This window comes from Candidatus Omnitrophota bacterium, from assembly GCA_025453395.1.
In the GTDB taxonomy this organism is placed as follows: Bacteria; Omnitrophota; Gorgyraeia; order Gygaellales; family Profunditerraquicolaceae; genus JAlOQK01.
This window is the reverse complement of the sequence record JALOQK010000002.1, coordinates 457,838-515,508: the sequence shown is the minus strand read 5'-3', so window position 1 is coordinate 515,508 and position 57,671 is coordinate 457,838. Positions and strand designations below refer to the sequence as shown.

General features: G+C 40.4%; 57 protein-coding genes (2 of these 57 running past the window's edge). 56 read left to right on the top strand and 1 reads right to left on the bottom strand.

Annotated elements, in window-relative coordinates:
- The 40 genes in view from MUF05_03885 to MUF05_03690 are tightly spaced (at most 49 nt apart) and all read left to right on the top strand, a layout consistent with a single transcriptional unit that may run on beyond the window.
- Positions 1-681, top strand: partial view of a sugar kinase gene (locus tag MUF05_03885; GenBank protein ID MCU0666220.1) — the 3' portion only. Its footprint begins 270 nt before the window's first position; the window shows 681 of its 951 coding nt (coding positions 271-951); the start codon falls outside the window, past its left edge; it ends in the stop codon at positions 679-681.
- Between the two features lie 9 nt (positions 682-690).
- On the top strand, positions 691-1,449 hold the full coding sequence (locus MUF05_03880) for a class I SAM-dependent methyltransferase (protein ID MCU0666219.1): 759 nt from the start codon (positions 691-693) through the stop codon (positions 1,447-1,449).
- Positions 1,439-2,482, top strand: a complete 1,044-nt coding sequence (locus tag MUF05_03875; protein ID MCU0666218.1) for a radical SAM protein — start codon at positions 1,439-1,441, stop codon at positions 2,480-2,482. The genes MUF05_03880 and MUF05_03875 overlap by 11 nt, the downstream gene beginning before the upstream one ends.
- Positions 2,483-3,319 carry a metallophosphoesterase gene (locus MUF05_03870; protein ID MCU0666217.1) on the top strand — a complete coding sequence of 279 codons (837 nt, stop codon included), beginning with the start codon at positions 2,483-2,485 and terminating at the stop codon, positions 3,317-3,319.
- An 8-nt stretch (positions 3,320-3,327) separates the two neighbouring features.
- Entirely contained in the window at positions 3,328-4,830 is a 1,503-nt protein-coding gene (locus MUF05_03865; protein MCU0666216.1) for a B12-binding domain-containing radical SAM protein, read from the top strand.
- Between the two features lie 3 nt (positions 4,831-4,833).
- Positions 4,834-6,318: a B12-binding domain-containing radical SAM protein gene (locus MUF05_03860; protein MCU0666215.1), complete on the top strand. Its 1,485-nt coding sequence runs from the start codon at positions 4,834-4,836 to the stop codon at positions 6,316-6,318.
- Positions 6,319-7,824 carry a B12-binding domain-containing radical SAM protein gene (locus MUF05_03855; GenBank protein MCU0666214.1) on the top strand — a complete coding sequence of 502 codons (1,506 nt, stop codon included), beginning with the start codon at positions 6,319-6,321 and terminating at the stop codon, positions 7,822-7,824.
- Complete coding sequence (locus MUF05_03850; GenBank protein ID MCU0666213.1) at positions 7,811-9,271, top strand: B12-binding domain-containing radical SAM protein; 1,461 nt, start codon at positions 7,811-7,813, stop codon at positions 9,269-9,271. Before MUF05_03855 ends, MUF05_03850 begins: the two co-directional genes overlap by 14 nt.
- Positions 9,272-9,320: 49 nt before the next feature.
- Entirely contained in the window at positions 9,321-10,328 is a 1,008-nt protein-coding gene (locus tag MUF05_03845; protein MCU0666212.1) for a radical SAM protein, read from the top strand.
- Positions 10,325-11,425, top strand: coding sequence for a DUF362 domain-containing protein (locus MUF05_03840; GenBank protein MCU0666211.1), 1,101 nt, complete (start codon positions 10,325-10,327; stop codon positions 11,423-11,425). Before MUF05_03845 ends, MUF05_03840 begins: the two co-directional genes overlap by 4 nt.
- A 9-nt stretch (positions 11,426-11,434) precedes the next feature.
- Positions 11,435-12,166 (top strand): glycosyltransferase family 2 protein, encoded by a 732-nt coding sequence (locus MUF05_03835; GenBank protein MCU0666210.1) that lies wholly within the window; start codon positions 11,435-11,437, stop codon positions 12,164-12,166.
- A complete protein-coding gene (locus MUF05_03830) occupies positions 12,163-13,443 on the top strand; it encodes an FAD-dependent oxidoreductase (GenBank protein MCU0666209.1) in 1,281 nt (426 codons plus the stop codon). The genes MUF05_03835 and MUF05_03830 overlap by 4 nt, the downstream gene beginning before the upstream one ends.
- Positions 13,440-14,636 (top strand): glycosyltransferase 87 family protein, encoded by a 1,197-nt coding sequence (locus MUF05_03825; protein ID MCU0666208.1) that lies wholly within the window; start codon positions 13,440-13,442, stop codon positions 14,634-14,636. The genes MUF05_03830 and MUF05_03825 overlap by 4 nt, the downstream gene beginning before the upstream one ends.
- Positions 14,633-15,517, top strand: a complete 885-nt coding sequence (locus MUF05_03820) for an NAD(P)-dependent oxidoreductase (GenBank protein MCU0666207.1) — start codon at positions 14,633-14,635, stop codon at positions 15,515-15,517. Before MUF05_03825 ends, MUF05_03820 begins: the two co-directional genes overlap by 4 nt.
- Before the next feature lie 11 nt (positions 15,518-15,528).
- Positions 15,529-16,608 carry an N-acetylneuraminate synthase family protein gene (locus MUF05_03815; protein MCU0666206.1) on the top strand — a complete coding sequence of 360 codons (1,080 nt, stop codon included), beginning with the start codon at positions 15,529-15,531 and terminating at the stop codon, positions 16,606-16,608.
- 19 nt (positions 16,609-16,627) lie between these two features.
- Positions 16,628-17,806, top strand: coding sequence for an FkbM family methyltransferase (locus tag MUF05_03810; GenBank protein MCU0666205.1), 1,179 nt, complete (start codon positions 16,628-16,630; stop codon positions 17,804-17,806).
- Entirely contained in the window at positions 17,803-18,735 is a 933-nt protein-coding gene (locus MUF05_03805) for a glycosyltransferase family 2 protein (GenBank protein MCU0666204.1), read from the top strand. The genes MUF05_03810 and MUF05_03805 overlap by 4 nt, the downstream gene beginning before the upstream one ends.
- A 3-nt stretch (positions 18,736-18,738) precedes the next feature.
- Complete coding sequence (locus MUF05_03800; GenBank protein MCU0666203.1) at positions 18,739-20,541, top strand: thiamine pyrophosphate-binding protein; 1,803 nt, start codon at positions 18,739-18,741, stop codon at positions 20,539-20,541.
- Positions 20,525-21,856: a lipopolysaccharide biosynthesis protein RfbH gene (rfbH, locus tag MUF05_03795; protein ID MCU0666202.1), complete on the top strand. Its 1,332-nt coding sequence runs from the start codon at positions 20,525-20,527 to the stop codon at positions 21,854-21,856. Before MUF05_03800 ends, rfbH begins: the two co-directional genes overlap by 17 nt.
- A complete protein-coding gene (locus MUF05_03790) occupies positions 21,853-23,073 on the top strand; it encodes a S41 family peptidase (GenBank protein ID MCU0666201.1) in 1,221 nt (406 codons plus the stop codon). Before rfbH ends, MUF05_03790 begins: the two co-directional genes overlap by 4 nt.
- Positions 23,073-23,807 carry a glycosyltransferase family 2 protein gene (locus MUF05_03785; GenBank protein MCU0666200.1) on the top strand — a complete coding sequence of 245 codons (735 nt, stop codon included), beginning with the start codon at positions 23,073-23,075 and terminating at the stop codon, positions 23,805-23,807. The genes MUF05_03790 and MUF05_03785 overlap by 1 nt, the downstream gene beginning before the upstream one ends.
- Positions 23,798-24,142 (top strand): DUF2304 domain-containing protein, encoded by a 345-nt coding sequence (locus tag MUF05_03780; GenBank protein ID MCU0666199.1) that lies wholly within the window; start codon positions 23,798-23,800, stop codon positions 24,140-24,142. The genes MUF05_03785 and MUF05_03780 overlap by 10 nt, the downstream gene beginning before the upstream one ends.
- A gap of 10 nt (positions 24,143-24,152) precedes the next feature.
- A complete protein-coding gene (locus MUF05_03775; GenBank protein MCU0666198.1) occupies positions 24,153-25,256 on the top strand; it encodes a radical SAM protein in 1,104 nt (367 codons plus the stop codon).
- 6 nt (positions 25,257-25,262) lie between these two features.
- A complete protein-coding gene (locus MUF05_03770) occupies positions 25,263-26,255 on the top strand; it encodes a glycosyltransferase (protein ID MCU0666197.1) in 993 nt (330 codons plus the stop codon).
- Between the two features lie 39 nt (positions 26,256-26,294).
- Entirely contained in the window at positions 26,295-26,735 is a 441-nt protein-coding gene (locus MUF05_03765) for a hypothetical protein (protein ID MCU0666196.1), read from the top strand.
- A gap of 18 nt (positions 26,736-26,753) precedes the next feature.
- The gene (locus tag MUF05_03760) at positions 26,754-27,209 is read left to right on the top strand and encodes a hypothetical protein (GenBank protein MCU0666195.1); all 456 of its coding nucleotides are present in this window, start codon (positions 26,754-26,756) and stop codon (positions 27,207-27,209) included.
- Between the two features lie 12 nt (positions 27,210-27,221).
- Positions 27,222-28,994, top strand: coding sequence for a hypothetical protein (locus tag MUF05_03755; protein MCU0666194.1), 1,773 nt, complete (start codon positions 27,222-27,224; stop codon positions 28,992-28,994).
- Positions 28,995-29,006: 12 nt separating this feature from the next.
- Entirely contained in the window at positions 29,007-30,212 is a 1,206-nt protein-coding gene (locus MUF05_03750) for a hypothetical protein (GenBank protein MCU0666193.1), read from the top strand.
- Positions 30,205-31,530: a YfhO family protein gene (locus MUF05_03745; GenBank protein MCU0666192.1), complete on the top strand. Its 1,326-nt coding sequence runs from the start codon at positions 30,205-30,207 to the stop codon at positions 31,528-31,530. Before MUF05_03750 ends, MUF05_03745 begins: the two co-directional genes overlap by 8 nt.
- The gene (locus tag MUF05_03740; GenBank protein MCU0666191.1) at positions 31,527-32,024 is read left to right on the top strand and encodes a hypothetical protein; all 498 of its coding nucleotides are present in this window, start codon (positions 31,527-31,529) and stop codon (positions 32,022-32,024) included. The genes MUF05_03745 and MUF05_03740 overlap by 4 nt, the downstream gene beginning before the upstream one ends.
- Before the next feature lie 4 nt (positions 32,025-32,028).
- Positions 32,029-32,538, top strand: coding sequence for a hypothetical protein (locus tag MUF05_03735; GenBank protein MCU0666190.1), 510 nt, complete (start codon positions 32,029-32,031; stop codon positions 32,536-32,538).
- Between the two features lie 37 nt (positions 32,539-32,575).
- Complete coding sequence (locus MUF05_03730; protein ID MCU0666189.1) at positions 32,576-33,502, top strand: glycosyltransferase family 9 protein; 927 nt, start codon at positions 32,576-32,578, stop codon at positions 33,500-33,502.
- Between the two features lie 2 nt (positions 33,503-33,504).
- Positions 33,505-34,569, top strand: a complete 1,065-nt coding sequence (locus tag MUF05_03725; GenBank protein MCU0666188.1) for a radical SAM protein — start codon at positions 33,505-33,507, stop codon at positions 34,567-34,569.
- Positions 34,570-34,571: 2 nt separating this feature from the next.
- Positions 34,572-35,531 carry a thiamine pyrophosphate-dependent dehydrogenase E1 component subunit alpha gene (locus tag MUF05_03720; protein ID MCU0666187.1) on the top strand — a complete coding sequence of 320 codons (960 nt, stop codon included), beginning with the start codon at positions 34,572-34,574 and terminating at the stop codon, positions 35,529-35,531.
- 18 nt (positions 35,532-35,549) lie between these two features.
- Positions 35,550-36,602 carry an alpha-ketoacid dehydrogenase subunit beta gene (locus MUF05_03715; protein ID MCU0666186.1) on the top strand — a complete coding sequence of 351 codons (1,053 nt, stop codon included), beginning with the start codon at positions 35,550-35,552 and terminating at the stop codon, positions 36,600-36,602.
- Positions 36,603-37,361, top strand: coding sequence for a glycosyltransferase family 2 protein (locus MUF05_03710; protein MCU0666185.1), 759 nt, complete (start codon positions 36,603-36,605; stop codon positions 37,359-37,361). It abuts the gene before it with no gap.
- Positions 37,362-37,363: 2 nt separating this feature from the next.
- Positions 37,364-38,485 (top strand): radical SAM protein, encoded by a 1,122-nt coding sequence (locus tag MUF05_03705; protein ID MCU0666184.1) that lies wholly within the window; start codon positions 37,364-37,366, stop codon positions 38,483-38,485.
- The gene (locus MUF05_03700) at positions 38,486-39,205 is read left to right on the top strand and encodes a methyltransferase domain-containing protein (GenBank protein MCU0666183.1); all 720 of its coding nucleotides are present in this window, start codon (positions 38,486-38,488) and stop codon (positions 39,203-39,205) included.
- Complete coding sequence (locus MUF05_03695) at positions 39,184-39,909, top strand: glycosyltransferase (protein MCU0666182.1); 726 nt, start codon at positions 39,184-39,186, stop codon at positions 39,907-39,909. The genes MUF05_03700 and MUF05_03695 overlap by 22 nt, the downstream gene beginning before the upstream one ends.
- On the top strand, positions 39,906-40,769 hold the full coding sequence (locus tag MUF05_03690; GenBank protein ID MCU0666181.1) for a radical SAM protein: 864 nt from the start codon (positions 39,906-39,908) through the stop codon (positions 40,767-40,769). Before MUF05_03695 ends, MUF05_03690 begins: the two co-directional genes overlap by 4 nt.
- A 2-nt stretch (positions 40,770-40,771) precedes the next feature.
- Here the strand turns inward: MUF05_03690 and MUF05_03685 are convergent, their stop codons facing one another.
- The gene (locus MUF05_03685) at positions 40,772-41,170 is read right to left on the bottom strand and encodes a hypothetical protein (protein MCU0666180.1); all 399 of its coding nucleotides are present in this window, start codon (positions 41,168-41,170) and stop codon (positions 40,772-40,774) included.
- 74 nt (positions 41,171-41,244) lie between these two features.
- On the opposite strand from MUF05_03685, the gene MUF05_03680 reads away from it, so the two are divergent.
- From MUF05_03680 to dnaJ, 16 genes are all read left to right on the top strand, one after another.
- The gene (locus MUF05_03680) at positions 41,245-42,321 is read left to right on the top strand and encodes a hypothetical protein (protein ID MCU0666179.1); all 1,077 of its coding nucleotides are present in this window, start codon (positions 41,245-41,247) and stop codon (positions 42,319-42,321) included.
- Positions 42,311-43,030: a class I SAM-dependent methyltransferase gene (locus MUF05_03675; protein MCU0666178.1), complete on the top strand. Its 720-nt coding sequence runs from the start codon at positions 42,311-42,313 to the stop codon at positions 43,028-43,030. The genes MUF05_03680 and MUF05_03675 overlap by 11 nt, the downstream gene beginning before the upstream one ends.
- The gene (locus MUF05_03670) at positions 43,011-44,486 is read left to right on the top strand and encodes a hypothetical protein (protein MCU0666177.1); all 1,476 of its coding nucleotides are present in this window, start codon (positions 43,011-43,013) and stop codon (positions 44,484-44,486) included. Before MUF05_03675 ends, MUF05_03670 begins: the two co-directional genes overlap by 20 nt.
- A gap of 28 nt (positions 44,487-44,514) precedes the next feature.
- The gene (locus MUF05_03665; protein MCU0666176.1) at positions 44,515-44,937 is read left to right on the top strand and encodes an EamA family transporter; all 423 of its coding nucleotides are present in this window, start codon (positions 44,515-44,517) and stop codon (positions 44,935-44,937) included.
- 123 nt (positions 44,938-45,060) lie between these two features.
- Positions 45,061-45,822, top strand: coding sequence for a class I SAM-dependent methyltransferase (locus MUF05_03660; GenBank protein MCU0666175.1), 762 nt, complete (start codon positions 45,061-45,063; stop codon positions 45,820-45,822).
- Between the two features lie 79 nt (positions 45,823-45,901).
- Entirely contained in the window at positions 45,902-46,234 is a 333-nt protein-coding gene (locus tag MUF05_03655) for a GIY-YIG nuclease family protein (protein MCU0666174.1), read from the top strand.
- Positions 46,235-46,355: 121 nt separating this feature from the next.
- Positions 46,356-47,573: a tRNA (N6-isopentenyl adenosine(37)-C2)-methylthiotransferase MiaB gene (gene miaB / locus MUF05_03650; GenBank protein ID MCU0666173.1), complete on the top strand. Its 1,218-nt coding sequence runs from the start codon at positions 46,356-46,358 to the stop codon at positions 47,571-47,573.
- A gap of 16 nt (positions 47,574-47,589) precedes the next feature.
- On the top strand, positions 47,590-48,378 hold the full coding sequence (locus tag MUF05_03645) for an SPOR domain-containing protein (protein MCU0666172.1): 789 nt from the start codon (positions 47,590-47,592) through the stop codon (positions 48,376-48,378).
- Between the two features lie 47 nt (positions 48,379-48,425).
- On the top strand, positions 48,426-49,352 hold the full coding sequence (gene miaA / locus MUF05_03640; protein ID MCU0666171.1) for a tRNA (adenosine(37)-N6)-dimethylallyltransferase MiaA: 927 nt from the start codon (positions 48,426-48,428) through the stop codon (positions 49,350-49,352).
- A gap of 4 nt (positions 49,353-49,356) precedes the next feature.
- Positions 49,357-50,640 (top strand): GTPase HflX, encoded by a 1,284-nt coding sequence (hflX, locus tag MUF05_03635; protein MCU0666170.1) that lies wholly within the window; start codon positions 49,357-49,359, stop codon positions 50,638-50,640.
- A 124-nt stretch (positions 50,641-50,764) separates the two neighbouring features.
- Positions 50,765-51,022, top strand: a complete 258-nt coding sequence (locus MUF05_03630; protein ID MCU0666169.1) for a MerR family transcriptional regulator — start codon at positions 50,765-50,767, stop codon at positions 51,020-51,022.
- Between the two features lie 49 nt (positions 51,023-51,071).
- Positions 51,072-53,267, top strand: coding sequence for an AAA family ATPase (locus MUF05_03625; protein MCU0666168.1), 2,196 nt, complete (start codon positions 51,072-51,074; stop codon positions 53,265-53,267).
- 80 nt (positions 53,268-53,347) lie between these two features.
- Positions 53,348-54,100, top strand: coding sequence for an HTH domain-containing protein (locus MUF05_03620; protein ID MCU0666167.1), 753 nt, complete (start codon positions 53,348-53,350; stop codon positions 54,098-54,100).
- The gene (gene grpE / locus MUF05_03615; GenBank protein ID MCU0666166.1) at positions 54,093-54,617 is read left to right on the top strand and encodes a nucleotide exchange factor GrpE; all 525 of its coding nucleotides are present in this window, start codon (positions 54,093-54,095) and stop codon (positions 54,615-54,617) included. Before MUF05_03620 ends, grpE begins: the two co-directional genes overlap by 8 nt.
- Before the next feature lie 124 nt (positions 54,618-54,741).
- Positions 54,742-56,628 carry a molecular chaperone DnaK gene (gene dnaK, locus MUF05_03610; GenBank protein ID MCU0666165.1) on the top strand — a complete coding sequence of 629 codons (1,887 nt, stop codon included), beginning with the start codon at positions 54,742-54,744 and terminating at the stop codon, positions 56,626-56,628.
- 88 nt (positions 56,629-56,716) lie between these two features.
- Positions 56,717-57,671, top strand: the 5' portion of a protein-coding gene (gene dnaJ / locus MUF05_03605; GenBank protein ID MCU0666164.1) for a molecular chaperone DnaJ. 200 nt of this gene lie beyond the right edge of the window; 955 of the gene's 1,155 nt are visible here — the first part of the coding sequence; it begins with the start codon at positions 56,717-56,719; its stop codon lies beyond the right edge, outside the window.

Here is a 57,671-nt window from a genome sequence, read left to right as displayed (position 1 = left end):
TCTTCTAGTTTTACCGTTTCATTGCTTAACGGCCTTTATGCGTATAAAAAGCAATATTTAAATCTTGAAGATCTGGCAGAGGCGGCTTGCCATTTAGAACTTGATATTCTAAAGCAGCCGATTGGTAAGCAAGACCAGTATGTGGCTAGTTTTGGCGGGTTTAATGCCTATACTTTTAATACGGATGGCACAGTGGTTGTTGATCCCGTAGATATCAAGGAAGAAGATTTGGCTCAATTGCAGAATAATCTTCTGCTTTTTTTCTTGAATAAAGAAAGATCAGCAAGCGATGTTTTAATTGAGCAAGACCAAAAAACTAAGCAGGATGATAAGAAAACTATCCAGAGATTGCATAAGATAAAAGAAATCGGACTTGCTACCAGAGCTGCCTTTGAGAAGGGCAAGCTTGATGATTTTGGTGAACTAATGCATCAGCATTGGTTGATAAAAAAAGGTTTGTCTGGCAAGGTATCCGACAGCTTCATAGACGAAGTGTATGAGGCTGGGCGCAAGTCCGGAGCTTTGGGCGGCAAAGTTGCGGGTGCCGGAGGAGGAGGATTTATTCTTTTCTATTGCCCAAAGAATAAATCTGTTTTGGTCGAGGCAATGGCCAAGATGGGGCTGGTGCCTTTTTGGTTTTCTTTTGAGCATGAAGGAGCAAAGATTGTATTTCATAGCTAACCTATCAGAATGACACAAGATTATAAATATTTTGATGAAATAAATGATGCGGTTTTAAGACAGGTTGTTATTGCTGATTCCAAGCTTGTGCCTTTGGTGTTGGATGTCGGGTGCGGCCGGGGTGTATTGGGCGAGGAAATAGAAAAAAAGAACTGTGTTTGCTGGGGCATAGAAATGCACCCGCAAGCTTCTGCAGAATCAGTCAAACGCATCACCAGGGTTATCCAGGCGGATTTGACAGATTTTGTTGCAGTAAAAGGATATTTAGGAGAAATTCTCTTCGATTATATTATTTTTGCCGATGTTTTGGAGCATATCTTAGAGCCTAGAGAGGCGGTTAAATTTTATAAGGGATTTCTTAAGCCCGGAGCCAAGATTATTTTTTCCTTTCCAAATACGGTTTCGTGGTTAAACAGGATTAATTTCTTATTCGGTAACTTTGATTATACAGATACCGGGATAATGGATAGAGGGCATATCCGCTTTTTTACCTTAGCTAGCGCCAAGAATATGCTTTTAAGGGAGGGCTTCACGATAGAGAAAATAGATTATATCCCTTATTTTGTCCGGGCGCTTCAGCCGTTCTTGAAGAAAATCATGTTAAGAAAAAAAGATCAAGAGTCTTTAGGGGGTAAGTATCTTATGCAATTGCCATGCTATAAGTTCTATTTAAGCTTTATCCAGCCGGTAGAATACGTATTCGGGTATTTATTTAAATCACTTTTTGCTTTTAAGATTGTCATCGTAGGGAGGAATAATGGCCAGTAATATTTTTTCTAAGGTTGGGATTTTTTCTTCTATTTTGAACATAGCCTTTACCAAGAAATCCATTCCGCTTACAGTGCATATTAATGTGACCAATACCTGTAATTTAAAGTGCAGTTATTGTTATGGCACTTATGATAAGCGCGACACAAAAGATTTTACCACTGAACAGCTCTTGGCGCTTATCGATGAATTAAAATCTTTAGGCACAAAGATAATAAATTTGGGGGCAGGTGAGCCATTGATGCGCAAGGATATTGAGCAGGTCATTGATTATATACGTAAAAATGGTATCGAATGCCACATGAATACAAATGGACACCTTGTGCCTCAGAGGTTAAGCGCGGTTAAAAAACTTAATACCTTATGCATTAGTTTAGACGGTGATGAACAATCGCATGATCTGTATAAGGGGAAAGGCTCTTACCGTAAAGTGATAGAGGCAATTGATTTAGCCAAGAAGAATAATATCAATGTGCATACAAGTACTATGATCAGCAAATATAATGTGCATGCCATAGAGCATATTTTAGATCTGGCTAAAGAAAAAAAGTTTTTCGTGCAGTTTTTGCTGCCATTTTTTCAAAGCAATCAGGATTTCTTGGCTTCTAGAGAAGATTACAAAAACGCCTTAAGAAAGATTATTGATTATAAGAAAAAGGGCTATCCGGTTTTCTTTTCTAAACAGGCTCATCAATATACTTTGGATTGGCCAGATTACAATAAGAAATCAATAGAGGCTGGCGCGATTAAAGATTTCGGCAGGCACATTAAGTGCCATGCGGGCAAGAATATGTGCATTATAGATTCAGATGGCAAGGTGTATCCTTGTTCGCAGATGATTCAGATGATCCCCGCTTTAAGTTTTGTAGAACATGGGTTTATCAGGGCTTGGGAGAATATTAAGGACCATAGTTGCAAGACCTGCTATGCCTTTATTTGCTTTAATGATTACAATATGCTTTTGGGGCTTTCGCCGCATGTTATCCTAAATCACATTAAGAATAGTTTCATAGAGGCCGGTTGGAGAAAATAATTGGATTTTGTAAAAGAAGACATAAGTATTAATCTGCCCAGTAAATTCCAAGCTTTAGAGGGTTTGAAAATACTTCATATTTCAGATTTTCATTTTATAAACCGCAGTAAACGGTTTGACCGTATATTCGCGCAAATTCAGGATATTGATTCTGATTTTACGATTATAAGCGGGGACATGATTGATGATAATCGGGGCATAGGTGCGTGTGCGCATTATTTGGGCTTGTTAAAGCCGCGCTATGGGGTTTTGGCCGGATACGGAAACCATGATCGTCATAGTTTGGGTTTAAAAGAGTTTTTGTTTTTTCCTTTTTTGCGCAGGCTTAAGGAAAACAACATTTCGCTTCTAAGAAGAGAATTAGAGAACAAGGGCATCAATGTATTAGATAATGTATACCAGAAATTCTGTGTTAATGGAGTAAGATTGGATATTACCGGCATTGAGGGGCCTTTTGGGTATGACCGCCTGAAGATCTGGCGCAACTTTGATAAAGAGATCAGTTCTTTAAGGGAATTTGTATCCAGGATGGATAAAGATTCATATAAGATAGTTATTTCCCATCTGCCGGATATTATGGAAAATTTAAAAGGGCTTGATATGCAGCTTATGCTTTCTGGCCATACGCACGGAGGCCAGATCCGGCTTCCATTTATCGGTCCGCTTGTTACCATTTCTTCCTTTCAAAGAAAATACAACAGAGGTTTATTTAAATTTGGGGATACTTATTTGCATGTTAATTCCGGGTTGGGCACAAGCGGCATGACGCCTTTCCGCGTATTTTGCCCGCCTACAGCATCATTGTTACATTTTGTTCAGAACAAAACGAAAGGTTAATTTATTAAATGCGATTAACGGTTGTTTTCATGGGGGCAGAGAGTTTGAGTTTAGAGGCAATTTCAGCCTTTGTGAAAAGGCATGGTCATACGGTTAACCTCGTTTTTGATCCGGCGCTGTTCGATGATGTTAATTATTTTAAGATCCCTTGGCTGCACAGGATACTTGATGATAGAAAAGCCCTAGTTAAGAAAATCATAGATTCTAAGCCTGATGTCTTGGGTTTTTCGGTTTTTACAGATAATTTCAGATGGGCAGTTTCAGTTGCCCAGGATGTAAAGAAAATAAAGAATATTCCGGTCATTTTTGGCGGGGTCTTTCCGACTGCCAAGCCAGACTATATTATTTCGCTTCCTTGCGTAGATATGGTTTGTACTGGCGAAGGCGAAGAGGCGATGTTGGAATTATTGAACAGCATGGAAAAAAAGAATATTGATTACGGCATCAAAAATATTTGGTTTAAAACCAAAAAAGGGATTATCCGTAATTCCGTAAGAGCGCTTGTTGATTTAGAAAAGCTGCCTTTTTTGGATAAAAAGCTTTTCGAGGACGAGGTTAATATAAGCCGCATGTATATGACAATGACTGCCAAGGGTTGTCCGTATGCCTGCTCATACTGCTCGCAGAATTTTATGTCTAAATTCAATAATACAAGGGATAAGCGCCGCAGGAGCGTGGATAATGTAATGCAGGAATTGATCATAATGAAAAAGCGCTATAATTACCGCGAAGTGGGGTTTTACGATAGCGTTTTGACTGTTGATAAGAAATGGACCCAAGAATTGATGCATCGTTACAAGAAAGAAATCAATGTCCCCTTCAGGGCTATTTCTCATCCTCTATGCATAGACGAGGATACAGCGCGCTCTCTAAAGGAGGCAGGCTGTCATCGGGTGCAGTTTGGCGTGCAGACTTTTAACGAGGATACTAAAAAGAACTATCTTTTCAGGAACGAGAAAAATAGCAAGATCATTCAGACTTTTGAGATATGCGACAAGGTGGGGTTAAAATATTCCTGCGATCATATGTTTGGGCTACCGGGCGAGAAAGAAGAGGACCAGATATTGGCTGCGCGTTCTTACGCGGGTTTTAGGAATAGGGTAAGGATCACCTGTTTCTGGACTACCTATTTTCCCAATACCGATTTGGTAGATATTGCCAAGAGTTTGGATATGCTCACCTCAAGCGATATAGAGGCAATCAATAAAGGAGAATCTCCCTGTTATATTGCCGGCTCGCACGGATATTTAAAAAACAGGAATTTGCTTAAAGTGTTCAAGAATTATGAAATACTTTTTAGGGCGATGCCTCTTTTGCCCAAGCCTCTAGTAGAGTTTATACTCAAATATAATCTGCAAAAGTATTTTAAGTATTTGCCTAAAGGGTTAACTTTATTTGTTGTGGATTTTATTGTTATGTTTGCAAAAAGAGATTTATCCGGGTTCCAATACGTAAGTTATTATTTTTGGCATATCAAGAAGAAGTTAGGCTTAAAAAGAAAAAGAATTTAATTTATGCGCGTTGTCTTAATATTCTTTCGCGAGAATTATACTCCCGTTGTTCCGATGGGGATTTTGTATATTGGGACAATGCTAAGAAATGCCGGGTGCGATGTTAGGATTATTGATTCATTTCCTTCATCGCATAGGAAAAATCTAGATACGATCAGGGATTTCAATCCGGATCTAATAGGAGTAAGTGTGCTTACAACCGGCTTTCAAGTGGCCCATGAATATACCGTTTATTTGCGCCAGGAGAATAAGAACAGCAAAATTTGCTGGGGAGGGGTGCACGCCACAGCTTTGCCGGAAGAAGTTTTAGAGGATTCCAATATTGATTTTGTGGTTGTTGGCGAAGCAGAGTTTGTTATGCTGGATGTCTGCGATCGGCTTTCCCAGGACATGGATTTATCTGGCATAAGAGGCGTTGTATACCGAGATAGAAACAAGAAGATCGTTGATAACGGCAGAGGGGATTTCATCCAGGATCTGGATATTTTGCCTATACCTGACAGGAGTTTGTTGGTAGCGCCTTCTTTTAAATGGTATTTATCTCCTCCGGGGATATTAAGAGGCAAGTTTTATCAAGGGGTTACTACCATGTATGCCTCCCGGGGGTGTCCTTATCAGTGTATTTTTTGCGCAAGTAAGATTGTGCATGGGGCAAAGATCCGCAGGCGCTCCGTAGAAAATGTTTTAGAAGAGATGGTTTATCTGCGGGATAATCACGCGGTTAAAGGGATATATTTTAATGATGATACCTTTGCCTCGGATAGAAATTGGCTTGATGATTTTTGCCGTTCTATAGTTGATAAGAAGGTCAATATGTTTTGGGGTTGCCAGACCCGCGCGGACATAGCAGGCGAGCTATCTGTTTTAGAAATGCTAAAGAGAGCGGGCTGTGTGCAAGTTGACATTGGATGTGAATCTGGGTCTGACCGGATATTAAAGATTTTAAAAAAAGGCATTACTCAAGAAATGATCGCGCGGTCTTTTAGTAATCTTAAGAAAGTAAAGATGGAATCTTTTGCCACTTTTATTATCGGCAATCCCGAAGAGACAATAGAGGATATAGAGCAAACAAGAAAAATAGCTAAACTGGCTCCCGCAGGAGTGGGATTTCTGATATTAGTTCCTTATCCGGGGTCGCCATTGTATAAGATGGCTATAGAGAATAAATGGTTTGTTGATGAAAAGATTATTTTTGATCAAAGATGGACTAATAAGCAGTCTAATGTGCCGGTAATGCAGGCAAGCTTCAAAGCTGATCAATTGGTGAAAATACGCGCTTCTTTAGAGAATGCTTTTTTCTGGCGTAATAACATGCAAACTATGATCGCTTTTTTAAATAGTCCGAAGTACCTGCTAAGAGCGATTATGACGATTTTGGGGCATCCGGTTTTTGTAATAAAGGCATTATGGCTTGCTTTAAGAAAGGGCAAGGCGATGGATTTCTTGGAAAGTATTTATCAAAAGTTTAACCAGGATTTAAGCGTATAAATGAATAAAAGAATACTCCTGTTAATTCCTCCTTGCACATTGCCTGTGGGCAGGTTAAAGATCACCACTCCTTCTTTAGGGGTACTTTATATTGCCGCGGTTATGGAAAAAAGCGGCTATCAGGTTAAGGTTTTAGACGCTGCCTTAGAGGGTTTTAAGAATCAGCAGAATATTGATTCCCGCCATATCCGCTATGGTTTAAGTTATGATAGCATAAAAAAGGTTATTCGTGATTTTTCGCCCGGTGTAGTCGGCGTTGCCTGTCAGTCATCATTAGAGTTTACCAATTCATTAGATGCCTGTGCTGCCGTAAAAGAGGTTTCGCCGGATATCGTTACGGTGTTAGGCGGCCCGCATCCCACGCTTTTTCCCGATAAAACCTTAGAATATCATTCTCATGTGGATTTTGTTTTGATGCATGAGGCGGAGTATCCATTTAGGGACTTGGTGGGAGTATTGAATTCTGGCGGGAGTGATTTTAGCGCTATTGATGGCATAGCTTATCGCAAAGGCAATAAAATTATAGTGAATCCTAAAACAAAATTGATTCAAAATCTTGATGAGCTGCCTTTTCCCGCGCGGCATTTGGTGCCTATAGAAAAATATTTCAAAATAAACCTAAACCAGAATCTCTCTTTTATTAAAAGAAGCCTGACCATTATAACTTCACGAGGCTGCCCTTATAATTGTATTTTTTGCTTTGGCAAAAACTATTGGCTGCGCCAATACCGTTGCCGCAGTCCGCAAAATGTTTTGACCGAGATAGAGCATTTGGTTAAGACCTACAAGATCAAAGAATTACAGTTTACTGATGATAGCTTGACTTCTGATTATAACAGGGCAATGAAGATTTTTAGTCAAATCAAACAAGGTAAGTTTAATCTGCGTTGGTCGACACCAAACGGCCTGGTAGTAGCATCGTTAGATGAGCCAATGATGCGCGCGATGAAAGATTGCGGGGCGTATGAGCTTCGTTTTGCGGTTGAAAGCGGAAGCGATAGGGTATTAAAAGATATTATCCACAAGCCGGTAAGCTTAGATATTGTAAGAACTAACATGAAAATCGCCAAGAAGTTAGGACTTGTGATTAGCACATTTTTCTCTATGGGGTATCCTGGAGAGACGATGGAGGAGATCAAAAAGACATTTTCCTTTATCCGGGAAATAAAACCGGATTCGGTCTTTTTGTCAATTGCCACGCCTCTTCCCGGGACAGACCTTATGCGTATTTGCAAAGAAAAGGGCTACATCCCAGAAGGGCATGATTTTTTGCGCTCAGAATTTAGCACCGCTAGTTACGACACTGAGAATTTTACCCGCAAACAGCTTGAGGAAATATATTTCAGCGAGGCCTTTAAATTAAATGCTGGATTAGTCTTGAGGAATTTTCGCGCTTTTATATTTCGCTGGGGCGCGCTTATGCTGAATCATCCGGTGTTTGTAATAAGCACGATTACAAGCTATTTCTGGAGGACAAAAAAGAAGGATGCTTATGGAGAAGTTTAAAAATCTTCTTGTAAACCCAGTTATTGGCTTTTCTCCGCCTTTTAGCTTGCTTTATTTAGCGGCAGTCCTGGAAAAGTCTGGGCGTTTTGTGCAAATAGAGGAACTTAATACCTATGGTAAAAAAGAATTTTCCTTTGATCAATTATTAAACAAAATAGCGCAAGAAAATATCGATCTTGTAGGATTTGTTTGCCTTTCTTCGCACACGGAAGTTTTAAAGAAACTTATCCCCCTTATTAAGAAAAATTATCCGGCTGTAAAAGTAATTGTGGGGGGAACGCATGCCACAGCCTTGCCAGAGTTTTTTCTAAATTTAGGTGCGGATGTTGCTGTTTTAGGCGAGGGAGAAAGTATTCTTTTAAAGACAGTTGAGCATTTAGAGCAGAATGTTGCATTAAATGATGTAGCTTCTATTGTTTTTAAAGATTCCGCTGGAAAATATATCAAGACAAAAGACAGGGTTGGCTTTGAGGATGTTTCCAAGCTTCCTATGCCGGCGTATCATTTGATAAACGCAGAGCATTATATTGCCAATAACTATGCAATCCGTGGTTTATGGTTAAGGTGCGGCTGGGTGTTTACCGCTCGCGGTTGTCCCGGCAGATGCACTTTTTGCGCAAGCGCTATTACCCATGGGTATGAAATCAGAGAGCGTTCAATAAAAGATGTAGTTGATGAGCTGGAGTTTCTAAAGCGTAATTATAAGATCGAAGCCTTTTGGATATTAGATGATACTTTTGTCATCAGGCCGGAAAGGGTTTTTGAATTTTGTGAACAGATAAAAAAGCGGAAATTAAATCTTACCTGGGCCTGCCAGGCCAGGGTGAATTATCTTACAGATAGTGTCGCCAAGAAGCTTAAAGAAAGCGGTTGTGTCCAGGTAGACTTGGGGGTTGAGTCAGGTTCACAGAAAGTGCTCAATGCCATTAAAAAAGGCATAACTATAGATCTTACCAAAAAAGCTTTTGCCGCCGCGCATAAGAATAAACTTCGCGCCTTGGCTACGATTATGATTGGCAGCCCTCAAGAAACAAGGGAAGATCTGGAGATGACGCGTAAACTACTTAAGGAAATAAAGCCCGATTATTTGGGGATTGGTTTTTGTACGCCTTATCCGGGAAGCGAATTGTACCAACAGGCCAGCGCTCAAGGATGGATAAAGCCAGAAGAAATTTTCTGGGATACTCAAGGGCATAACGCGCGGCCTGTCATGTTTATCAATTTTAATGAGAAGGAGCTTTATCAGATATATGATTCCATGGTTCAGGGCTCATTTTATAAGACGGTATTGGATTATTTAAAACAGCCGAAGTTTATTCTTGATTTATTTGGTATTGTTTTAAAGCATCCAATATTAATTTGGCAATTTATTACGCTCTGCTTAACCTGTAGAAGCAAGGATTTTATTAATTTGTTCAGGAAGTACCGCATAACAGGAGAGGGTTAAATTGGGTTTAATTCGCAAGATAAAGCCCTGGGTTAGTCCCTTAACAAAAATGCTTTATGCCAAGATAACCGGCAAAAGGATTCCGTTAAGGGTAGAGGTGCATATTACCAAAATGTGTAATTTGCGCTGTATCCATTGTTATGCTGATTTCGAGAAACTTAAGCAAGTCCCAGAGCCAAGTACCCAGATATGGAAGAAGCTTTTTGATCAGCTGCATTCTTGCGGCACGCGATGGCTGCGTTTTTTAGGAGGGGAGCCATTGATGCGTCCGGATATCGGGGAGCTGATTGACTATGCGCACAAGAAAGGCATAGTTTGCGACCTAAACACAAATGGTTATTTTCTGCCTCAAAAGGTTAAACAGTTGAAGAACTTGAGCAGTATCTGTATAAGTATTGACGGAGATCCAGTGCAGAATGATCGCGTCAGGGGCAAGGGATGTTATAATAAAGTTATTGAGGCTATCGAGGTAGCTTTAGCCAATAACATGGTAGTCAGGCTCCATGGGGTTTTGATGCGTTATACCATGGATTCTTTAGAGCATCTTTTGAATTTAAGCAAGAAATACAATGTTTCGTTTAATTTATCAGAAGCCGCCAGGCCGGATATGGCAGATACTAATTTAGTGCTTAGCGAAGATGAAAGAAGAAAGTTTTATCATAAGTTTATTCAGTATAAAAAAGATGGTTGGCCGATTATGAATTCTGTGTTGGCCATGGAAGAGGTTTTAAATTGGCCTTTTGGGGAAAAGCGAGTTATCTTTCCAGAAGATCTTCGCGGCAAAAAAGTACGATATACTCGTTGTCAGCAGACGTTGACCTCTTGTATTATTGATACCGATGGAACGGTAAGCTCTTGTACCGGAAGATGGGGAGAGGGTTTAAATTGTTTTGATCTTGGTTTTAAGAAGGCTTGGGATTATATTGGAAAAAATACAAAGTGTGTTACCTGCATGCATCTTGGGTATATTGAATTGAGCAAGTTTATAAGTTTTGACCCGGCCACAATGAAAGGGGCTTTGGTAAATATGTATTTAAATAAGAGGGGCAAAAAATGAGCAAGGTCCTTATCTTGGATACTGATTATAATAGAATAAAGCATGATATCGAAAAAGTCTTTCAGGAGTTTAAATATGATTTTAAAGGCAAAAAAGTATTTGTTAAACCCAATCTTTTAGGTAGTTTTGCTCCGGATAAGGGGGTAACTACTCATCCTGCGGTTGTATCAAGTGTTGTAGATTACCTTATAAGCCATGGCGCAAGCGTTGTTGTGGGTGACAATTGCGGCATGCCCAGGGCTTATGGGGATAATGAATCTGTGGCTAAGGTCACTGGTATCTATGAGGCCTCAAAAGGTCATTATATAAATATCGGCAAGAGTGCGGCACAGGTTAAGACCGGGATCCCCGGTTACCCAGAAGCTGCTGTAGCAAGGGCTGTTTTAGAATGCGATTATTTTATTTCTTTGCCTAAATTTAAGACGCATCTTAATACTATTATTACCGCAGGCATAAAGAATAGCTATGGCCTTTTAGTAGGCTCGGAAAAAACTAAGCTTCACAGCATGTTCCCGGAATATAAGAAGTTCGCAAAAGCAGTGGTTGAGGTTTTTAAAATCCGGCCCCCTGATTTAGTGATTATGGATGCAATTGTCGGCATGCAGGGCGATGGGCCAAATAGTTCAGATCTTCGCAATATTAATAAAGTTATTGCTTCAAATGATACCGTGGCCGTAGACGCAATCATCTGTTATATGATGGGCGCTGATCCGGCAAAGGTAGATACTATGCGTCTTGCCAGAGAAGAAAATTTAGGGCAAGCGGATATAAAGAAAATGCAAATTATCGGGAATTTGGAAAGGTTAAGTAATTTTAAGCTGCCTTCTACCTACAACAAAGAAGCGCAAGGCGAATCTTTGCCGGCTAAACTAATATTAAATATGGTGCGCAAAGTTAAACTTAAGGTGTCTTCAAAGAAGTGCATATCCTGTAAACAATGTTATGAGATTTGTCCAGTTAAGGCAATAGATTTTGATAAATACCCAAGGATCAATGCGCGTAAATGTATTGCTTGTTTTTGTTGCAAAGAGGTATGCCCTGTACAGGCTATTAGTATCGGAGGGATTTTAGGTTTACTGCAGAAAATAATAAGATAGGGGGCCTTGGTGAATAAAGATAAGATTTCTTTGATAATTCCGGTGCATAATGAAGTAGATATCATTGAGCAGGTAGTGCGTAATTACTATGATCAGGTAATAAGTAAAATACCCGGATCAGAGTTTATTGTAGCTGAAGATGGCAGCACTGATGGGACAAAAGAGGTTCTTGCGCGGCTTGCTAAGCAGCTGCCCATTAAGCTGGTGACAAGCAATGACCGCAAGGGCTACGCTAAAGCAGTTTGGGATGCTTTTAAGCTGCCTAAGAATGATATAATTTTCTTCAGTGATTCCGATGGGCAACATAGCCCGGCTGATTTCTGGAAAATGATCCCCTTTATTGATGATTTTGATCTAATTACCGGATATAAATTCCCGCGCCTGGATGGGCATATGCGTTGCCGTATCTCAAACGGCATGAATACCATTGTGGGGTTGTTGTTTGGCATAAGAATGCATGATATAAATTGTGGTTTTAGGGTTATGCGTAAAAAAGTCTTGGATAGCGTTTTGGAGGGGAGAATAATTTCAGATTTTATTTCTACGGAGTTTTTAGTGCGCGCACATCATAAAGGATACCGCGTGGTTGAGGTTCCGGTGAAACACTACAAAAGGCCATATGGAGATTCGCGTTGGCTTTCTACAAATAAGCTTCCGGGGATTATAGCCAAACTTTTATCGGATTTCATGAAATTAAAAATAGAATTTATTTTGTCCAGTTTTAGGAAGGAAAAGAGATGATTGGTATATTGGGCGGAGGTTTGAGCGCGGTTAGCCTGCAGCATTTTCTATTCCCTAAGAGTCAGATTCTTGAAAAAGATAATGCCTTAGGAGGGCTTTGCCGAAGTTTTAAAAAAGACGGATTTAGCTATGATTTAGGCGGGCATATCTTGTTTTCAAAAGACAAGGCTGTTCTTGGCTTAATTAAACGCATATTGGGCAATAATATTCATGCGCAAAGGCGTAATAACAAAATATTCTATAAGGGGCGTTTTGTAAAATATCCCTTTGAGAATGGCCTTGGTATTTTAGATAAGGAAGATGTCTATGATTGTTTGATGGGAGTCTTAAGGAATAATTATCCCAAGCCAAAAGATTTCTTCAGTTGGATGTATTATAACTTCGGAGATGGTATAACCGAAAAGTATCTTTTGCCTTATAATAACAAAATCTGGAAGTTTGCGCTTGATAAGATGTCTTTAGATTGGGTAGGCCGCCTGCCGCGTCCCCCGATAGATGATATAGTAAAATCCGCGCTTGGCATAGAAACAGAAGGGTATCTGCATCAGCTTAATTTCTTTTATCCCAGGCATGGGGGAATACAGTCTTTGATCAGCGCCTTTGCAGGCGGCAAGCAAGATTGCATTTGTGGTTTTAATATTAAGAAAATCTCTAGGAGAAGAAAAGAGTGGCTTGTTTCTGATGGTAAAAATATAAGGCCATATAACAAGATTGTTATTACTTTTGCGGTTGCTGAAGCTTTGAGGATGATGGAAAATGTGCCTTTGCGCGTTATGCAGGCGGCAAAGGATTTGCGTTATAACTGTTTGCGCGTTGTATTAATCGGCATAAAGAACAGATCTTTATTAGATAAAAGCGCTATTTATATTCCGGATAAAGATATTTTAGCGCATCGGGTATGTTTTATGGGGTATTTTAGCCAGAATAATGTTCCGTTGGGTAATTCCTCTCTTGTGGCTGAAGTTACCGCAAAGCCGGGAAGCGGCCTGGCAAAGGTTTCAAATAGCCTGCTAATAGAGAAAATAGTTAAAAATCTATCCTGTATAGGTATAATAGACAAGAAGGATATTGTAACCACGGACATTAAGAACCTGCCTTACGGGTATGTTATACATGATCGCGATCGCCAGAAGAATATGAAAATCATAAGAAGTTTTTTTGATTCTTTAGGAATAAAATTGCTGGGCAGGTTTGCGGAATTTGAATATATTAATATGGACCAGGTTGTTGCGCGAAGCAGATCATTAGCTTCAAAGATGAATTTGAGAAAGTTATGAACAAAAAAGAGAAGATAAGTTTACTTTCTTTAATAGTATTGTTGGGTTTTTCTATCGCTGTTTTCTATCATTATTTCTTTGGCACCTATCTGGGCAATGGATATCCGGTGAATACTTTTCTTTTCCGTCCCCGGGATTGCTTTAGTGATTTCACCAGCATGTTTTTTTCCATGGCGGATTATAATCCATATCTTGGAATGCCGCCCACGAGCACTCAAACCATGCTACCGTTCCTTTTTGCCATAGAGTATATATTTATAATCTTAAAGCCGTTCTTCTCATTTCTTATATTTTTGTTTTCTTTCTTGGCCATTTTTGCTTATATTGTGCACAAGAACATTAAAATGGGGGAGAAGGCAAGTGATTTTATGAACATGTTTGTAATCTGTTTTTTATCATATCCTTTTCTTTTGTCCGTAGATAGACTTAATATAGAGGTACTTTGCCTATTTGCTCTTTACTTTAGTATCTCTTCCTATGCTAATAATAAGTTTTGGTTTAGCGCAGTGTTGTTAGGTTTGGCTATAAGCATGAAGCCGTTTCCGGCAGTATTCATACTTCTTTTTCTCTCGGATAAGAAATACAGGCAGGTTTTGTTGATTTTAGGGATGGTTTTTGTGCTTAATTTTGTTGCTTTGGCTTCTTTTAAGGGGGCCATAGGGGCTAATTGGGAGCGTTTCGTGTTTAATCTTGGTCTTTATAAACAGGCCTATGTTATTGGTAATGAAGGCTTGTATTTTGGGCATAGCTTATTTGGTTTTTTAAAGACGATCTTAGTTATCGCGCAAAAGCGTTTTCAGCTTCCGTATTTTGTAAGCCCTTATATGGCGTTTTCTCTGGTCTGCGCTGGGTTTATTGCTTTGTATGTTTTGATTGTTGAGAAAACATTTTGGAAGAAGATATTACTGTTAGTTTGCTGTATGGAGTTGTTCCCGTATGTTTCCGGGGATTACCGGCTTATGTATTTCTATATTCCACTTTTGTTCTTTATTAACGCCCCGGGCAATAAGCTTTTTGACAGGGCATTTATAATTCTTTTTGCTTTATTATTGATACCCAAAAATTACTGGCGTTATGCTTTAGAGCCGGAATTAAGCCTTTCGGTGCTTGTTAACCCAATAATTATTGTTTCGCTCTTAATTTTAAGCATAGTTTCTTCAGTTAAGAAACAAAAAGAGGCGGCCGAAGCATGAAGATTTTTTTAACCGGAGCAAGCGGTTTTATCGGTAGGAATATAAAAGAATCATTTTTAGCTTCTAAATATAAGCTTGTTTGCCCCACGCATGCGCAATTAGACCTTTTGGACCAGGATAGTGTTGACGCGTTTTTTAGAAGGCATAAATATTTTGATGCTGTAATCCATGCCGCGGTCAGGCCTGGGCATAGAAACGCCAAAGACCCTTCTGGAGAGCTTTATCATAATACAAGGATGTTTTTCAATTTGGTGCGCCACAAGGATTCTTACGGCAAAATAATTGTTTTAAGCTCTGGGCTGGTTTATGACCAGAGGTATTATTTGCCTAAAATGAAGGAAGACTATTTTGGCGCGCATATCCCAACAGATGAAGGCGGCTTATCCAAATACATTATTGCTAAATATGTCGAGAAGATGACGAATGCTGTGGAGCTGCGCGTATTTGGCATATTTGGCAAATATGAAGATTACGCTATACGCTTTATTTCTAATGCTATTTGTAAGGCTGTATGCGTAAAGGCTGTTACCATTAAGCAAAATCGTAAATTTGACTATATTTTTGTGGATGACTTTATGCCGATATTAGATTATTTTATTAATCATAAAGCCAAGTATAAGGCCTATAATATTACGCCTTATAAGTCTATAGAGCTGCGTGAACTGGCTAAGAAAGTTATTAGGGTGTCTGGCAAAAAGCTGCCTATAAAAATAGCAAAGCCTGGAATAGACAAAGAATATAGCGGGGATAATAAACGCATCACTGAAGAAATAAAAGATATAAGCTTTACTTCTATAGATAAAGCTATTTCGATGTTGTATGATTGGTATTTGAGCCATTGCTGTAATATAAACAACAAGGCTTTATGTTTTGATAAATAGGGAGGTTTTAGATGAATAGGGACATATTTGAAGATTTATTTGTTTTAGAGATCGCCAATAACCATTGGGGTAGTTTAGAGCGGGGTTTAAAAATAATTACTGATTATGGCAGGTTAGTGCGTTTTAATAACGTAAGGGCTGCGATAAAATTGCAGTTTAGGAATGTTAATTCATTTATCCATAAAGATTTTCTGAAAAGAACAGATATCCGTTATATTAAAAAGACCATAGACACGCAAATGTCCAAAGAAAATTTTGAAGAGCTTGTTAAGGCCATACGTAAACAAAGTTGTATTACTATGGCTACTCCCTTTGATGAGGCGTCAGTTGATTTATGTATAGAATTAGGCATTCAGATAATAAAGCTAGCCAGCTCAGATATCAATGATTGGGTTTTGATTGAAAAGATTGCAAAAACACGCAAACCCGTATTTGTTTCAACTGGCGGGACTACCCTTAAGGACCTGGATGATCTTGTAATTTTCTTTGAGAATAGGAATATTCCTTTGGCAATTAATCATTGTGTATCTATTTATCCTACTATGGCCAGAGAAATGGAATTAAATCAGATAGATTTCTTAAAGAATAGGTATCCTAAGCATATAATCGGGTTTTCTACCCATGAAGCCAATAAAACTTTAGAGGCCTCAATGTTAATTGCCTATGCTAAAGGCGCGCGTACTTTTGAGCGCCATATCGACATTGATGATGGCAGAGAAGTTTCGGAATATTGTTCTTTACCAGAACATGTCGATGCCTGGTTTAAGAGTTTTCATGCTGCAAAAGAACTCTGTGGCGGAAGTGGGGCCTCAAGCAGGGTGCATTCTGAGAAAGAAATTAAGTATCTGGATGCCTTGGTGCGGGGAGTATATGCCAAACATGATTTAAAAGAAGGGCATGCCCTGTCCGAAGAGGATATATATCTGGCAATTCCTCTGCAGAAAGCGCAGATCTCTTGCCGCGAGCTTATGTCAGGAGAAGTTTTACTTAAATCTTGCAAGAAAGATCAGCCTATTACTATTGATATGATTGATTCTCCCTATGCTAATAATGAAGAATTAAAGCAGGTTATTTACAATCGTGGAATTTAAGCGCGGTAAAAGATTCTTAATGCAGCCAAGAAAAGAGCTTTTGGATATATTGGGCGAGGATGTAACAAGTGTTATTTCGCGCAGAAAGAATGCATTTAGCTTGTTATCCAAAGGCAAAAAGGGGATTGTCCTTTTTGGCGCTGGTAATTTAGGAAAGAAAGTTTCGCGTGTTTTGCGCACTCTCAAAGAAAAACCTATTTGTTTTTCGGATTCAGACCCTAATCTTTGGGGGAAGCGTATAAACGGCCTAGATGTATTTTCACCGCGGCAGTGCGCAGACAAATACGGTAAAGACGCTGTTTTTATTGTAACCATTTTTAATGGCTCACATAAGTTTGCTGACACAAGAAAGTTGTTGTTTTCTTTAGGGTGTAAGTGCGTTGTTCATTCGGTAGGTTTATTCTGGAGGCATCCGGAATACTTTTTACCGTATTATTATGTAGATTTGCCGGAAAAGATTATTAAGGATAGAGATGAGGTGCTTGCTTGTTTTGATCTTTTGGCTGATGAGCAATCACGCCGGGAATTCTTAAAGCAGATATATTATCATTTGCATCTTAGGCTTGAAGGATTAACAAGCCCCAGGGGCAGTTCTTATTTCTCTAAAAGCATTGTATCTTTCTTGGGAAATGAAATATTTGCTGATTGCGGGGCTTTTGATGGGGATACGATAAGGGATTTTCTGCAGCAGCGAAGGAAAAGCTTTAATAAGATTATTGCTATAGAGCCGGATAGAATAAGTTTTGGTAAATTAAAAGCCTATGTGTGTTCTTTATCCGGGGATTTAAAGCAAAAAATTGCGCTTTATAATTGCGCATTAGGTGAACATAGAGGAAGATTTTCTTTTAATTGCACTGGGACAACTTCTTCAGCTTTGGGAGGATCTAAGAATAAAGTCAAGTGTCTGTCTTTAAGAGATCTATTAAAAATAGAGGGCGTAGCTGCTTCTTATGTTAAAATGGATATTGAGGGCCAGGAGAAGAACCAGTTGCTGTCTATTAAGGGCATTATTTCTAGATTTTGCCCTGTTTTAGCTGTATGCTTGGACCATAACCAAGAGGATATATATAAGATTCCGCTTTTGGTTAAATCTTTAAATAGTGATTATTTATTTTTCTTAAGGCGCCATGAACAGGAATGTTTCCAAACTGTTCTCTATGCTGTGCCTAAAAATCGCCTGAAGGGGAGAATAGCATGAAAAAGATAAGCGTTATAACCGGGGTTTTAAATGAAGAAGAGATTGTCCGAGATGTATACGAACAAATAAAGAATATTTTTAAGGATTTGGCCAGCGATTATGAATATGAGCATATTTTTCTGGATAACGCTAGCACAGACAGGACGCTTGAAATCTTGAAGGGCATTGCCGCAAACGACAAAAATGTAAAGGTTTTAAGCTACTCTAAGAATTTTGGTTCGATTAAATCAGAGATGACCGGTTACCGCCACGCAACAGGGGATGCGGTTATTACCTTTGAGGGAAGTTTAAAGGACCCGGCAGAACTAATTCCGGAGTTTATACGCCAGTGGGAACAGGGGTATCAGGTTGTTTACGGCGTGCGCAACAAGACAAGCGATAATTTGATTATGGGGTTGTTGCGTAAGATTTTTTATATCGGAATTAATGCCATTTCTGAGGAGAAATTACAGGTTAATGTCGGAACCTACCGGCTTATTGACCGCAAGGTGGTTAATGAATTAGTTAAGCTGGACGATTATAAGCCTTATATCAGGGGGCTTATTGCTTCTATAGGATTTAAGCAAAAAGGCATAAGTTATAAACGAAAAGCCAGATTAAAAGGAAAATCCAAGAGTAATTTATTTTATCTGATCGATTTTGCTATTAATGGACTGGTTAGTTACTCTATCCTGCCGATTAGGTTTTGCACTTACATAGGTTTTCTTATGGCAGTGTTTAGTTTTCTTTTCGCGATAGTATACCTTGTCCTAAAAGTTTTCTTTTGGCCGGTACAGATACCGGCGGTGGCGGGGCTATTGTTATTTGTGCTTATTGTCTCTGGGGTACAGTTATTTTTCCTAGGGGTTATTGGGGAATATGTGGGGGCGATTCATTCGCAGGTGCGTAAGAAGCCTTTTGTGATCATAAGGGAAAAAATAAACTTTTAATTTATGCCCAAAGTAAAATTAAGCGACTATATTTTTGATTATTTATCCAGTAAACGGATAAAAGATGTTTTTATGGTTTCCGGCGGCGGGGCAATGCATCTTGTGGATTCTGTGGGAAGAAATCATAAGCTTAAATATTATTGTTTCCACCATGAGCAGGCAGCTAGCATGGCCGCTGAAGGATATAAGCGAGCTTCCGGTAAAATGCCTTTAGTATTGGTGACTAGCGGACCAGGTGGGACAAATACTATTACCGGGGTAATTGGGCAGTGGTTAGACTCTGTAAGTTGTGTTTATATATCCGGGCAGGTCAAGTTTTCTACCACAATAGCCTCTTGCCCCGAATTGAAGTTGCGTCAGCTGGGAGATCAGGAAATAAATATTATCGATATAGTAAAGCCGATAACTAAATACGCGTTTTTAATAAAAGACCCCCATAGCATACGTTATCATTTGCAAAAGGCATTGTATTTAGCGCAAGAAGCACGTCCGGGACCGGTGTGGCTGGATATACCTCTTGATGTGCAGTCCGCATTAATCGATACAGATAAGTTAAAAAGTTTTAAGCCGCCCAAGAAAACTTCCGGTTCTTTGTTAAAAAAACAGGTAGCTAAGCTTGTAGAGATGCTAATGGCTGCAAAATCCCCTGTTATATTGGCCGGACAAGGGATTAAAATAAGCGGTTCTCGGGGAATTTTTAACAGTGTCATTAACAAATTAAGAATTCCAGTTTTAACAAGCCTTTGCGCAGTTGATCTGTTGCCAGAAAAAAATGCCTTTTATGCCGGCAGGCCCGGCACTATCGGGACCAGATTCGGTAATTTTGTTTTGCAAAATGCGGATCTTTTGATTTCTGTCGGAACGCGCAATAATATTCGTCAGACAGGCTATAACTGGGGATGTTTTGCCAAGAGGTCAAAGAAAATCTTTGTCGATATAGATAGCGCAGAATTAAAAAAGCCCACAGTTAAAGCGGATTTAACAATTTGCGCCGACGCGGGATGTTTTCTGGTGGAATTAAAAAAGCAGATTTCCAAAGTTTTATTGCCGGATTGGTCATCTTGGCTGTCTTGGGCTAAAGACAGGCGGAAGATGTATCCTGTAGTTATGAAGGACTATCGCTGTAAAGATAAACCGGTAAACCCATATTGCTTTATTCAGGATTTGACGGCGAATCTAGGCAACAATGATGTTCTGGTTACGGGTAACGGCACTGCTTCGGTTGTTTGCTATCAGGCCGGAATAGTAAGCGGCAAACAAAGGTTTGTTTCGAATTCCGGATGCGCTTCTATGGGCTATGATTTACCAGCCAGTATTGGGGCGAGTATTTCCTTAGGGAAAACTCCGGTTGTATGTTTAGCGGGAGACGGAAGCCTGCAGATGAACATCCAAGAATTGCAAACTTTAGTCCATTATAAATTGCCAGTCAAGGTTTTTGTTTTAAATAACAATGGCTATATTTCCATACGCCAGACGCAAGATAATTTTTTTAACAGCCGTTATGTAGGTTCAAGCAAGGAAAGCGGGGTATCTTGTCCTGATATTCTAAAGGTGGCCAAGGCGTATGGCTTAGCTACTGAGCGTATTAATAGCCATAAGGATATGGCGCGCAAGATAAAGGATATTTTATCCTCTAAGAAAGCGTTTGTGTGCGAAGTGGCGGTTTCAGACAAACAGCCTTTTGCCCCAAAGGTTTCTTCCGTCAAGAACAGCGACGGAAGCATCGTTTCCTCTTCTTTGGAAAACATGGCGCCATTTTTATCAAAAAAAGAGCTGGAAGGGAATATCTATGATGCGCGGGAATAATAGCAAATCAAGAAAGAATGTCTTATCCGCGGTAAAAGATTTCTACTTTAGAAATCTAAAGAGTGAAGAATTTGTCCCTGGGAAAACCAGGGTCCCTTACGGGAAAAGGGTTTATGATGAAAAAGAGCTTATCAATTTAGTTGATTCCTCTTTGGATTTCTGGCTTACTGCAGGCAGATACGCCGAAGCATTTGAGCGCAAATTTTCTCGGTTCATCGGGGCGGATAATTGTATGCTGGTAAATTCCGGTTCTTCAGCAAATCTTTTGGCAATTAGCGCGTTAACATCTTTTCTGTTGGGTAAGCGCAGGCTTAATAGAGGCGATGAAGTTATAACAACTGCCTGCTGTTTTCCCACAACTGTAAACGCTATTATACAAAATAATCTTGTCCCGGTTTTTGTGGATATAGAATTAGGCACATATAATATTGATTGGGCCAAAATTGAAAGGGCAATTTCCCCTAAGACCAAGGCGATCTTTTTAGCGCATACCTTGGGCAATCCTTTTAATATTAAAGAAGTCAAAAGGATAGCGAATAAATATAACTTATGGTTTGTCGAAGATTCTTGCGATGCTTTAGGTTCAAAGTATAATAATAAAATGACCGGATCGTTTTCTGATATAGCTACTTTTAGTTTTTATCCTTCTCATCAGATTACTACCGGAGAAGGAGGGGCTGTTATTACAAACAACCCTGTATTAAAAAAGGCATTATTATCTTTGCGCGATTGGGGAAGGGACTGTTGGTGCGATACCGGTAAAGATGGCACTTGTAAAAAAAGGTTTTCTCTTAAGATGGGCAGGCTGCCTTTTGGCTATGATCACAAGTATATATATTCACATATCGGGTACAATATGAAAATTACTGACATGCAGGCGGCTGTGGGCTTGGCGCAGCTTGAGAAGTTGAATGATTTTATTATTAGGCGCAGGAATAATTTTAATCGGTTGTTCGCGTTTTTTAAGAAATACGAAGATTGTTTTATTTTGCCTAAGGCACAGGCCTGTTCTTTGCCGAGTTGGTTTGGTTTTCCTCTGTTAGTAAGGCAAGAGGCAGGTTTTAATCGTGATGCAATGGTAAAGTTCTTGGAAGACAGGCTTATTTCTACGCGGATGCTTTTTTGCGGGAATATCCTGCGCCAACCAGCTTACCAGAATATTAAACATAGACTGGCGGGGAATCTTGAGAATACGGATATAGCAATGAATAATTTGTTTTGGATAGGCGTGTATCCCGGGATAAATGAGAAAATGCTGGATTATATTAAGCGCTGTTTTATTGATTTCATTGCACAAACCAAGGGGAGAGAATGAATAAATTAATAGCTTTAGGGGTCTTGTTAATGTCTTTAGCAATCGCAGGCTATACGATTAATAAGATGATCCAAAAAAGAAAAGTGGAAGACACATACAATCAGTATATAAAATACTTGAAAGCCGCCTATGATATTATGCAGCAGAATTACTATCTTGAAGTAAACCCAGCAAATTTCGAACAGTATGTAAAAGAATTCAAAGAAAGAATTTTTATTCCGCAGGTAAAAGATAAAACCAAAGTTGATGATGCCATTAAGCATGTGGCAACCGGAATATTGATTTCACGCCTAAAAGATCCCAAGGATAGTTTTACTACTTTTGTCCCGCCTAATATTGCCAAACAATTTAAGGATTCGCTATTAGGTTCAGCCGGTGATGTCGGCCTTGAAGGGCATGTTAAGGATGGCCGTTTTGTTATAACCCAGGTAGAGCCGCGTTCTGATGCCAAGGTAAAAGGCGTTCAGGTAAACGATGAAGTTGTAAAGATAGACGGTAAACCGGTTTCTGAGATCCCTGAACAGGATGTAAGCAAGTTATTTTCTCTTGCTTTAGGCAAAGAGTTAAATTTGGAGATTTTTTCGCCTATTAAGGCAAGTACCTATACGGTAATATTGGTTAGTACCCAGTATTTTAAGCAGTCGGTATTTTTTGTTCCAACCTCAAATCCGCAGGTTGTTTGTCTGCAGATTAGATTTTTCAATGAGCAAACCGGCAATGAGATGCGCGAGGCGGTGCAGTCTTTAAACAGCCAGTCTGTAAATAAGCTTATTATTGACTTGCGTAATAATGGCGGAGGCCCGCCTTTGGCGGCCTGGGATATATCCGGTATTTTCCTTAATGCGCAGGATAAGCTTTTTTATTATTTAAGAAGAAACCAGGCGCCGTCAGGATTGATCACGCCAGAGTCAAAAGTAAAATTTAACGGACAGGTTATAATTTTAACTAATAAGGGCACCGGAAGCGCCGCCGAGATCTTCGCGGGTTTTATGCAGGCTTATAATAAGGCAAAGGTATTGGGGGATAATACCGCGGGACAGGTTTTCTTAAAGAGTTTGTTTGACCTTCCCGATGGCGCGGTTATTGAGTTAACCGTAGGCAAGGGGTATCTTTTCAACGGTAACCCCATTGATTTTGATGGCTTAAAACCCGATATGGCTGCACCGGATACAGGCCTTATAGAGCAGGCAACACAGGCTCTGGTTGGAGGCGCATAATGCAGCCTGGGGCGGCGGCCGTTAAGACCTTGGTTATTATTCCGGCTTTGAATGAGTCAGGAAACATCCTGAAAGTTGTTTCCGGCATTAAAAGTGCGATGCTTGATGTGGATATTTTAGTGGTAGATGACGGCTCATTTGATAATACTGCGCAATTAGCTGAAGATACAGCAGCTTCAGTTATAAGGCTTCCTTTTAATTTGGGTATAGGCGGGGCAGTGCAAACCGGCTTTAAGTATGCCCATCTTAATGGATATGATGCTGTTGTGCAATTTGATGCCGATGGCCAGCACGATGCCAGTTTTATAAAGGACATACTTGATCCGGTTCTGAAAGAAAATGTAGATCTTTGCGTAGGCAGCAGATTTCTGGCAAAAGACGCCTATTATAAGTCTTCTTTCTTAAGGCGAGTGGGCATTAAGTTTTTTTCTTGCTTGATAAGCTTGTTGACCGGACAGAAAACCACTGATCCGACATCGGGTTTTCGCGCCACAGGAAAAAAGTTGATCGCCTTGTTTTCTTGCTGTTACCCGATTGATTTTCCGGAGCCCGAAGGAATAGTTATCGCCCGTTGCTATAATGCCAAGATAAAAGAAGTTCCAGTTAGAATGCATCCGCGTCAGTCAGGCGTTTCTTCAATAAGGTTTTTGAAATCCGGTTATTACATGTTTAAGGTAACATTAGCGGTTATTCTATGTCTTCTTAAGAAAAGGAGCTATAAGGTATGCAAATAAAGATATTCGCCATAAGCGTATCGGTTGTATTCTTATTGTTAGTTATTGAGCTTATCCGCAGGGAGAAAATAACTTTTAAATACGCGCTTATGTGGCTTGTATTGTCATCAACAGCGATTGTTTTAGCTGCCTATGAGAATTTCTTGTTTTCTTTGGCGGAAAAGCTGGGTTTCAAGCTTCCCAGTAATTTTATATTTTTTGTGATCGGAATATTTGTAGTTTTGTTGAGTTTGTTCTTAACTGGTTATATCTGCCAGCAGAATAGCCGCACGGAAAAACTTGCTCAGGAAATAGGCATTTTAAAAGAAGAGCTTTCTAGGCTGAAGAAGAAATAATTTTTATAATATGAAAAATCAACTGCCGCCGCCTAAGCTTACCAAAAGGATAGATATAAACACCGGTTATTCTTGCAATCTTAAGTGCTCATTTTGTTATTATCTTAATGATGTGAAGTCTAAGAATAAAAATAAAGATTTGTCTACCCTGCGATGCAAAAATCTTATTTCTTACTATGCCGCCAAGAAGATGCAGGTTTTAGAGTTTACCGGAGGAGAGCCTACTATCCGCAAGGATTTTCTAGAGCTTGTATCTTTCGCAAGAGATAAAGGTTTTAAGAAAATATCTTTGATAACAAACGGGATATTGCTGTCAGATAGGTCTTTTGCTCGACGCTTAGTTGAGAATAAGGTGGAGGATTTTCTTTTTTCTCTGCATGGCTCTACCAGCGATGTTCATGATAAGGTCACCGGTATGCCCGGAAGCTATAAACTTTTAAACAAAGCCATAGAAAATCTTTTAGGTTTATCGGTAAAAGTGCGCTGTAATTCTGTGGTTAACGGAGAGAATTTTTCTGATGTATATCAGCGGGCAAAGCTATTTAAGGACTTGGGGGTAAAAATAGTTAATTTTATACTTTTTAACCCTATTGAACAGGCTAAGTTTTCAGATAAGAAGAATTTTATCTGCTATGCGGATGTTTCCGATAAGCTTAAAAGAATCGCGGATGATTTTGGGCCGTTTTTTAATAAACTTACCTTTCGCTATATCCCTTTTTGTCAGATGGCCGGTTATGAAAAACACGTGCAGAATGTGCATCAGGTGCATTATGATCACGATGAATGGAATTATTATTTGCGTTCCTTTATCAGGGAAAACCGGCTAAAATGGGTTGGGGCAGTAGGCCTAGGCATGATGTTGCTGCCAGAGAAAGAAAAATGGCTTTCCTGGGGCATGGAACATTTTAAATCTGCTGCGATACTGCAGGCGCATAGTTTTCTGCATAAACATAAGTTCCCGCAGTGTAAGAGATGCCGGTATGGTTTTATTTGCGGGGGGATCTGGAAGAATTACGCTTCTTATTATGGTGACCGCGGCATCAAAGAATCTTCCGGGGAACTTATTCTTCAGCCTTGGCATTTTATGGGCCAAGAGCAGCTTGCTCATACGTAATGATCAATGAAAGAAAAATTAATTTCTATAGTTATTCCTTCTTTTAATTCTTTTAAGACCCTAAAACAGTCTATTAAGGCCTGCCTTTCTCAGGATTATCCCAGTGAGGCAATAGAGATAATCGTGGTTGATGATGGGTCAACTGATAAGACTGGCGAGTTTCTTGATAAAACAGGCATTAAGTATATCTATCAGGATAACGCCGGACCGGCAGCGGCGCGTAACACCGGATGGAAAAGCGCCAAAGGAGAAATAGTTTTCTTTACCGATTCTGATTGCCTGCCTAGCTTAGCTTGGGTAAAAAATCTTGTGAAATACTATGAAGATGCGCAAGTTGCCTGCGCAGGAGGTTCTTACGATATCGCCAATCCACAAAACCTTTTAGCCAGCCTAATTCATGAAGAGATAATGCTGCGTCATGCCAAGATGCCTTTAAGGGTTAAGGCCTTGGGGTCGTATAACTTTTCTGCCAGAAAAATAATTTTAGAAGAAACAGGAGGATTTAACCAGCAGTATCCCATGGCAAGCGGCGAAGACAATGATTTATCTTATAAAATCATTAAAAAAGGTTATGCGCTTATCTTTGATAAGAATGTTAAAGTCTGCCATTATCATCCGGAGAATCCCATTAAATACTTGCGCACTCAATTCTGGCATGGGTTTTGGAGGGTAAAATTGTATTTGGAGCATCCCCAGATGTCCATGGGTGATGACTATAGCGGCCTCTTAGATTATGCCCAGCCGGTTTTGGCTTTGGCGCTGATTATTACTTTTCCATTCTTATTTTTTCATGATCTGCGCAATATTTGGTTTGCCTTGTTTGCTGCGCAGATATTTTTGCATCTTCAGGTTGGGGTTATTATGGCAATTAGGTGCCGTAATCTTAAGTATCTGCTATTTATAATCCTGTCTTTGTTTAGGTCTTTTGCTAGGGGCTTGGGGTTAGCTTCGGCGCTTTTAAGCAGAATAGTAGTGGACTATCGGATTAATAAGCGATAAAATAATTATATAATTATTAATAGAAAAGGAGCCGCGAGTATGAAGAAAATAACGCTAGCCTTATTGTTAATGGCATCTTTATTGGTAATTAAGCCAGCATTTTGCCAGTATCGTTTCTTTGATGGAAATGACTGGAATGCTTTAGGGGCGCTGGGGCTGTCTAAGACAGAGGAGAAGAAGCTAAAGATGGTCTTTTTAAAATCTGCCTACGAGACAAGTCTTTTTAATGGGGCTCCGGTTTTAGCCTTAAATCCCAATGCCACAGATTTTTTAATGGCCTACAATACTTTTATTTACAATTTTCCTGAAATAGTTGATATCTATTATAGCAAGCCTTCTAACAGGGATTTGCCATTGTTTTATGCTTTACATGTGGCCGAGATAGTTAAAAACGGCGGGACAGACACGGATATACAGGGGTATTATAAAATGATCACTGATAAATTAAAAAGTGTAGGCATAATCGGCCAGGGGGAATAAATAGAAAGGGATAATTCTATGGATAAGGCGCTTGATAAGAAGACGGTTATTATTTCTTCCGTGGGGATAGTGTTAATTATATTTATAGCCATTATTCTTGCTTCTTTGGGTAAGAAATCACAGAACATCGCATACACTCCGGAATTTAAGTTTTCTGATGGTTTTGATTGGCGAGCAATCGATAATTATAAAATAGATGATTCGCGCAGGGAAATTATTAGAGAGATTCTCTTGAAAGAAGTCGCAGAGGCCAGCGCTTTAACAGGTTCGCCGATATTGGGGAATAATGCTTCTTTTAGCGAGTATTCGGTTTACGTGAATAGATTCTATCAGATTGCGGAAAATATGCCTATCCCGATTTATTTTGCTTTACGTATTGTGGATATGGCTAAGAAGCAAACAGACAACGCTGCCATAGAAACATATCGCCTGGCGGTTTTAGACAGGCTTAAGGCATATCGTTTGATAAAGTAGGCCTTAAAGCTTATGCCCGCGATTAATCTTTTCATTAAACGAGCGTGTTTTGTTTTAGCGGCAGGGATTATTATTGTTTCCTCGTACTTAGCCTTCCGTAACGCTGTGCGCCAGCCTTTTCATCTGGATGAAGCTGAAGAAGCCACTATGGGCCTTAAATTCAGCCGCATTGGCCCTAAAACATTCCTTCCTGTGGCCGAAGGCAACATGCCGGTGACGCATCCGCTTCTATACACTTTTACCCATGCCCTTGTCCAAAAGGTCTTTGGCCCCGCAGAGCTGCCTTTGCGCCTGTATGGAGTTTTCCATTTTCTCCTGTCGCTATTTTTATCAGCGCTAATACTATTTAAGCTTCTTTCTGACAAGAAAAAATACCTGCAAAGAACAGGCTTGGCAATCTTAACGGGCCTATACCTTGTTAATCCCTTATTAGTCCAGCATTCTGTGGTTATCAATGCCGATAACAACATACTAGCTTCTACGATTCTTCTTTTTCTGTATTTTTTCATAGATTTTGAAATGAAGGGGGATTTGGATAAGAAAAGCGGCATAAAAAGCCGTTTGAAGCTGGCGGTTTTATTTTCTTTGTGCCTGTGGTCAAAAGAATTGGCTCCCAGCTTTCTTTTATGCGGGATCATTGTTTACCGTATTTTATCCTGCGAATTTAAGAAGATGTTATTGGATTTATTGTTAGTGGGCATAACGGGTTTTATTATTTTCTGGCTTGGGTGGTGGCTATACTGTTTCTTTACTGGAACAGATGTTTTAGGGTTTATAAAATTTACGCTTATTAACAAAAGCAAGCAGGCATTTACGCCAAATTATTTTTCTCAATTATGGGAGAGATTCTTTTATGGTCTGCGTTGGCATATCTATTGGGTTTCAGCTGCGTTTTTTACAGCCGGAGCAATTTTTGTTTATACCCGCGTGAAAAACTTTTTCTTAACGCGAAAGGCTGAAACAGTGGATTTTATTTTTGTTTGCGCTTTATCCATGTGGGTTCCATTCCAGCTTTTTCGGCCCACGATTGATATGCTCAAATACCATTATCCGGCGTATAACCTCTTGCTTATCCTTGTTGCCTGGACAGCAATATGGGCGATAGAGAAAAAAGAAGAAGCAACCGGAAAGGCTTTTACTGTTTCGGCTTTGCAGGCTTGTGTTTTAAGTTTGGTTCTCATAATTTTTACTGCTCATTACTATACGCTGGGAGATTATCTTCTCGGGCTTTGGGGGCCGCTTTATAAATACCTTAACGGGCACTTTTTATGGTATTACTATCTGCCTCTAGGGTTTGCCTTTATCCTAATAAGCCTTTTCTTAAAAATCAAAGATTGGATGCCTGGTTTTGCCTTAACATCTGTTTTATTGATTTTTCCAATAAACATTGCTCTTTCTTTGAATCAGGCTAAGGCGGATTACCTTACTTTTGAGATATGGCTTAATTATGGCGAGAAAGGCCTTGGCAAGACCGTGGAATATCTTTCTTCAAGAATTCAAGATGGTTCAGTTACAGTATTACGCCAGGATATAGAATATTATCTTGTTTACCGTAAAGGCATTAAAATCGCCCAAAATATTCCTCCCGAAAAGATCTTTCAGGCTTCAGACAGAATGTTGCTTCTCGTTTTCTTGTCGCAATCGCCAGTAGAATATTTTGTGGCTGACAAGATTTCTTCTAAGATAATCGCAGATGAGGAAATCTTCAATTTAATAGGAAAATATTTTATTTTGGAAAAGAATTTTGGAGATTTTTATATCTTCAGGCGCATAACCAGAGGATAAGAGGTTTTGGTGATGGATGTTTTTTCTCTCAATAAGGCCAAGATAAACAGACAGGAATTGTTGCTTTTGGGCTGCATTTGCTTTCTGTATTTTATTTTTGTATTGATTGTTTTTGTCTGTTTCAAGCGCACCTTTTCGCATGACACAATGTGGCAATTTGGAGGCGCGCATTATTTCTATAATTGCCTAATGAACGGGGTTTTTCCTTATTGGGATATTTATAATTACTGCGGAGGGCCATTTTATTATAATATCGGGATCTTGCGCCTTTTGGAAATAACTACTTTCCCGCTTGTTTTTATTTTCAAGTTTTTTAATCTTTCGCTTTTTTCCCTGTATCATCTTGATTTTCTTACAAAGATATTTCTCTATGCCCTTGGGGTTTATTTTGCTATGCGCAAAGTAAGTAAGTATACGCTGTCTGGGCTTTTTGCTTTTTTTGTTTTTATTTTCTCTACTTTTACCTTTGTAAGCTTTAGGCAGTCGGGCGTTTTTGTTACTTTTGCCTGGACAGCTTGGGGCATGTGGTTTCTTATGCGTTTATTGGAGGATAAATTTAACATATATAATATGGTTGGTTTTTGTTTTTTCTTAGGGCTATCGCTTAACAGCTATCAGGGCGCCTATGTGTTAACTTTTATGCAATTTTTCTTTTTAAGCCTTTTGTTTAATAGAAAAGCCTACTTGCTTAGCCTAATAAAGGATAGAAAGAATAGAAGAATATTTCTTATTGGCGTCTTGGTGATTTCAGGCCTATTTTTGCATACTCTTGCTGTTTTTATTGAGAAAGATAAAAATATCGCAATCATGCGCCAGATGTACCAGGGGACTTCTGTTCCAATTATGCCGGCGGATTATCTGGGGCTATTTTTCCCGGGGGTAGCCGCTAAATTCTGGAACAGCCTAAACTGCAAGCAATATTTCTCCGAGTGCGCTTTTTATATCGGTATTATTCCATTGTTGTTGTCGGTATGGGGGATGGTTTCTTCAAGGCATAAATTTAGATTTAATTTCATTTTTGTGCTCATGGCCTTGGTGCTTGTGTCGATTAATTTGCAGCAGTATTTAGGGTGGGTAAAGTATCTATTGCTGCCATTTCTTATTTACGCCCGTAATATGGAAATCTTCCAGCCATTTGTAATCTTTGTCCTTGTTTATTTTTGTTCGCAGGGGGCGGATGATTTAATCCAGAGGCTGAACCAAAATAAAGATGCCTGACGAAAACCTATATTTTTATAATTTTATCTATGCGGTTTGTATTTTCATTTTTACAGCTGTATCCATAGCTTTGGTCTTTTATTTCATAAAGAAAAACAAAAGGGCAGCTTCTGTATGGGTATTAATTGTGTCAGCGGCTTTAGATTTATTTTTCTTTGCCGGTCAGATTATCCCGCAGGTTACTTTAGAAAACAAGACACTTATCCCGTTCGTTGATCGCGCATATAAAGTATCGTTGCCTGAGTTTCGTTTAGAAAAGGTTAATGGAGAGGCCAGGTTTCGTTATTTCGCGGCAGCTGTTTATAACACTCTTGCCGCCTTTGATGCTAACACCTTTGATATTTTGCTGCCTCAGGGGTTTATCCGTTCTAATCCTGCAGAGATGCTTGATAAGATAAGAAGAGGGGCTTACCCGCTTTCCAATTATTTAAAATCCGGGAACATCCTTTCATTCTTAATTTTAGCTAATACGGATTATCCTAAATGGGCGGCCTTTGATAAAAAGGCATATCTTGATTTTTATAGTATATTATTGGCGGATATACTTCTTCAAAGTAATTACTATGTAGTGCATCTGGTTCCTGAGGCGGATATACAGAAAATACGCCAAGGTATAGAGAAGGCCTACAAGCAAATAGATCAGGCTTTTGTCCCGCAGGAGCTTTTAAGCGCTGTGTCTGTTACGCAAGAACTTATCCTGAAAAGCGCCCAGCAGAAGGAGATTTATAAATACCTGTATTTGAATTTAAGCGCCAAAGATTATTTTCTAAATCTTTGGCAGCGGTATCGGCTTGATAATGTAAGCACTTTTGTGCGTTTAAAATATTTTAGCCGCATGGCAGATATTTACATGGTTTCTTTGGCCAGATCAGATTTAAATGCCACTTATGATAAAATAAGACAAGATGCCGGGATTACTGCTGCGGTTATAAGGTTTTTTGAGAGTTTGGATTTAAAAGATGCCGAGGAGTATTTAAAAGGCCTATCCCAAGGGATAATAGGGCCCGATAGCGATCTTTCGGGTTTTTCCTACCAGATAGAAGCTTATGGTCCAAATTACCTTAAATTTAATTGTTCTGCCCCGAAGAACGGGTATATTTATTTTAGTGATGGCTATGACCAGTATTGGCAGGCTAAGATAGACGGCAAAGAAACTAAAGTTTTAAGGGCCAACGCTTGCTTTAAGGCGCTTAAGGTGCAAGCCGGAAAACATAAGGTGGAATTTATTTATAACCCGTTATTCTACAGGTTTTCGTTGTGGATTTATTATATTACCGTGTTAGCCTGTGTAGTTTTTCTTATATTCAAAAGGCCATGATCACATTGGATGTTTTAATTTCGGGCGTATTTTGTTTCTTGATTAGCTTGCTTGCGCATGTAATCTGGTGGAGGATAAAACGGCCCAAAGCCCAGATTCAGGCGCTTGTATCTTTGTTTTTAGTCTTTCCGCTTTTGGGGCTTACCTGTCTTATGCAGTTTTTCCCTTTACGGGATTTCTGGTTATCTTTAGCTCTGGCATATTCGTTTTCTTTTTCCTACGTGCTTTTCTACCCGGCAGCTCAAGCTGTATCTCCGACGCTTAAATTGATCTTGATAATCAGTAAATTTTCTTATTCTGGATGTTCGGCGCAAGAGCTAAAAAAATACTTTAACACCAAAGATTTATTGCAAGAACGCTTTGACGATTTAGTGCAAGAAGGTTTTTTAAGAACTTGCCATGGTAAAATAAATATTACTTTGCGGGGCAGGGTCTTTTTGAGCTTTTTTGTTGCCTTGCGAGTTATTTTAGGTTTAGAACAGGGAAAGGGTTAAGAAAATGGGCTTAATAGGTATTATTTTGAGCATCCCTTTGTTAATTATCCTGCTGCACGCGGCATTTTCCAGATACTTGAGTAAAATTATTGCTTCAGCGCAAATGGCGGCTATTTTAGCTGTGTTTTCTGCCTTTCCGATAGTTTTACTGCTGGGCGTATTTTTCGCCAAAGCAGAATTAAGCGCTTTGTATATTCTATATATGGGGCTTGTTTATTTTTCTTTGGGGCACGCGTATTTTCATATTTTTAACATGAGCGAAACTGCGCGGCGCATCCGCATCCTCTATGAAATAAAAGAAAGCCCTGATGCTTTGACTTTTGATCAACTAAAAAATATTTACTCCGCGGATTTGATGCTGGATATAAGGCTTCAGCGTTTGCTTAAAATTAAGGCAGTCAGGCTTCAAGATGGCAAGTATAAGCTAAACGGCGGGTTACTTTATTGGGCAGCGCTTTTTTCTAAATTCTGGAGCGCCGTGTTGAATTTTGATTCAGAAAAGTATGATATCTGATATAATATACTTTCGATATCTAACTTAAGGAGAAGATATGGGCAAGGTGCTTATTATAAAACTGGGCTATTCGGAGACGTTGGATAAAGAGACTTCCACTACCACAAGTTTAGGAGATGTTATCCGCACCACTGTCATACTTAATTTTTTTAAGAATGACCATATAAGCTGGCTGGTTGATGAAAAGGCGCGCCAACTTTTAGAGGGTAATTCTTGCATCAAAAGGATCATGACTTATAATCTGGAGAATGTCTTGCAGCTTCAAAGGGAGAGGTTCGACACTGTAATTAATCTTGAGAAGGTCCCCGGGATTTGCGCTTTGGCAGATTCTATTAGCGCCTGGAGGAGATTTGGTTTTCGCTTTGATGAATATGAGGGCAAAGCCCAGAGCTATGATGGGGCAGAGAAGGTGCTTGCCTTGTGCCTTGATGATGATAAAAAAAAGAAAAACATACGTTATTGGCAGGAAGCATTAGCTGAAATGATTGACCAAAAATGGAATAAAGAAGAATATGTGCTTGGCTATAAGCCTTCTAATAAAGTAATTTACGATATTGGCTTTAACTGGGCGGTAGGAGATAAGTGGAGGAATAAAAGCTGGCCAGCGCAATATTGGGATAGCCTGGAAGAAATGCTTAAGGGGAAATATTCTGTTACCCGGCAAAAGGGGCTTAATAATCTTTATGAATATATGGATTGGATTAATTCCTGTAAGATGATTATTACAAATGACAGCTTAGGGATGCATCTGGCGATTGCTTTAAAGAAAAAGATTATCGCATTCTTTGGCCCCAGCTCTTCTTCTGAGGTTTATCTGTATGATTTGGGCAAAATTATTACGCCTGAAACAGGCTATTCTTGTGTCCCCTGTTTACAGAGAGAATGCCATCAAAAGAAAAACTGCATGTATTTTATAACCCCTAAACAGGCGTTCGAGGAAGTAAAAAAGATCCTCAAGAAATAATAATGGATAAATACCGTATTGATTCGCATAAATTAATTTATCATGTCGGACGGGTGAATCAATGGCTTGAAGGAAAAGACATCTCTCCTTTATATATGGAGATTTCCTTGACCGGGGCCTGTAATAACCGCTGTATCTTTTGCGCCTTTGATTATTTAAATTATAAGCCGCAGTACCTATCGGAGAAAGTTTTAAAGAAGTTTATATCTGAAGTTTCCAGGTCCGGATTGAAAAGTATTTTATTCTCTGGCGAGGGCGAGCCGCTTTTGCATCCTGGCCTGGTAAGCATAATCAGGCATGCTAGAGAAAAGCTCTTAGATGTTGCCTTAACCACAAACGGCACGCTTTTAAGCGGCAAGATAGCCTCATCTATCTTGCCGTATTTAAGCTGGCTGAGGATTAGTTTTAACGCTGCGACAGCTAATAATTACGCGCGCATCCATGGAAACACAAAAGAAAGCTTTTATAAAATAGTAGCCAATATTAAAAACGCGGTATCTGTTAAGAGAAAACATCAATATTCTTGTGTCATCGGAGTGCAGTTTCTACTTATTAAGGAAAATAATAAAGAAGTTCTTAAAATGGCAAAGCTTGTAAAGGGCTTAGGCGCGGATTATCTGGTTGTTAAGCCGTATTCACAACATCCCAAGAGCATTAATCGCTTGTCCAAGACTATTTCCTATAATAAAATGCGTGAGCTTGAAGATAAACTTGACACTTTTTCAGATGATCGATTTAAGGTTATTTTTCGAGCCAATACTATGGCAAAGTTAAACCAGGAAAGAAATTATAAAAAGTGCCTTGCGCTGCCATTCTGGGCGCATCTTGTTTCAAATGGCGATCTTTATGCCTGCAGCGCTTTTATTTCCGATAAACGTTTTTGTTACGGGAATATTTATAAAGGCTCTTTTGAGCAGATTTGGAAATCTGCTCAAAGAAGGAAATTAGAGAAGTTGATGAAAAATTCGTGGGATATGCATAATTGCCGTTTGTGCTGCCGCATGGATGAAGTAAATAACTATCTTTGGGAACTTAAAAATCCCCCCATTCACGTTAATTTTATTTAAATATGGATAAAAGAATAATCAAAGATTTGTATTATCGGATGGTTAAAATCCGCAAGTTTGAGGATAAAATCATTCAGCACTATCCCGAACAGCAAATGCGTTGCCCAGTGCATCTTTATATCGGCCAAGAGGCAATTGCCACAGGGGTATGCGCGCATCTAAAGAAAAGCGATTATCTTTTTAGCTATCACCGTAACCACGGGCACTTGATTGCCAAGGGCGCGGATATTAAAGAGATGTTTGCCGAGCTTTATGGCAAGAAAACCGGTTGTTCTTCGGGCAAGGGCGGTTCCACCCATATGGTATCTTTAGAAAATTCTATTTTCGGCACAAGTGCCATTGTGGCAGGTGGAATTCCTATTGGGACAGGAGCGGCATTGGCAGTAAGATTACAGAGGCAAAGGCAGATTGTGGTAATTTTCCTTGGTGATGGGGCAATAGAGCAGGGGACATTCTTTGAGAGTATGAATTTCGCCAAATTAAAGAAACTGCCCATTCTTTTTGTTTGCGAAAATAATTTCTACGCGACTAATTCTTCACAAAAGGTTCGGCAGGCAAATCCAGATATTTATAAAATAGCAGATTTTTTCTCTATGCCCAAAGCGCTTCTTGATGGAAATGATGTAATCCAAGTTTATAAGAAATCAGGCGATTTTATTGCGCGCATCAGAAAAGGTTCTGGCCCTTGTTTTATAGAGGCGCGCACCTATCGTTTTCGTACCCATGTGGGACCGGAGACGGATATTGAAAAAGGGTTTCGCGCCAGAGAAGAAGTGGAAAAGTGGATGAAGAAATGCCCTTATAAAAGATTTCATCGTCAGATTCTTGCCAATAAATTATTAAAAGAAAATGAACTTTTGGATATAGAACATAGAGCAGATGAAGAAGTAAAAGAGGCTTGGGAATTTGCCGTAAAAAGCCCCTATCCGGAAAAAGAAGATTTACGCACAGATATTTATTAAGCAAAAGGCGAAATAAAAATGTCATGGGATAAAGTTCCTGTAGACCTGTCGGATTTGCGTGTTTTGCCAGAGGATAATACCCTGGCGGGAAACAGGCTTATCACTTATCGCCAGGCGATACACGAGGCTTTTGCTATTGCCTTAAAACAAGACCCTAAGGTATTTCTCTTTGGGGAAGGCATAGATGACCCGGCAGGAGTTTTTGGTACAACCTTGAATCTGCATAAGCAATTTTCTAAAGATAGGGTGTTTGACACCCCTATCTGCGAAAATACTCTTACCGGCATCGCTATTGGCGCGTCTTTGGCCGGTATGCGCCCGGTATTAATCCATATGCGCACGGATTTTTTGCTTGTTTCTATGGACCAGATTATCAATCACGCCGCGAAGTGGAAATATATGTTTGGCGGAAAAGTTAATCTTCCCATAGTAATCCGCGCGATCATTGGAGGGGGATGGGGATCAGCTGCCCAGCATTCACAGCCGATCCAGGCTATTTTCGCGCATATTCCGGGTTTAAGAGTGGTTATGCCATCAACGGCTTATGATGCTAAGGGGTTGCTTTTATCAAGTATTGCTTGCCCTGATCCGGTTATGTTTATAGATCATAGATGGCTTTTTGATTATAAAGATTATGTCCCGGAAGAGGCGTATTTGGTGCCTTTAGGCAAACCTGTGTTAAGAAGGCAGGGTAAAGACGTAACCGTTATTACCAGCTCCTTTATGACCGCGATTGCCCTTGAGGCCGGTAAGAAGCTTCAAGATGAAGGCATAGATATTGAAATAGTGGATCTAAGAACTGTTAAACCCATAGACGCAGAGCTTATTTTTTCTTCAGTCAAGAAGACAAAAAAAGCCATAGTGCTTGATTTTGGGTATGCTTTTTGCGGGATAAGCGCCGAAATAAGCTCTATGATCACGGAGAATTGTTTTTCTTTCTTGGCACGGCCCGTAGAGAGGATCGCGCTTGCTGATGTCCCGACTCCGGCCAGCCATGTCCTAGAGAAAGAATTTTATCCTAACTTGGAAAATATTATTTGCAAGATTAGAAAAATAGCTAAAGGCGGATAAATGATTTCTTTAACTGTAGCCATGCCGGCTTTAAACGAAGAGAAAAATATCGTTGCTGCCGTAACGGATACCTTGAATGCCTTCAAGGCCTTTGGGATAAAGGCAGAGGTTTTAGTAGTAAATGACGGCAGCACCGATGCAACAGGATCATTGGTGCGCGAGCTAATGCGTGATTTCCCGGGCCAGGTTGACATTATTGAGCATGTTACGCCTTGCGGGATAGGGGCATCTTTTTGGGATGCGGTTGATAAAGCAAGGCATGAGGTTGTCTGTATGCTGCCCGGGGATAACGAGAATAAGCCCGAAGAGATTATCCGCTATTTATGGCTTATGTCAGATGTTGATATGGTTATCCCATTTGTTTTTAACCGCAATGCCCGGTCGGCTTTTAGGAATCTGGTTTCATCTGCCTACGTATCTATAATTAATTATACTTTTAAGATCGGTTTGACTTATACCAACGGGACGGTGTTGTACCGCACAAGCGTGCTAAAGTCATTATCCTGCCGCAATAAGGGTTTTTTCTTTCAGACAGATATCTTGGTGCGCCTTTTAAAAAGAGGGTATCTTTACGCCCAGGTTCCCTATCGCCTGCGGACTCGTTTGGCAGGCAATCCTAAGGCAATTTCCTGGCGTTCATTCAGGGCAGTAGTCAAGGGTTACATCAAGCTTTTTCTTGAAGTGTATTTATTAAGAAAAGAAAAACCCTTGAACCTGATTAAAGACAGCATTTCATACCAAAGATACAACAAAGATTAATTATGCAAGATAAGATATCCGGCAAGAATATAGTTTTAGACGGGCATAAGCTTCTTTGGCACCGCCAAAGATTAGAGGCATGGCTGGCCGGCGAAAGGATCGCGCCTATTACTATTGATTGCGCGTTGACCAGAAGATGCAATTACCGCTGTGTCTATTGTTACGGCAAGCTTCAGGCAAACGACGAAAAGAAGATGACCCGCGATGTGATTTTTCGTTTTTTGGATGATTCCGCAAGTATCGGGGTAAAGGCGGTAAGTTTTGTCAGCGACGGAGAAAGCGCCTGCTCACCGCATCTTTATGATGCTGTGGAAAGAGGCAGGAAAAATGGCCTTGATATGGCTTTGGGCACTAACGGGTTTTTATTAAAAGAACAAAGGCTGCCTGGGCTGTTAAAAGATCTGACCTATTTGCGGTTTAATATTTCAGCAGCTACTGCTGGCAAATATGCCAAGGTTATGGGTTGCGAAGAAAACTCTTTTGACAGAGTCGTTAAGATTATAAGAACTTGTGTAAAGATAAAAAAAGAAAATAAGTTTCCTGTGACTTTGGGGCTTCAGATGGTGCTTTTGCCGCAATATGCCGACCAGGTGATCCCTTTGGCAAAGTTAGGAAAACAATTGGGTGTGGATTATTTAGTAGTCAAGCACTGTAGTGATGATGAAACAGGCTCCCTGGGAGTTGATTACAATAAATATTTTGGGTTGACCGATCTTTTGAAAAAAGCCGAAAGTATCTCCAATTCTAAGTACCTGGTTAAGGCTAAATGGTCGAAGATACTAAGTTGCGGCAAAAGAAAGTACAGCGCTTGTTTCGGGCCGCCATTTATTATGCAATTCTCCGGGTCAGGGTTAGTTGCGCCCTGCGGCATGCTTTTTAACAGCAAATATAAAAAGTTTCATATCGGCAATATTGCGCAAACTTCTTTTAAGAAAATCTGGCAGAGTAAGCGCTATTGGCAAGTCATGGATTTGATTGCTTCGAATGAGTTTGACCCCAGGACCATGTGCGGGACTTTGTGTTTGCAGCATAAGGTAAATGAATTCTTATGGGATTTAAAGAACGGCAATTGCGCCCTTGAAAAAACTCAAGGCAAGCCGCCAATGCATGTTAATTTTATTTAGATGGATCTAATTGAGAAAACCGCGTTTAAAGGTAACCGGCACCCCTGGGAATTATCTCGCCGAGATTCTCTTTTGATGTTATTAAAGAAGAAGCCTTTTGGTTTGCAGTATGCTGACATAGGATCCGGAGATTTATTTTTCAGTTTATCTTTAGAAGGCTATGCCGATAAAATCTGGGCATTTGATAAAGCTTATGCTCAAGAGGACAAGAATGGCAAGATAAAAAAGATTAATAGCCTTTCAAGTATTCCTCAAGAAAGCGTGGATGTAGTTTTAGCTTTAGATGTTTTGGAGCACGTGGAGGATGAAGCAGGATTTCTATATTCTCTGAACAGGATAATCAAGCCCGGTGCAGAATTTATCATAACTGTCCCGGCCTATCAATTTTTATTTACCGGGCATGATAAATTTTTAAAGCATCTGCGTAGGTATAATTATCAGAAGCTTTCCGGATTAATTCAGGTTTCAGGGTTGAAAGTGGAAGAAGGGTTTTATTTCTATTCTACGCTTGTTTTGCCGCGGGCTATAATTAAATTAAAGGAAAAGTTCTTTGGGGTTTCATGCCAGTGTGGCGCGTCAGGATGGAGATTTGGCCGAGGGCACGCACTTACTTTTTTATTCAGAGGTTTATTGAATTTTGATTTTTATCTGAATCGCATTCTATCCAAGGCAGGGATCAAATTGCCGGGGTTGTCAATATGCATGGTCTGCAAGAAATAATCTTCTTAGTAATACCTTGTTATAACGAAGAAAAGCGGCTTGATATGAATAAATTCCTATCAAGCGGCCATAATGTTTTTTTCTTGTTTGTTGATGATGGTTCAAATGATTCTACCGCGGAAGTTATAAGAAGGCATTTAAGCCAAAGAGTCCATATTCTGTCGTTGGATAAGAACTATGGCAAACAAGAGGCGGTGCGTCAGGGCATGCTGCATCTGAAGACAATGCCTTTCTGGAAAGATGTTTCTTGGGCGGGTTTCTGGGATGCGGATTTGGCAACGCCTTTGGAAGAATTAAATGATTTCATGGGCTACCAAAAAGCTCTTTATCCTGATTGCAGCGCTGTCTTAGGAAGCAGGGTGCTGCGCCTGGGATCTGTTATAAAGCGTTTTGCTTTTAGGCATTATTGTGGAAGATTTTTTGCCACGATGGTGGGGGTAGTCTTGAAAATAAAAGTTTATGATTCGCAGTGCGGCGCAAAGATCTTTCGCAAGGAAGTAATTGATATTTGTTTTAAGGATAGGTTTATTGTAAAATGGTTATTCGATCTGGAAATAATACTGCGCCTTCTAAAGCAGGGATCGGGCGTTGTAGAGTATCCGCTTAGGCTATGGCAGGATGTGGCAGGGAGTAAGTTTTCTTTATTTAAAGAAATCATCCCGTCTTTTCTTGAGCTTTTTAAATTAAAGGCAAAATACAAATGAAGAAGATTTTAAAGCCGATTAAAATACCCGATTCTTATAATTATATCGGAGTTTTTCTTACCTTTGCCTGTAATTTAAAATGCAGCTATTGCATTAATAATTTTGAGGGGAATCTTAAGAAGCGTAAGATGATTTCTGGAAAAGATTGGGTTGAGTTGTTAAACCGCATCCAATCCCGCGCGGATCTTCCGGTTAGCTTGCAGGGGGGAGAGCCAAGCCTGCACCCGGATTTTATTTATATTATCAATCATTTGAAGCCAGGATTGACAATAGATATATTGACTAATTTGCAATTTGATGCGGATGATTTTGCCAAGAAAGTCAATCCTAACAGGGTTAAGCGTCAGGCGCCTTACGCATCTATAAGAGTCAGTTATCATCCCGAAACCATGGATTTTAATAAGACTGCATCAAAGGTTTTAGCTTTACAGGACAAAGGCTTCAGTATCGGGGTCTGGTCGGTTTTGCATCCCAAATACAAAAAACAAATTCTTAGTTCTCAAGAGAAGGCAAAAAAGATGGGGATTGATTTTAGGCTTAAAGACTTTTTAGGAGAGTATCGTGGTAAAATGCACGGGCAGTATAAATACCCGGGATGTTTTGATCTAAACAATCCGAAGGATGTTTTATGCAAAAGCACAGAGTTCTTGATTGATCCTAAGGCGGATATTTTTCGTTGTCACCACGATGTGTATCAAGATTTTAAGCCCATAGGCTCTCTTTATGACGGGGGGTTTGTTTTAGAGGATAAATATAGAAAGTGCGGTATGTTCGGTTTTTGTAACCCTTGTGACGTGAAAATAAAGACCAATCGCTTTCAGGAATTCGGGCACACTTCGGTAGATATTAAATTCGGATAGGGTTATTTTTTGTTCTTTTCCAGCCTTTCAATTAACTGGTTGACTCGCAGCGCAATCGCTTCTAGCATGTCTTTTTTGCGCAAGATGATACGTTTACTGTAGTCTCCCTGCAGCACTTGATCAAGGATTTTCTCTATGCGCGGAAGAGGGGCCAAACAGCGGTAGAGGACTATAAGAAGGGTCATGGATGCCACGATACTTGCAGCTAACAGAAGCACATAAGGGGTAAGTATCTGAAGCGAAAATGGGCGCGCTTGGCTTAGTTCTGCCTGTTTTACTGCCACGCTAAAAAAGAAGAAACCGCTAGCGACCAACAGTATCATCAGGCCCAAGGCAACGTTTAAAAATTTGATGGCATAAGAGATTTCCCAGATTTTCTTGCGTTTATGTTTTTGTTCCATATGGCCTCCTTAAGTAGTAATTATAGTGATTTTTCATTTAGTTTGCAAGTATTAAAACAACAACAGGAGAATAGGTGAAAAAGATAACTGCTAATTTATTGGCCATGGGATTTGGGGTGTCCTTAGTTTTCGGTTTATTATTCGGCATAGAGACTTATTTCCGCTTTATGTATAATGATACGGCGAAGTTTTACTATACCTTAAGGCCCAGTATTTTATATCACGCTGCCTGTTTCTTAAGAAGCCCGATGCCGTATAAGAATGCCATGCCTCCGAGGGTTTTCTGCCTTGGCGGCTCAACTACCAATGGCAATAACATGCCTTACGAGTATAGCTACCCCACTCTTTTACAGGACATCTGTTTTAAAGAAAAAAAGCCGGCAAGTATTTATAATTTCGGTATTTCCGGGGTATCAGCGGTAACCACGAATTATTTCATAAAATCTGTTTTACCGCAATACGATCCTAATTGCGTGGTTATCCATGATGGCTATAATGATTTACCGGTTGTGGTCAAAAAAATAAATGACAACCGCTATGAATATCTTGCCCCGAAAGATTACTATCAGGCATTTAACCCCTATCCTGATAACCCAATAGTGCGGTATACTGTTAGCTTTATTAAGATTAACTTTCGCTGCACTTATAGGTTTGTAACCTCTTTTATTAAGGAAAAAATGGGTAAAGGAGGAGATTTATTTTTGGGTTTTGATTACAAGCGGTATAAGCTTAATCAGGGCTCGGTCCAGGATGTTTACATGGAGAACGAAAAAAGGCTTCAAGTTTTCCTGGAGAAAGAGCTGGATTCCATTGATTATTGTTTAAAGCATAATATTAAGGTGATCGTTATCTTGGAGCCCTACATTGTTCCTAATTTTTATTTGAAGCAATTCGGTACGGGATTTCGCGATGAGAATGTCGGAGAAATACTTTCCCAAATGCACAAATACCAGCATGGAATTTACGCGAACATATTACAGCAGAAATATAATGGTAATCCGAATGTCATAGTTCTTGACTTAAGGCAGTTTTTTAAAGACAGTTATAAAACACTTTTCTACGATGAATGCCATTTAAACGGTGACGGAAATCTTATTTTGGCGGCAATAGTTTATCAGGCGATACAGAGGTTGTTTCCAAATGCAAAATAAAAGCGCTATAAATTCTTTTCGCATAGACATTAAGGAAAATAATGGCTATCGCTATACTACTAATCCATCGCTAAGCAGCCGCCTTTCCAATGCCCATTTAAGTGATGCAGCTTTTAAAATGGCTGATTTCGCAGGTAAGCGGGTGCTTGATGTTGGCTGCGGAGACGCAACTTATACTGTTGAATTATGCCAGCGGGGTAAAGCCTTGAGGGTTTATGGTGTGGATCTTGCTTTTGAGGCAATTTCATCGGCACGCGCAAAAAATTCAGATACAAATATAAATTTTGCGCTATGTTCTGTAGATAGGCTCCCATTTAAAGATAATGCGTTTGATATTGTTTATATGCGGGGTATTTTGCACCACATCTGCAATCCCGGACAGGCCTTAAAAGAGGCGCTGCGAGTAGCCTCGGAAGTTATTATCCTTGATCCTAATGGGTATAATCCTTTCTTAAAAATAATTGAGCGTTTCTCCAGTTATCATCGAGCGCATAATGAGAAATCTTACCCGCCATTTGTTATCCGCAGATGGGTCGGGCTATCCGCAGCTAAAATCCTAAAACATGATTACATTGGTTTAGTGCCTTTTTTTTGCCCGGATTGGGCAGCTAATCTATTAAAAAAGATTGAGCCTTTAGTTGAGCGGATATTTATATTAAATCGTTTATGTTGCGCATCTTATTTGTGCCATGTGGAACGCAAAAAATAGTAAAATAGGGGTTTGGGCTTGGGCATTTTTTATTTTTGCCTTTAGCTTTATCCCGCGGTTTCTTTTATTAAGCAAGGGCCCGTTTCATTATGACACTGCGGAGTTTATCTTAGTAATGCAGGATAAACTGGCCTATCCGCACGCGGCAAGTTTTCCTTTTGTGTCTTTCTTTATAATAAGTTTGGGGTTTATCAGGGATGCTTTATTTCCATGGGCCGCCTATCAGGATGTCCTGTTTTTTTCTACCTCTTTTATATCCGCCCTAACAGCTGTAGTAATATACCTGTGTTTTCGTAAGACAATCGCAGACTCTTCTGCTTTATCCTGGGCGTTATTAACAAGTTGCTTTGCGCCGTTTTTCTCGGTAACTACTTATGGCAGGATTGACCATGCGTTAGGGCAGTTGTTTTTAGTGTTTAGTTTGTTTTATTTTCTAAGCAATACTTTTTGGCTATGCGCATTTTTTACCGGATTAGCTATTGCTTCAAGAAATGAAAACATGATTATTTTTGCCGGATTTTTCGCTTATTACGTGAATATTGTTTTCAAGAAAAGGCATGAGGGGTTTTTAAAGCAAATTTTGATTTTTGGCGCCAGGTTTCTGGGGATTATCTTTTTCTCTTTTGCGATAGTTATCCTGTTAGCGCTTTTGGTGCCCAATTGCCGGGCGTATCTTAATGTGTTTTCTTCTGCCATCGGGATAAACGTTCAGTCAGATAGCATGGAGGTGTTTTCTGGCTTTAGTTTGGCAAGATTCAGGCAAGGCTGGCAAGCCTTGTGGCATTGGGCGTATATGGCGGTAATCTGGGCGGTATTGGGAGTTTTTCTTGGCTTCTTGAAAGAAAAAAAAGAAGAGGCGGTTTTATTTTTTGTTGCTTTTGCGGTTTCTTTTATGTTGCTTGTGAATATGCAAACCTTTAGCCCGCGTTATCTTATCCCAGCGTCATTTTTTATGTTTTATTTTTCTTCCCAGGCAATATGCTTTGTCTTCAAGAAGAATATAATCTGCGCCACGGCAATGTTATTTGTTTGCCTGACCATGCTTATGCCGGCAAAGAATATCTTATATTCACGCCACGTTAATAATTACCAAAAAGATTTCGCGCTTTTTGTAGAATCGGCTACCGAACCAGACAGTATTATTATCATACAAGATGAGCATATATTTTTAAAGCTTTACACAAAAAGAAAATATCTTCTTCCGCCGGTAAACTGTGATCAGGCGCAATGGGATGATTTTTTTGGTAAAATAATTGTTTTAAATAGAGCAGGGTATCCGGTGTATCTTACTTCTACGGCCCTGGGCTATGACCCGTGTTTTATCTTAAAAAGCATTCTTCAGGAGCATTTTTATGTCAAGCCTATGGGGATGCGGCGCAATGAGAGTTGGTATGGGAAAGAAGTAGCGCAATATTTCTATAATGAGCATTTATTTAGGATATTGCCTTCTTCTTAAAACGCGATAAAAAAAAGGGGGGGCAATTATGTTGGATTGGAAAATATACGCTGTGGGTTCAGCTTTTTTCGCAGGGCTGACCGCGGTGTTGGCGAAAGTAGGGGTTAAGAACATCTCTTCTAATCTGGCTACTTTTATAAGGACGGTTGTGATTATTTTGTTTTTAGGGGTCTTGATTGGCGTGCGCCGCGAGTGGAGGAATCCTTTATTAATAGACAGGCACAGCATGATATTTCTCATTCTTTCGGCCTTTGCTACGGGTTTATCATGGATTTGTTATTTTCGCGCGCTTCAAACCGGCCCGGCTTCCATTGTTTCCCCAATTGATAAGCTAAGCCTGGTGTTCGCGGTAATTCTTTCTGTTATGTTCTTAGGGGAACGCTTAGGAGCTTATCAATGGGCGGGGGTGGGGTTGATTACCATTGGCACGTTGCTTATTATTTTACGTTAGTTTATTATTGCGCTGTGTTAAATGAATAGGAAAAATATTTTTAAGTTGTGTAAGCAGGAATATTGTCATAAGGCCAGTTCCCTTAAAATGAAAGTTCTAATTAAATTGTAAGAAAGGATTAAAATGAAACAATGGTACGAAGCATTATTCGAGAATTACGCTCGCAAATATGATAACGAGCCTTTTGTTCAGGGCACTGCGGGCGAGTGCGATTTTATTGAACAGGAGATTAGCCGCAATAAATCTTTAAAGATAATCGACATTGGTTGCGGCACCGGCCGCCACGCTATCGAACTGACCAAAAGAGGGTATAAAGTGACAGGCGTTGATCTTTCCGAGTCACAGCTTGCGGGAGCGCGGGAGAAAGCCAAAGCGGCAGGGCTGACAATTAATTTCCAGAAGTATGACGCGCGAGGCCTTCCGTTTGAGGGTGAATTTGATCTAGCCATTATGCTCTGCGAAGGCGGGTTTTCTCTTATGGAAACGGATGAAATGAATTTCGCGATCCTTAAGAGCGCGGCCAGAGCTTTGAACGGTCAGGGGAAGCTTGTTTTCACCGCATTAAACGGATTATTCCCGCTTTTCCATTCGGTCAAGGAATTCTATGAGTTAGCTCAGAAAGAAGGCCAATCTCAGTGCAAGGACTGCTCTTTTGACCTGATGACTTTCCGCGACCATAACACCGCTGTTTTTGAAGACGATTCCGGTAATAAAAAGGAGCTTAAGTGCAACGAGCGTTATTATGTACCCAGTGAGATAACATGGCTTTTAAAGACGCTTGGATTCAAAAAGATCGATATCTTCGGCTCCAAGCTTGGGGCTTATTCAAGAAATGACAAATTGACTACCGAAGATTTTGAAATGCTTGTGGTGGCGGAGAAGTAAATAATAGGGGCGCCTGCCTGTCTGCCGCAGGCAGACCTGTGAATGTATGTGACATTTTAGGCAAAAAGAAGCGAAGGTTATGATAAGTAGTAGAAAGAAATTTAAAAGAAGCGGGAAGTTTTGGGTGTATATGGTGGAGTGTGGGGATGGGACGTTTTATACAGGTTATACGCCTAATTTAGAAAAGCGTATAGAATTACACAACAAGGGTAAAGGCGCCAAATATACGCGCGACAGAAGGCCCGTGAAGCTGGTGTGGAATAAGCAATATAAGCAATTTAAGCCGGCGTTTAAATTAGAGAAGACGATTAAGGAATTTACCAGAAAACAAAAAGAATTATTGGTAGGTGGCATGCGCCTTGATAAGGTGTTGGAGATAAGAAAAAATCATGGAAGAGCAAAGAAGAAGTAGAAATAGGTCCGGGCGCCAAAGTGGTCCGGCTGCAAACGTGCAGGGTAAAGTTTTGCAAACTTTACCCTGCGCAGCGCGGACACGGCAACCAAAAGTTTTTATCAAAACTTTTGGTTGTCAGATGAATCTACGGGATTCCGAGGTGATTTCCGGGATTTTGCAGAAGGCAGGATATACGATAACTGGTTTGGCGGAAGAAGCAAATGTGGTTATTCTTAATACCTGTTCTGTGCGCCAGCACGCCGAGGAGAAGGTGTGGAGTGAAATTGGGAGGATCACAAAACTAAAAAGTAAAAAGGAAAAAGGAAAAAGTGAGAAAAATAAACCTATAATAGGGCTTGTTGGATGTATGGCGCAGAATTATAAAGAAGCGGTGTTTGAGAGGTCGCCGGAGGTGGATTTTGTGGTCGGGCCGGCGGATATCGCAAAAATCCCAGAAATAATCAGTCAGCTGTCAGCTGTCAGCTGTCAGCCTTCAGCTAAAGGCGAAAAACTAAAAGCAAAAAGCTTTTTTGAAAGCAAGATTTGGGAGACAGACGGCGAAAACAGGCCGGAGCAGATTTATCATACCGGATTTTTTGAAGATAAAAATCATGCCTTTATTGTTATTTCCGAAGGCTGTTCTAACTTTTGCTCATACTGTGTCGTGCCTTATACTCGCAAAGCACTACGCCACAGAAGAAAAGAAGATATCTTGCAAGAAATAAACGAGGCGGTTGCCCTAGGAATCACAAGCGTTACCTTGCTGGGGCAGAACGTAAACTCTTACAAATCCCAAATCTCAGATTCCAAATCCCAAATTCCAAATAAAGATATAGAAATCAGTTTTGTGGATTTATTAAAAACAGTCAATGCGGTTAAAGGCTTAAAGGAGTTTGGTTTTATTACTTCTCACCCTAAAGATACAAGTATTGAGCTTTTTAAGGCGATGGCAGAATGCGGCAAACTTAAGAAATATCTGCATCTTCCGGTGCAATCAGGCTCTGACCGGATTTTAAAGTTAATGAACCGCCAATATACCAGAAGATTCTATTTGGATTTAGCGGCGCAATATCGTAAAATAGTTCCTAATGGGGCCCTGACTACGGATATTATTGTAGGATTTCCGGGTGAGACAGAAAAAGATTTTCAAGATACTTACGATTTAATAAAAGAAGTTGAATTTAACGCCGGTTTTATCTTTAAGTATTCGCCCCGGCCGCATACGCAAGCCGCGAATATGCCGGATGATGTGCCAAAAGCGGAAAAAGAAAGAAGGCACGGTTTAATATTGGAGCTACAGAAGAAAATATCAGTTAAGCTTAAAGCGCAAAACGAAAAACGTAAAGCTAAAGTTTAAAAGTTAAAATGTAAACATGAAAAGACAAAGAGAAAAAGCGGTTAAATTTTTAATTTTAAGTTTTGGTTTTACATTTTTCGCTTTGAGTTTTTCGTTTGTATCACGCGTTTATGCTTTGGATTTAGAGAAGATCAAGGTTGATATCTTAAGGCATGATTATAAGGCGGCTATCATAGAGGGGGAGATCCTGCTGGGGGATACCAAACATGATGAAAAGGGCATGGATGAGTTATATTATCTTTTAGGGATTAGTTATCTTAAAGACGCAAATTATCTGCGCGCGTCAGATATTTTCGAGATAGTGATCAATGAATTTCAGGACAGCAAATTCAAAACTAAGGCTAAAATAGGATTAGGGGATACGTTTTTCTTGAGAGAGGACTATACCAAGGCGCAGGGTATCTACGAGGGCACTATTACAGATAGCGAGTTTTCGGTAGTGTTGGACCAGATTTATTACCGTTTAAGCCAATGCGCGTTAAAAAAAGGCGATACTGTTAAATCGCAGAATTATTTAGCTAAATTAAAGGACCCCAGTTTCAGTTGTTTTCAGCTTAAGCCCGAAGAAGTCTGCCCCAAAGAATTCTATTGTGTCCAAGTGGGCGCATTTAGTGAGAAAAATAACGCTTTAGAGCTAAAGGATAGGTTATATAATCAGGGGTTTGATTCCTATCTTGTTCAGTCAGAGAATTCCGGCAAGCCGGTTTATAAAGTGCGCGTGGGCAAGTTGAATTCGCTGCAAGAAGCCCAAGTCGTAGAGAAAAAACTATCTGGCCAGGGTTTACCTACCAAAATTTTCCCATAGTAGATGTTTATGCCAAAATCTTTTGGTTTTAGTATGAGAGGAATGCTTTGCTGAAAAAAAGAATTATTTTTATTGTTGGGCCTACAGCTTCGGGTAAAAGCGCGGTCGCTTATTGCCTGGCAAAGAAAATAAACGGCGAGATTGTCTGTTGTGATTCCATGCAAGTCTACCAGGGAATGAATATTTTGAATTCTGCTCCTGAAGATAAATTTAAGAGGCAAGTCAAGCATCATTTATTTGAACAAGTTCCGGTAACTTGTGAATATGATGTTTCGCGGTACCGTAAACAAGCCAATGCGGCAATAATTGATATTTTTTCGCGCGGAAAAACCCCGATTCTTGTTGGCGGCACAGGGCTTTATATGTCTATTTTGCTGGACGGCATTTTTGAAGTTAAAATTCCAGAGCAGGAAAAAATCCGTTCCCGGCTATATAAGCTTTCCCAAGACAAGGGCAAAGAATATTTGTATCAGATATTGCTAAAAACCGATAAAGAGGCGGCAGCTAAGATCCATCCCCATGACCTGAAGCGGGTTATACGGGCACTGGAAGTTTTTCTGGGTACGGGCAAGAAAATATCTTTTTTGCAGAAACAAAGAAGCGGCTTGGCGGATAGTTATGATATTAAAGCCTTTTGTCTTAATATGGACAGGAAAGATTTGTATTCTCGCATTGATAAGCGGGTAAATAAAATGCAAAAGTCGGGATTATTAAAAGAAGTGAAGGATTTATTAAAGAAGAAAACAAGCCGAACCGCCAGCTTTGCCATAGGAATCTCTGAAATTGGTTCTTACTTAAAGGATGAGTGTTTATTGGAAGAAGCTTTAGAGCGGATTAAGCATAATACCCGTTTATATGCTAAGCGCCAGCTGACTTGGTTTAGAAAAGATAAGCGTTTATGTTGGATAGAAATCAAGGCAAAGGATAAGCCGTCCGCTATCTCTAAGCTTATTGCCAACAGATTGGAAAGTTAGGGTAATGAAAGAAAGAGCATTGTTAATCGTAGTAAAAGAATATGATGATGAATCTGGCTGGGCGCTTGAGGATATGGCGCTTGAGTTAGAAGAGCTTGCGGATACAGCTTCCGCAGAGCCGGTAGATACGATCCCCTGCATGCTAAAACAAATCACCCCCAATCTATATATAGGTAAGGGCAAAGCCGAAGAATTGAAAGCTTTGGCATCTGAATATGACGTTCAGACGGTAATTTTTAATGTGGATTTGTCCGGCACCCAACAGCGCAATCTTGAAGAGGTGTTGGACAAGAAAGTAATTGACCGCACCCAGCTTATCTTGGATATTTTTGCCAGGCATGCCAAGAGCATGGAAGGAAAAACGCAAGTGGAGTTGGCGCAATTGGAATATCTTCTGCCGCGGCTTGTGGGCAGTGACCCCTGGTTGTCGCGGCTGGGTGCAGGCATTGGTACGCGCGGCCCCGGTGAACAGAAGCTTGAAACAGACCGAAGATGCGTGCGCGCAAGAATTGATAAACTAAAGGAGCAGCTGGCGCGATTGTCTTTGCATCGGCAAGTTGCGCGCAAGAAAAGAAAAGAAAATGACATTCCGGTTGTGGCGATTGTGGGTTATACTAATGCCGGTAAATCAACGCTTCTTAATACTTTAACTTTTGCCGGGCAGAAGGTCCAGAACAGCCTTTTTACAACCCTTGATCCTTTATCGCGCAACCTCTCCCTTTTGAATAAAGAGCAGATAATTATTTCAGATACCGTGGGTTTTCTTTATAATCTGCCGCATCATTTAATCCAGGCATTTCATGGCACCTTGGAAGAGGCCATTGAGGCGGACTTGCTTTTGCACGTTTTGGACGCAAGCCATCACAAAAGCGAACAATTGTATCTGGCGGTATTAGATGTTTTGAAGCAATTGGAATTAGAAGACAAGAAAACTATCACCGTATTAAACAAAATTGACCTTGTGCCTGATCAGCAGTATTTAGATAATCTGTTGAGCACTTATGCGGATTCTGTGGCAATTTCTGCTTTGACGAGTAAGAATATAGATAAATTATTAGAAAAAATCACCCAGGTGTTTAGCGCAAGGATGGTGAAGTTAGATTTAACCCTTGCGCAGGGGAGAATGGATTTGGTGAATATGATTTACAAAATGGGCAAGGTTGAACAGATTAAATACCTTAATAAAAGCGTAGAGATCAAGCTGGTTACGACTAAAGTATTAGCAGATAAGCTGTTGTTGGATAAGAAGATGGGGATAACTGTTAGAATATCTAACAAAAATAATTAATTTTGCTTGACAGAATAGTTGGGTTGTGCTATTCTCTTATTGTAAATAAACTAGAAAGCACTTTGCAGAGCAAAGTGTTATTTCGGAGTAAACCCCATAGGCACGCCGAAATCAGGAGAATTTCATGCCTTTGTTTGATATTCAGATAAGCCCGGATGAACCAGTTTATGTAATAAGCATTGTGAGCAAATTGGTGGATTTACCGGTATGGACTTTAAGGCAGTTGGATAAGGCAGGAGTGGTTAAGCCCAAAAGAGTAGGTAAGAAAAGCAGGCTTTATTCTTTAAAGGATATGCGCCGATTAGAGTACGTGCATTATCTCATGGAGGAGAAAAAAGTGAATATCCACGGAATAAAAATTATTTTGGAAAAAGAAGTTTAGGGTAAATTTTTTTTATTTTTATGTTAGCACTCAATATATCAGAGTGCTAATGGTGAAAGGAGAATTTAAGATGGGCCAGGAGGATTTTAGAATTGAACAAGAGCAGAACTCCCAAGAAGGATCAAGCGCCCTGGAAAAGTATGGGCAGGATATTACCGCGCTTGCCCGGCAGATGAAACTTGATCCGGTAATTGGCAGGGATTCTCAAATAAGGCGGTTAATGCAGGTTCTTTCCCGCCGGACAAAAAATAATCCGGTTTTAATCGGAGAGGCGGGAGTGGGCAAAACCGCGGTAGTTGAAGGTTTAGCCCAGAGGATCGTTTCTAATGATGTCCCGGAGGGTTTAAAAAACAAGAGGATTGTTTCTTTGGATCTGGGAAGCCTTATTGCCGGAGCAAAATTCCGCGGCGAATTTGAAGACAGGCTCAAGGCAGTTTTAAAAGAAATACAGGAAAAGGACAAGGAAATAATTCTTTTTATTGACGAACTGCATACTATTGTGGGAGCAGGTGCGGCAGAAGGGGCCATTGACGCTTCTAATATGCTAAAGCCCATGCTTGCCCGGGGGCAGTTACGTTGTATCGGAGCGACTACTCTTGATGAATACAGGCAGTATATTGAAAAAGACCGCGCGCTTGAGCGCAGGTTCCAGACGGTATTCCTGGAAGAGCCAAGTGTCCACGATACAATTGCGATTTTACGCGGGCTTAAAGAGAAATATGAGGTGCATCATGGGGTGCGCATTAAAGATTCGGCATTAATTGCTGCGGCTAAGTTGTCAGCGCGCTACATTAATCAGCGGCATTTGCCGGATAAAGCTGTGGATCTGATTGATGAAGCCGCCAGCCGCCTGCGTATTGAAATAGACAGTATGCCTGCGCAGGTGGATAACCTGCAGAGAAAAATCCTGCAGCTTGAAATCCAGAGGCAGGCCTTGAAAAAAGAAATAGAAAAGGATTCGCAGGACCGATTGAATAAAATTGAGCAGGATTTGTCAATTTTAAAGATAGAGCTTGAGGAAAAGAAAAAAAGATGGGAAAAGGAAAAGGCGGTGATTGTCAGTATCCAGAATATTAAAGAGAAAATCGAACAATTAAAGAATCAGGCTCATTCTGCTGAAAAAACCGGGGACTTGGAAAAGGCCGCGCGGATTAAATATGGAGAGTTGGTGGATCTGGGCGCACAGTTAAATAAGAAAAACGATGAATTAGAAAAGATTTCCGAGGGCAGCCCTATGTTAAGGCAAGAGGTTGATGACGATGATATTGCTAATGTGGTTTCTGAGTCAACTGGTATCGCTCTTGCCAAACTTAAGGAGCAAGACGCAGAGAAATTGCTCAAAATGGAACAGCGCCTTAAATCCAGCGTTATCGGCCAGGATCAGGCAGTAGAAACTATTGCCGCGGCTATCCGGCGTTCGCAAAGCGGTTTAGCGGATGAGCGCAGGCCCATAGGCTCTTTTATTTTCTTAGGGCCCACAGGCGTAGGCAAAACAAAGCTGGCGCAGGAGTTGGCAGGATTTTTATTTGACGATAATGACGCGCTTATCCGTATAGATATGTCTGAATATATGGAAAAACACAGCGTGTCGCGGCTTATCGGAGCTCCTCCCGGGTATGTAGGCTATGATGAAGGCGGGCAATTGACCGAGAAAATAAGAAGAAGGCCGTATGCGGTGATCCTTCTTGATGAAATTGAAAAGGCGCACCCGGATGTTTTTAATATTCTTTTGCAGGTCTTGGACGACGGCAGGCTTACGGATGGCCATGGGCAGGTAGTTAATTTTAGAAATACCGTAGTTATTATGACCTCTAATATTGGGCAGGATATTATTCAACAGCAGGCCCAGAAAGCCGCAGACAACGCTGTATTTCTAAAAGATAAACTTATGGAAGAGGTGCGCAAATTCTTTCGTCCGGAATTTATCAACCGTTTAGATGATATTGTGGTTTTTAATTCCTTAAGGCAAGCTGAATTGTTAAAGATCGTGGATCTGCAGTTAGAGCCGCTTTATGAAAAGATGTTGAGCCTTGGGATTACTTTAGAGGTTACAAGTAAGGCCAAAGAATTTCTTTTAGAACAAGGGTTTGACATTAATTTTGGCGCCCGGCCGCTGAAGCGCGCGATAAATAGATATATTCAGGATCCCTTGGCCTTAAAGATTTTAGAGCATAAAACTTATTTGGCAAAGAAAATTATCGTGGATGTGCAGGCGGACCAGGGGCTAAAATTTGTAATTCGATAAGGAAGTGCCTATTGACAAAGGGGTGATTTATGTTAGAATTACCCGTTAGCAATCTTAGATAAAGAGTGCTAATTTAAACTATGATGAATAAAAACATAGATTTTGAAAACAGGAAGAAAGCGGTTCTGGCACAGGTGATAAACCTTTATATCAAGAAGGCACAGCCAGTATCTTCGGATGATCTTGCCCGCAATTTTGAGCTTAGTTCCGCTACCATACGCAATATCTTTAAGCAGTTAGAGGACGAAGGTTATTTAACGCATCCCTATACTTCCGGAGGAAGAATCCCTACGGTTAAGGGGTATCGGTATTACGTGGATATACTGATTCAGCAGATGCAGCTTTTAGACGGCGAAAAAGAGCGTATTGGCAACGAATATAAGAAAAAGCTGCAGAAGCTCGAAGATCTGTTAGAGGCGACAACCGATGTCTTAAGCGCTGTTACGCATTACGCCGGCATAGCTTCGGTTATCAACCAAGACAAAAGGCTGTTTTATAAGGGCATAAGCTCTATGCTGGAACAGCCGGAATTTCAGGATGCCGGGCAGATAAGAAATATTGTCCGTTTAATTGAAGATAAGCAACGCTTCTTCAATATAATTAATCGTGATTTTGATGATAAGGTCAAGATTTATATAGGCGATGAACTAGGCTGTCCGGAGGTAGAAAGATGCGCGATTGTTATTTCCAATTATTCGGCCGGCAAGAAGACTTTGGGGAAAATCGCGGTTTTGGGCCCCATGCGCATGGAATATAATCATATTATCCCTGCCTTGGAGTATATTTCAGATTCTTTATCCGATGCCCTAGAGGAGCTAAATGATTATGAGTAATCAGGAAAAGAAAGAGCACAAAGAAGAAAAGAAGCGGGAAATTACCATTCCCGAAGAAGAGTACCTGGCCTTAAAAGAACAAGCCAAGGATTATTCTGACCGGATCTTGCGTTTGCAGGCGGATTTTGAGAATACCCGCAAGCGCATGGACAAAGAAAAGCAGGAATTTGCCAAGTTTGCTAATGAAGGCCTGATCGTGGATTTATTAAACATCCTTGATGACTTGGAGCGCACGGTAGCCACAGAGCAGAAACAGCATCCTGAGGTTACGAATTTTGTCAAAGGCGTAGAAATGATTTTGGCGCATTTGTATGAATTATTGAAAAGCTATGGAGTCAAACCTATTGAAGCAGAAGGAAAAGTTTTTGATCCGCATTTGCATGAAGCGCTTATGCAGGAAGAAAATAAGGATTTGCCGGAGCACACGGTTTTAGAGGAAATGCAGAAGGGCTATTTGATGAATGATAGGGTAATAAGAACTACGAAAGTTAAGGTTTCTAAAAGAAGCAATGAATAGTAGGCTATGTTTTAATTTACTCCGACTCGTAAAATGCATTAAAATTTCAAAGAGCATGAGATTTTAATGCACTCGTCGGATTTTCGCTGGACAAAAACTTTATGTGCTCAAGGAGGGTATTGATATGGCAAAAGTAATCGGTATTGATTTAGGTACTTCGAATTCAGCTGCAGCGGTGATGGAAGGCGGTAGGCCGGTAATTATTCCTTCTGCGGAAGGAGCAGGGGTGGCATCAGGCAAGGCGTTTCCGTCTTATGTGGCTTTTACCAAAGACGGACAGCGCCTTGTCGGCGAGCCAGCGCGTCGTCAAGCGGCAATCAATCCTGAAGGGACTATTCAGGCTGCCAAGCGTAAGATGGGAAGCGACTATCATTTTAAGGCATTTGGCAAAGAGTATTCGCCGCAGCAGATTTCCGCGTTTATCCTGCAGAAAGTAAAACAGGACGCCGAAGCCTATCTGGGCGATAAAGTTGAAGAGGTGGTTATTACTTGCCCGGCTTATTTTGATGATAACCAGCGTACTGCCACTAAAGACGCAGGGGAGATCGCCGGATTGAAAGTCTTGCGCATAATCAATGAACCTACGGCAGCGTGTTTGGCTTATGGCTTGGAAAAATCCCAAAAGGAACAGAAAATAATGGTCTTTGATTTAGGCGGCGGTACCCTTGACGTTACTATTATGGAAATGGCGCAAGGCGTCTTTGAGGTAAAGTCAACATCCGGGGATACGCAGTTGGGCGGAACTGATATGGATAACGTTTTGATTAACCATATCATGGACCAGTTTAAGCGTGAATCCGGAATTGATTTGCGTAATGACAAAATGGCAGTGCAGAGATTACGTGAAGCAGCAGAAAAGGCAAAAGTGGAGCTTTCTTCCACAGTTTCAACTGATATAAATCTGCCGTTTATTACTGCTGATGCCGCGGGGCCTAAGCATTTGACGATGTCTATAACCCGCGCTAAGCTTGAAGACTTGGTATCTCCTATTATTGATCGTTGCAAACATCCTATGGAACAGGCGCTTTCTGATGCCAAGCTTAAGGCTTCTGATGTTGATCGCGTGATTATGGTCGGCGGGCCCACGCGCATGCCTATTGTGCAGAAATTTGTTGAGGATTACATCGGCAAGAAAATTGAGCGCGGGGTTGACCCTATGGAATGCGTGGCAATGGGAGCGGCAATCCAGGCGGCAATTATGAAAGGCGAAGTCAAAGATGTATTATTGCTGGACGTTACTCCGCTATCTTTGGGCATTGAAACATTGGGTGGAGTAAGTACTAAACTTATTGAGAGAAATACTACTGTTCCTACCAGAAAAGGCCAAACATTTTCTACTGCCGCGGACAATCAAACTGCGGTAACTATTAGGGTTTTGCAGGGCGAAAGGCCCATGGCTGATGATAATGTAGAGCTGGGCAGGTTTGATCTGGTAGGTATTCCTCCCGCTCCAAGAGGCGTTCCTCAAATAGAGGTTACTTTTGATATTGACGCCAATGGCATTGTGCATGTTTCAGCCAAGGACCTCGGCACAGGGAAAGAGCAATCTGTGCGCATTACAGCGCCTAAGAAGCTCTCCAAAGAAGAAATTGATAAGATGGTTAAAGACGCGGAGAAATTCGCCGCTGATGATGTTAAGAAAAAGGAACTTGTGGAAGTGACTAACCAGGCGGATAATTTTGTCTATGCCACAGAACGCTCACTTCGCGATTTCGGAGACAAAATAAGCCAGGAGGAAAAAGCGGATATTGAAGCGAAGGCTAATGATGTTAAGAACGCGATCAAAGAAAAGGATGTGCAGCGTATTAAGAAGACCATGGACGATTTAAGCAAGGCTTCGCATAAACTGGCTGAAGAGGTTTATAAGCAGGCTTCGCAGAAGCAGCAGAAGGCGCAAGACGCAGGCCAGAAGTCAGAAGATAGAGGGCCGGCGACAGAGGAACCGAAAAAAGAAGAAAAAAAGGAAGATGTGATTGACGCAGAGTTCAAAGAAGAGGATGATAAAAAGTAAACTAAAAACTAAAAGCGTAAAGCGCAAAACTACAATTTAAAATTTTAAATTTTGGTTTTACGCTTTTCGCTTTAACCTTTACGCTTCTATGTCTACCAAACGTGATTATTACGAGATCCTGGGGATCAAAAAAGGCGCAAGCCTGGATGAGGTAAAGAACGCGTACCGTCAGATGGCCTTGCGCTTTCATCCTGACCGTGTGCCTCAAGAGCAGAAAAAAGAAGCCGAGGAGAAATTTAAAGAGATCTCCGAAGCTTATGCTATTCTTTCTGACGCCAATAAGCGCGCCTTATATGATCAATATGGGCATTCAGGCATTGACCAGAAATACGCTTATGAGGATATCTTTAAGGGCGCGGATTTTAACAGTGTTTTTCAGGGGATGGGTGATTTTGGGGTTGGGGGAGGACTATTTGAGGAAGTCTTTAGTGACCTAGGGTTTGATATTTTTGGCTCCCAAGGCCGGCGCGGCAACCGCAGCCGCAGAGGACGAGATTTAGAGATCGCCGTAAATATAACCCTGGAAGAGGCTTATCAGGGTGTTGAAAAGACGATTAATCTGCCCCGTTACGAAGTATGCGCAGTTTGTTCTGGCACAGGGGCTAAGCCCGGAAGCAAGAAAAATACTTGCTCTAAATGCCGGGGCAGTGGTAGAATAATTGCCTCTAATGGCTTCTTTCAGGTGGCGCAAACCTGTACTGCCTGTTCAGGTGAAGGAAGTGTTATCCAATCTGCCTGTCCGGAATGCAAGGGCCAAGGCAGGGTTAAAGTTACCCGTAAAATAAAAGTCAAGATCCCCGCGGGCGTAGATACGGGGTCTAATCTTAGGATCAGGCAGGAAGGTGAATACGGGACAGCTGGCAGAGGGGATTTGTATGTGGCGATAGAAGTATCTGCCCATCCGTTCTTAGAGCGCCATGGAAACGACCTTATCACAGAAATCAAGGTCAGCCTTGCAAAAGCTGTTTTAGGCGCGCAAGTAGAAGTGCCTACTCTTTCTGGCAAAGTTTCTATGAAGATCCCTGCCGGAACGCAATCCGCAA

What these genes read in the sequence shown, in the direction of transcription:
- MUF05_03790 (MCU0666201.1), top strand. Translation starts at nt 21,853, where the DNA reads ATGAATAAATTAATAGCTTTAGGGGTCTTGTTAATGTCTTTAGCAATC.
- MUF05_03655 (MCU0666174.1), top strand. Translation starts at nt 45,902, where the DNA reads ATGATAAGTAGTAGAAAGAAATTTAAAAGAAGCGGGAAGTTTTGGGTG.
- MUF05_03775 (MCU0666198.1), top strand. Translation starts at nt 24,153, where the DNA reads ATGAAAAATCAACTGCCGCCGCCTAAGCTTACCAAAAGGATAGATATA.
- MUF05_03780 (MCU0666199.1), top strand. Translation starts at nt 23,798, where the DNA reads ATGCAAATAAAGATATTCGCCATAAGCGTATCGGTTGTATTCTTATTG.
- MUF05_03850 (MCU0666213.1), top strand. Translation starts at nt 7,811, where the DNA reads ATGGAGAAGTTTAAAAATCTTCTTGTAAACCCAGTTATTGGCTTTTCT.
- MUF05_03705 (MCU0666184.1), top strand. Translation starts at nt 37,364, where the DNA reads ATGCAAGATAAGATATCCGGCAAGAATATAGTTTTAGACGGGCATAAG.
- MUF05_03875 (MCU0666218.1), top strand. Translation starts at nt 1,439, where the DNA reads ATGGCCAGTAATATTTTTTCTAAGGTTGGGATTTTTTCTTCTATTTTG.
- MUF05_03810 (MCU0666205.1), top strand. Translation starts at nt 16,628, where the DNA reads ATGCAGCCAAGAAAAGAGCTTTTGGATATATTGGGCGAGGATGTAACA.
- MUF05_03690 (MCU0666181.1), top strand. Translation starts at nt 39,906, where the DNA reads ATGAAGAAGATTTTAAAGCCGATTAAAATACCCGATTCTTATAATTAT.
- rfbH (MCU0666202.1), top strand. Translation starts at nt 20,525, where the DNA reads ATGATGCGCGGGAATAATAGCAAATCAAGAAAGAATGTCTTATCCGCG.
- MUF05_03660 (MCU0666175.1), top strand. Translation starts at nt 45,061, where the DNA reads ATGAAACAATGGTACGAAGCATTATTCGAGAATTACGCTCGCAAATAT.
- MUF05_03800 (MCU0666203.1), top strand. Translation starts at nt 18,739, where the DNA reads ATGCCCAAAGTAAAATTAAGCGACTATATTTTTGATTATTTATCCAGT.
- MUF05_03740 (MCU0666191.1), top strand. Translation starts at nt 31,527, where the DNA reads ATGATCACATTGGATGTTTTAATTTCGGGCGTATTTTGTTTCTTGATT.
- MUF05_03725 (MCU0666188.1), top strand. Translation starts at nt 33,505, where the DNA reads ATGGATAAATACCGTATTGATTCGCATAAATTAATTTATCATGTCGGA.
- MUF05_03820 (MCU0666207.1), top strand. Translation starts at nt 14,633, where the DNA reads ATGAAGATTTTTTTAACCGGAGCAAGCGGTTTTATCGGTAGGAATATA.
- MUF05_03785 (MCU0666200.1), top strand. Translation starts at nt 23,073, where the DNA reads ATGCAGCCTGGGGCGGCGGCCGTTAAGACCTTGGTTATTATTCCGGCT.
- MUF05_03720 (MCU0666187.1), top strand. Translation starts at nt 34,572, where the DNA reads ATGGATAAAAGAATAATCAAAGATTTGTATTATCGGATGGTTAAAATC.
- MUF05_03630 (MCU0666169.1), top strand. Translation starts at nt 50,765, where the DNA reads ATGCCTTTGTTTGATATTCAGATAAGCCCGGATGAACCAGTTTATGTA.
- hflX (MCU0666170.1), top strand. Translation starts at nt 49,357, where the DNA reads ATGAAAGAAAGAGCATTGTTAATCGTAGTAAAAGAATATGATGATGAA.
- MUF05_03620 (MCU0666167.1), top strand. Translation starts at nt 53,348, where the DNA reads ATGATGAATAAAAACATAGATTTTGAAAACAGGAAGAAAGCGGTTCTG.
- MUF05_03730 (MCU0666189.1), top strand. Translation starts at nt 32,576, where the DNA reads ATGGGCAAGGTGCTTATTATAAAACTGGGCTATTCGGAGACGTTGGAT.
- MUF05_03760 (MCU0666195.1), top strand. Translation starts at nt 26,754, where the DNA reads ATGGATAAGGCGCTTGATAAGAAGACGGTTATTATTTCTTCCGTGGGG.
- MUF05_03715 (MCU0666186.1), top strand. Translation starts at nt 35,550, where the DNA reads ATGTCATGGGATAAAGTTCCTGTAGACCTGTCGGATTTGCGTGTTTTG.
- MUF05_03815 (MCU0666206.1), top strand. Translation starts at nt 15,529, where the DNA reads ATGAATAGGGACATATTTGAAGATTTATTTGTTTTAGAGATCGCCAAT.
- MUF05_03805 (MCU0666204.1), top strand. Translation starts at nt 17,803, where the DNA reads ATGAAAAAGATAAGCGTTATAACCGGGGTTTTAAATGAAGAAGAGATT.
- MUF05_03645 (MCU0666172.1), top strand. Translation starts at nt 47,590, where the DNA reads ATGAAAAGACAAAGAGAAAAAGCGGTTAAATTTTTAATTTTAAGTTTT.
- MUF05_03770 (MCU0666197.1), top strand. Translation starts at nt 25,263, where the DNA reads ATGAAAGAAAAATTAATTTCTATAGTTATTCCTTCTTTTAATTCTTTT.
- MUF05_03855 (MCU0666214.1), top strand. Translation starts at nt 6,319, where the DNA reads ATGAATAAAAGAATACTCCTGTTAATTCCTCCTTGCACATTGCCTGTG.
- MUF05_03840 (MCU0666211.1), top strand. Translation starts at nt 10,325, where the DNA reads ATGAGCAAGGTCCTTATCTTGGATACTGATTATAATAGAATAAAGCAT.
- MUF05_03675 (MCU0666178.1), top strand. Translation starts at nt 42,311, where the DNA reads ATGCAAAATAAAAGCGCTATAAATTCTTTTCGCATAGACATTAAGGAA.
- MUF05_03625 (MCU0666168.1), top strand. Translation starts at nt 51,072, where the DNA reads ATGGTGAAAGGAGAATTTAAGATGGGCCAGGAGGATTTTAGAATTGAA.
- MUF05_03750 (MCU0666193.1), top strand. Translation starts at nt 29,007, where the DNA reads ATGGATGTTTTTTCTCTCAATAAGGCCAAGATAAACAGACAGGAATTG.
- MUF05_03735 (MCU0666190.1), top strand. Translation starts at nt 32,029, where the DNA reads ATGGGCTTAATAGGTATTATTTTGAGCATCCCTTTGTTAATTATCCTG.
- MUF05_03880 (MCU0666219.1), top strand. Translation starts at nt 691, where the DNA reads ATGACACAAGATTATAAATATTTTGATGAAATAAATGATGCGGTTTTA.
- MUF05_03670 (MCU0666177.1), top strand. Translation starts at nt 43,011, where the DNA reads ATGTGGAACGCAAAAAATAGTAAAATAGGGGTTTGGGCTTGGGCATTT.
- MUF05_03845 (MCU0666212.1), top strand. Translation starts at nt 9,321, where the DNA reads ATGCTTTATGCCAAGATAACCGGCAAAAGGATTCCGTTAAGGGTAGAG.
- MUF05_03710 (MCU0666185.1), top strand. Translation starts at nt 36,603, where the DNA reads ATGATTTCTTTAACTGTAGCCATGCCGGCTTTAAACGAAGAGAAAAAT.
- MUF05_03755 (MCU0666194.1), top strand. Translation starts at nt 27,222, where the DNA reads ATGCCCGCGATTAATCTTTTCATTAAACGAGCGTGTTTTGTTTTAGCG.
- MUF05_03865 (MCU0666216.1), top strand. Translation starts at nt 3,328, where the DNA reads ATGCGATTAACGGTTGTTTTCATGGGGGCAGAGAGTTTGAGTTTAGAG.
- MUF05_03695 (MCU0666182.1), top strand. Translation starts at nt 39,184, where the DNA reads ATGCATGGTCTGCAAGAAATAATCTTCTTAGTAATACCTTGTTATAAC.
- MUF05_03860 (MCU0666215.1), top strand. Translation starts at nt 4,834, where the DNA reads ATGCGCGTTGTCTTAATATTCTTTCGCGAGAATTATACTCCCGTTGTT.
- MUF05_03685 (MCU0666180.1), bottom strand. Translation starts at nt 41,170, where the DNA reads ATGGAACAAAAACATAAACGCAAGAAAATCTGGGAAATCTCTTATGCC.
- dnaK (MCU0666165.1), top strand. Translation starts at nt 54,742, where the DNA reads ATGGCAAAAGTAATCGGTATTGATTTAGGTACTTCGAATTCAGCTGCA.
- grpE (MCU0666166.1), top strand. Translation starts at nt 54,093, where the DNA reads ATGAGTAATCAGGAAAAGAAAGAGCACAAAGAAGAAAAGAAGCGGGAA.
- miaB (MCU0666173.1), top strand. Translation starts at nt 46,356, where the DNA reads ATGAATCTACGGGATTCCGAGGTGATTTCCGGGATTTTGCAGAAGGCA.
- MUF05_03700 (MCU0666183.1), top strand. Translation starts at nt 38,486, where the DNA reads ATGGATCTAATTGAGAAAACCGCGTTTAAAGGTAACCGGCACCCCTGG.
- MUF05_03825 (MCU0666208.1), top strand. Translation starts at nt 13,440, where the DNA reads ATGAACAAAAAAGAGAAGATAAGTTTACTTTCTTTAATAGTATTGTTG.
- MUF05_03830 (MCU0666209.1), top strand. Translation starts at nt 12,163, where the DNA reads ATGATTGGTATATTGGGCGGAGGTTTGAGCGCGGTTAGCCTGCAGCAT.
- MUF05_03765 (MCU0666196.1), top strand. Translation starts at nt 26,295, where the DNA reads ATGAAGAAAATAACGCTAGCCTTATTGTTAATGGCATCTTTATTGGTA.
- MUF05_03665 (MCU0666176.1), top strand. Translation starts at nt 44,515, where the DNA reads ATGTTGGATTGGAAAATATACGCTGTGGGTTCAGCTTTTTTCGCAGGG.
- MUF05_03745 (MCU0666192.1), top strand. Translation starts at nt 30,205, where the DNA reads ATGCCTGACGAAAACCTATATTTTTATAATTTTATCTATGCGGTTTGT.